This is a genomic window from Arthrobacter sp. 24S4-2, from assembly GCF_005280255.1.
Lineage (GTDB): Bacteria > Actinomycetota > Actinomycetes > Actinomycetales > Micrococcaceae > Arthrobacter.
On the sequence record NZ_CP040018.1, the window covers coordinates 2,690,470 to 2,745,769 of the forward strand.

At 65.3% G+C, this 55,300-nt stretch carries 54 protein-coding genes and 7 pseudogenes (1 of these 61 cut by a window edge); 37 read left to right on the top strand and 24 right to left on the bottom strand.

Features of this window, described 5'->3' with window-relative positions; all coding sequences use genetic code 11:
• Window positions 1-183 precede the first annotated feature (183 nt).
• A complete protein-coding gene (locus tag FCN77_RS12300) occupies window positions 184-882 on the bottom strand; it encodes a TetR/AcrR family transcriptional regulator (RefSeq protein ID WP_137322486.1) in 699 nt (232 codons plus the stop codon).
• Between the two features lie 127 nt (window positions 883-1,009).
• Here FCN77_RS12300 and FCN77_RS12305 point away from each other — a divergent pair, with 127 nt between their 5' ends.
• From FCN77_RS12305 to ppsA, 7 genes and pseudogenes are all read left to right on the top strand, one after another.
• The gene (locus FCN77_RS12305) at window positions 1,010-2,152 is read left to right on the top strand and encodes a VOC family protein (protein ID WP_137322487.1); all 1,143 of its coding nucleotides are present in this window, start codon (window positions 1,010-1,012) and stop codon (window positions 2,150-2,152) included.
• Window positions 2,149-3,087, top strand: coding sequence for a fumarylacetoacetate hydrolase family protein (locus tag FCN77_RS12310; RefSeq protein WP_137322488.1), 939 nt, complete (start codon window positions 2,149-2,151; stop codon window positions 3,085-3,087). The genes FCN77_RS12305 and FCN77_RS12310 overlap by 4 nt, the downstream gene beginning before the upstream one ends.
• Window positions 3,088-3,092: 5 nt before the next feature.
• Entirely contained in the window at window positions 3,093-4,982 is a 1,890-nt protein-coding gene (locus FCN77_RS12315; RefSeq protein WP_137324759.1) for an acyl-CoA synthetase, read from the top strand.
• Window positions 4,979-5,326, top strand: coding sequence for a DoxX family protein (locus FCN77_RS12320; protein ID WP_137322489.1), 348 nt, complete (start codon window positions 4,979-4,981; stop codon window positions 5,324-5,326). The genes FCN77_RS12315 and FCN77_RS12320 overlap by 4 nt, the downstream gene beginning before the upstream one ends.
• Window positions 5,327-5,346: 20 nt before the next feature.
• A pseudogene (locus tag FCN77_RS12325) lies at window positions 5,347-6,869 on the top strand (bifunctional 3-(3-hydroxy-phenyl)propionate/3-hydroxycinnamic acid hydroxylase).
• Window positions 6,870-6,947: 78 nt separating this feature from the next.
• Window positions 6,948-7,766 (top strand): pyruvate, water dikinase regulatory protein, encoded by an 819-nt coding sequence (locus tag FCN77_RS12330; protein ID WP_137322490.1) that lies wholly within the window; start codon window positions 6,948-6,950, stop codon window positions 7,764-7,766.
• 151 nt (window positions 7,767-7,917) lie between these two features.
• Window positions 7,918-10,335 carry a phosphoenolpyruvate synthase gene (gene ppsA / locus FCN77_RS12335; protein WP_137322491.1) on the top strand — a complete coding sequence of 806 codons (2,418 nt, stop codon included), beginning with the start codon at window positions 7,918-7,920 and terminating at the stop codon, window positions 10,333-10,335.
• 174 nt (window positions 10,336-10,509) lie between these two features.
• Here the strand turns inward: ppsA and FCN77_RS12340 are convergent.
• The 3 pseudogenes from FCN77_RS12340 to FCN77_RS12350 form a co-directional block, all read right to left on the bottom strand.
• Window positions 10,510-10,737 (bottom strand): annotated as a pseudogene (locus FCN77_RS12340) (NAD(P)H-hydrate dehydratase); the annotation flags it as partial.
• Window positions 10,715-11,484 (bottom strand): annotated as a pseudogene (locus tag FCN77_RS12345) (histidine phosphatase family protein). The pseudogenes FCN77_RS12340 and FCN77_RS12345, both read right to left, overlap by 23 nt.
• A gap of 29 nt (window positions 11,485-11,513) precedes the next feature.
• Window positions 11,514-11,723, bottom strand: a pseudogene (locus FCN77_RS12350) (NAD(P)-dependent dehydrogenase); the annotation flags it as partial.
• Window positions 11,724-12,113: 390 nt separating this feature from the next.
• Between FCN77_RS12350 and FCN77_RS12355 the strand changes: the two are divergent.
• Window positions 12,114-12,773 carry a cyclodeaminase/cyclohydrolase family protein gene (locus FCN77_RS12355; protein ID WP_137322492.1) on the top strand — a complete coding sequence of 220 codons (660 nt, stop codon included), beginning with the start codon at window positions 12,114-12,116 and terminating at the stop codon, window positions 12,771-12,773.
• 209 nt (window positions 12,774-12,982) lie between these two features.
• On the top strand, window positions 12,983-14,230 hold the full coding sequence (locus FCN77_RS12360; protein WP_137322493.1) for a macrolide family glycosyltransferase: 1,248 nt from the start codon (window positions 12,983-12,985) through the stop codon (window positions 14,228-14,230).
• 312 nt (window positions 14,231-14,542) lie between these two features.
• On the opposite strand, the gene FCN77_RS12365 is transcribed toward FCN77_RS12360, so the two are convergent.
• Window positions 14,543-14,716 (bottom strand): CsbD family protein, encoded by a 174-nt coding sequence (locus FCN77_RS12365; protein ID WP_137322494.1) that lies wholly within the window; start codon window positions 14,714-14,716, stop codon window positions 14,543-14,545.
• Window positions 14,717-14,870: 154 nt separating this feature from the next.
• Here FCN77_RS12365 and FCN77_RS12370 point away from each other — a divergent pair, with 154 nt between their 5' ends.
• Entirely contained in the window at window positions 14,871-15,134 is a 264-nt protein-coding gene (locus tag FCN77_RS12370; RefSeq protein WP_137322495.1) for a GlsB/YeaQ/YmgE family stress response membrane protein, read from the top strand.
• A gap of 308 nt (window positions 15,135-15,442) precedes the next feature.
• Here the strand turns inward: FCN77_RS12370 and FCN77_RS12375 are convergent, their stop codons facing one another.
• Both FCN77_RS12375 and FCN77_RS12380 read right to left on the bottom strand, forming a co-directional pair.
• The gene (locus tag FCN77_RS12375; RefSeq protein ID WP_137322496.1) at window positions 15,443-15,700 is read right to left on the bottom strand and encodes a hypothetical protein; all 258 of its coding nucleotides are present in this window, start codon (window positions 15,698-15,700) and stop codon (window positions 15,443-15,445) included.
• A gap of 279 nt (window positions 15,701-15,979) precedes the next feature.
• Complete coding sequence (locus FCN77_RS12380; RefSeq protein WP_137322497.1) at window positions 15,980-16,402, bottom strand: Hsp20/alpha crystallin family protein; 423 nt, start codon at window positions 16,400-16,402, stop codon at window positions 15,980-15,982.
• A 138-nt stretch (window positions 16,403-16,540) separates the two neighbouring features.
• Here FCN77_RS12380 and FCN77_RS12385 point away from each other — a divergent pair, with 138 nt between their 5' ends.
• The 6 genes from FCN77_RS12385 (at window position 16,541) to FCN77_RS12410 (ending at window position 21,863) form a co-directional block, all read left to right on the top strand.
• Window positions 16,541-16,840 carry a MerR family transcriptional regulator gene (locus tag FCN77_RS12385; RefSeq protein WP_137322498.1) on the top strand — a complete coding sequence of 100 codons (300 nt, stop codon included), beginning with the start codon at window positions 16,541-16,543 and terminating at the stop codon, window positions 16,838-16,840.
• Window positions 16,841-17,056: 216 nt separating this feature from the next.
• Window positions 17,057-17,338, top strand: coding sequence for a DUF3311 domain-containing protein (locus FCN77_RS12390; RefSeq protein WP_137322499.1), 282 nt, complete (start codon window positions 17,057-17,059; stop codon window positions 17,336-17,338).
• Complete coding sequence (gene mctP / locus FCN77_RS12395; protein ID WP_137322500.1) at window positions 17,335-19,029, top strand: monocarboxylate uptake permease MctP; 1,695 nt, start codon at window positions 17,335-17,337, stop codon at window positions 19,027-19,029. The genes FCN77_RS12390 and mctP overlap by 4 nt, the downstream gene beginning before the upstream one ends.
• Before the next feature lie 471 nt (window positions 19,030-19,500).
• Complete coding sequence (locus FCN77_RS12400) at window positions 19,501-20,112, top strand: glyoxalase (RefSeq protein WP_137322501.1); 612 nt, start codon at window positions 19,501-19,503, stop codon at window positions 20,110-20,112.
• A gap of 191 nt (window positions 20,113-20,303) precedes the next feature.
• Window positions 20,304-20,720 (top strand): hypothetical protein, encoded by a 417-nt coding sequence (locus tag FCN77_RS12405; protein ID WP_137322502.1) that lies wholly within the window; start codon window positions 20,304-20,306, stop codon window positions 20,718-20,720.
• Between the two features lie 252 nt (window positions 20,721-20,972).
• Window positions 20,973-21,863 carry an alpha/beta fold hydrolase gene (locus FCN77_RS12410; protein WP_254678976.1) on the top strand — a complete coding sequence of 297 codons (891 nt, stop codon included), beginning with the start codon at window positions 20,973-20,975 and terminating at the stop codon, window positions 21,861-21,863.
• A 91-nt stretch (window positions 21,864-21,954) separates the two neighbouring features.
• On the opposite strand, the gene FCN77_RS27385 is transcribed toward FCN77_RS12410, so the two are convergent.
• Window positions 21,955-22,086, bottom strand: a complete 132-nt coding sequence (locus tag FCN77_RS27385; protein WP_302647466.1) for a hypothetical protein — start codon at window positions 22,084-22,086, stop codon at window positions 21,955-21,957.
• Window positions 22,087-22,224: 138 nt separating this feature from the next.
• Here FCN77_RS27385 and FCN77_RS12415 point away from each other — a divergent pair, with 138 nt between their 5' ends.
• Window positions 22,225-22,605 carry a hypothetical protein gene (locus FCN77_RS12415; RefSeq protein WP_137322504.1) on the top strand — a complete coding sequence of 127 codons (381 nt, stop codon included), beginning with the start codon at window positions 22,225-22,227 and terminating at the stop codon, window positions 22,603-22,605.
• Between the two features lie 76 nt (window positions 22,606-22,681).
• Here the strand turns inward: FCN77_RS12415 and FCN77_RS12420 are convergent, their stop codons facing one another.
• A complete protein-coding gene (locus tag FCN77_RS12420; RefSeq protein ID WP_137322505.1) occupies window positions 22,682-23,413 on the bottom strand; it encodes a GntR family transcriptional regulator in 732 nt (243 codons plus the stop codon).
• Between the two features lie 147 nt (window positions 23,414-23,560).
• On the opposite strand from FCN77_RS12420, the gene FCN77_RS12425 reads away from it, so the two are divergent.
• From FCN77_RS12425 to FCN77_RS25955, 7 genes are all read left to right on the top strand, one after another.
• Window positions 23,561-24,943, top strand: coding sequence for an MFS transporter (locus tag FCN77_RS12425; protein ID WP_137322506.1), 1,383 nt, complete (start codon window positions 23,561-23,563; stop codon window positions 24,941-24,943).
• The gene (locus FCN77_RS12430; protein WP_137322507.1) at window positions 24,940-25,974 is read left to right on the top strand and encodes an L-idonate 5-dehydrogenase; all 1,035 of its coding nucleotides are present in this window, start codon (window positions 24,940-24,942) and stop codon (window positions 25,972-25,974) included. Before FCN77_RS12425 ends, FCN77_RS12430 begins: the two co-directional genes overlap by 4 nt.
• Before the next feature lie 85 nt (window positions 25,975-26,059).
• The gene (gene manD, locus FCN77_RS12435; protein WP_137322508.1) at window positions 26,060-27,268 is read left to right on the top strand and encodes a D-mannonate dehydratase ManD; all 1,209 of its coding nucleotides are present in this window, start codon (window positions 26,060-26,062) and stop codon (window positions 27,266-27,268) included.
• Window positions 27,269-27,276: 8 nt separating this feature from the next.
• Entirely contained in the window at window positions 27,277-28,257 is a 981-nt protein-coding gene (locus FCN77_RS12440) for a PfkB family carbohydrate kinase (protein WP_254678977.1), read from the top strand.
• A 53-nt stretch (window positions 28,258-28,310) separates the two neighbouring features.
• The gene (locus FCN77_RS12445) at window positions 28,311-29,726 is read left to right on the top strand and encodes a mannitol dehydrogenase family protein (protein ID WP_137322509.1); all 1,416 of its coding nucleotides are present in this window, start codon (window positions 28,311-28,313) and stop codon (window positions 29,724-29,726) included.
• A complete protein-coding gene (gene eda / locus FCN77_RS12450) occupies window positions 29,719-30,348 on the top strand; it encodes a bifunctional 4-hydroxy-2-oxoglutarate aldolase/2-dehydro-3-deoxy-phosphogluconate aldolase (RefSeq protein WP_137322510.1) in 630 nt (209 codons plus the stop codon). The genes FCN77_RS12445 and eda overlap by 8 nt, the downstream gene beginning before the upstream one ends.
• A gap of 172 nt (window positions 30,349-30,520) precedes the next feature.
• Entirely contained in the window at window positions 30,521-30,907 is a 387-nt protein-coding gene (locus FCN77_RS25955) for a nuclear transport factor 2 family protein (RefSeq protein ID WP_175417085.1), read from the top strand.
• Between the two features lie 134 nt (window positions 30,908-31,041).
• Here the strand turns inward: FCN77_RS25955 and FCN77_RS26890 are convergent.
• Window positions 31,042-31,476, bottom strand: a pseudogene (locus tag FCN77_RS26890) (CocE/NonD family hydrolase C-terminal non-catalytic domain-containing protein); the annotation flags it as partial.
• On the opposite strand from FCN77_RS26890, the gene FCN77_RS12460 reads away from it, so the two are divergent.
• A complete protein-coding gene (locus FCN77_RS12460) occupies window positions 31,384-31,632 on the top strand; it encodes a hypothetical protein (RefSeq protein ID WP_137322511.1) in 249 nt (82 codons plus the stop codon). The pseudogene FCN77_RS26890 and the gene FCN77_RS12460 sit on opposite strands and share 93 nt — an antisense overlap.
• Window positions 31,633-31,700: 68 nt before the next feature.
• On the opposite strand, the gene FCN77_RS12465 is transcribed toward FCN77_RS12460, so the two are convergent.
• Window positions 31,701-32,387 (bottom strand): DNA alkylation repair protein, encoded by a 687-nt coding sequence (locus tag FCN77_RS12465; protein ID WP_137322512.1) that lies wholly within the window; start codon window positions 32,385-32,387, stop codon window positions 31,701-31,703.
• Between the two features lie 196 nt (window positions 32,388-32,583).
• On the opposite strand from FCN77_RS12465, the gene FCN77_RS12470 reads away from it, so the two are divergent.
• Window positions 32,584-32,988: a VOC family protein gene (locus FCN77_RS12470; RefSeq protein WP_137324761.1), complete on the top strand. Its 405-nt coding sequence runs from the start codon at window positions 32,584-32,586 to the stop codon at window positions 32,986-32,988.
• Between the two features lie 92 nt (window positions 32,989-33,080).
• Here FCN77_RS12470 and arfB read toward each other — a convergent pair whose 3' ends face one another.
• From arfB to FCN77_RS12485, 3 genes are all read right to left on the bottom strand, one after another.
• Window positions 33,081-33,503, bottom strand: a complete 423-nt coding sequence (gene arfB, locus FCN77_RS12475; protein ID WP_137322513.1) for an alternative ribosome rescue aminoacyl-tRNA hydrolase ArfB — start codon at window positions 33,501-33,503, stop codon at window positions 33,081-33,083.
• A 165-nt stretch (window positions 33,504-33,668) separates the two neighbouring features.
• Window positions 33,669-34,499, bottom strand: coding sequence for an oxidoreductase (locus FCN77_RS12480; protein ID WP_137322514.1), 831 nt, complete (start codon window positions 34,497-34,499; stop codon window positions 33,669-33,671).
• A 59-nt stretch (window positions 34,500-34,558) separates the two neighbouring features.
• A complete protein-coding gene (locus tag FCN77_RS12485; protein WP_137322515.1) occupies window positions 34,559-35,344 on the bottom strand; it encodes an SDR family oxidoreductase in 786 nt (261 codons plus the stop codon).
• Window positions 35,345-35,660: 316 nt separating this feature from the next.
• Here FCN77_RS12485 and FCN77_RS12490 point away from each other — a divergent pair, with 316 nt between their 5' ends.
• Together FCN77_RS12490 and FCN77_RS12495 are read left to right on the top strand one after the other, a co-directional pair.
• Complete coding sequence (locus FCN77_RS12490; RefSeq protein WP_137322516.1) at window positions 35,661-35,936, top strand: hypothetical protein; 276 nt, start codon at window positions 35,661-35,663, stop codon at window positions 35,934-35,936.
• 145 nt (window positions 35,937-36,081) lie between these two features.
• On the top strand, window positions 36,082-36,837 hold the full coding sequence (locus FCN77_RS12495; RefSeq protein WP_137322517.1) for a MerR family transcriptional regulator: 756 nt from the start codon (window positions 36,082-36,084) through the stop codon (window positions 36,835-36,837).
• Window positions 36,838-36,925: 88 nt separating this feature from the next.
• On the opposite strand, the gene FCN77_RS12500 is transcribed toward FCN77_RS12495, so the two are convergent.
• The 8 genes from FCN77_RS12500 to FCN77_RS12535 form a co-directional block, all read right to left on the bottom strand.
• Complete coding sequence (locus tag FCN77_RS12500; RefSeq protein WP_137322518.1) at window positions 36,926-37,354, bottom strand: SRPBCC family protein; 429 nt, start codon at window positions 37,352-37,354, stop codon at window positions 36,926-36,928.
• 168 nt (window positions 37,355-37,522) lie between these two features.
• Entirely contained in the window at window positions 37,523-37,762 is a 240-nt protein-coding gene (locus FCN77_RS12505) for a hypothetical protein (RefSeq protein WP_137322519.1), read from the bottom strand.
• Window positions 37,763-38,001: 239 nt separating this feature from the next.
• Complete coding sequence (locus tag FCN77_RS12510; RefSeq protein WP_137322520.1) at window positions 38,002-39,522, bottom strand: CYTH and CHAD domain-containing protein; 1,521 nt, start codon at window positions 39,520-39,522, stop codon at window positions 38,002-38,004.
• Between the two features lie 5 nt (window positions 39,523-39,527).
• Window positions 39,528-39,794, bottom strand: coding sequence for a hypothetical protein (locus FCN77_RS12515; protein WP_137322521.1), 267 nt, complete (start codon window positions 39,792-39,794; stop codon window positions 39,528-39,530).
• Window positions 39,795-40,148: 354 nt separating this feature from the next.
• A complete protein-coding gene (locus FCN77_RS12520) occupies window positions 40,149-40,916 on the bottom strand; it encodes a maleylpyruvate isomerase family mycothiol-dependent enzyme (protein ID WP_137322522.1) in 768 nt (255 codons plus the stop codon).
• Window positions 40,916-41,743, bottom strand: coding sequence for a fumarylacetoacetate hydrolase family protein (locus FCN77_RS12525; protein ID WP_137322328.1), 828 nt, complete (start codon window positions 41,741-41,743; stop codon window positions 40,916-40,918). Before FCN77_RS12525 ends, FCN77_RS12520 begins: the two co-directional genes overlap by 1 nt.
• Window positions 41,743-42,885, bottom strand: a complete 1,143-nt coding sequence (locus tag FCN77_RS12530) for a cupin domain-containing protein (protein ID WP_137322523.1) — start codon at window positions 42,883-42,885, stop codon at window positions 41,743-41,745. The genes FCN77_RS12525 and FCN77_RS12530 overlap by 1 nt, the downstream gene beginning before the upstream one ends.
• 130 nt (window positions 42,886-43,015) lie before the next feature.
• Window positions 43,016-43,837, bottom strand: a complete 822-nt coding sequence (locus FCN77_RS12535; RefSeq protein WP_137322524.1) for an IclR family transcriptional regulator — start codon at window positions 43,835-43,837, stop codon at window positions 43,016-43,018.
• Window positions 43,838-44,016: 179 nt separating this feature from the next.
• Here FCN77_RS12535 and FCN77_RS12540 point away from each other — a divergent pair, with 179 nt between their 5' ends.
• Both FCN77_RS12540 and FCN77_RS12545 read left to right on the top strand, forming a co-directional pair.
• The gene (locus FCN77_RS12540) at window positions 44,017-45,213 is read left to right on the top strand and encodes an MFS transporter (RefSeq protein ID WP_254678978.1); all 1,197 of its coding nucleotides are present in this window, start codon (window positions 44,017-44,019) and stop codon (window positions 45,211-45,213) included.
• The gene (locus FCN77_RS12545) at window positions 45,206-46,462 is read left to right on the top strand and encodes an FAD-dependent oxidoreductase (RefSeq protein ID WP_137322526.1); all 1,257 of its coding nucleotides are present in this window, start codon (window positions 45,206-45,208) and stop codon (window positions 46,460-46,462) included. The genes FCN77_RS12540 and FCN77_RS12545 overlap by 8 nt, the downstream gene beginning before the upstream one ends.
• Window positions 46,463-46,695: 233 nt before the next feature.
• Here the strand turns inward: FCN77_RS12545 and FCN77_RS12550 are convergent, their stop codons facing one another.
• Window positions 46,696-47,619 carry an AraC family transcriptional regulator gene (locus tag FCN77_RS12550; RefSeq protein WP_137322527.1) on the bottom strand — a complete coding sequence of 308 codons (924 nt, stop codon included), beginning with the start codon at window positions 47,617-47,619 and terminating at the stop codon, window positions 46,696-46,698.
• A gap of 278 nt (window positions 47,620-47,897) precedes the next feature.
• On the opposite strand from FCN77_RS12550, the gene FCN77_RS12555 reads away from it, so the two are divergent.
• The 7 genes and pseudogenes from FCN77_RS12555 (at window position 47,898) to FCN77_RS12585 (ending at window position 54,020) form a co-directional block, all read left to right on the top strand.
• Window positions 47,898-49,247: a sugar ABC transporter substrate-binding protein gene (locus FCN77_RS12555; RefSeq protein WP_137322528.1), complete on the top strand. Its 1,350-nt coding sequence runs from the start codon at window positions 47,898-47,900 to the stop codon at window positions 49,245-49,247.
• A gap of 62 nt (window positions 49,248-49,309) precedes the next feature.
• Window positions 49,310-50,278: a carbohydrate ABC transporter permease gene (locus FCN77_RS12560; protein ID WP_137322529.1), complete on the top strand. Its 969-nt coding sequence runs from the start codon at window positions 49,310-49,312 to the stop codon at window positions 50,276-50,278.
• Window positions 50,275-51,189 carry a carbohydrate ABC transporter permease gene (locus FCN77_RS12565; RefSeq protein WP_137322530.1) on the top strand — a complete coding sequence of 305 codons (915 nt, stop codon included), beginning with the start codon at window positions 50,275-50,277 and terminating at the stop codon, window positions 51,187-51,189. The genes FCN77_RS12560 and FCN77_RS12565 overlap by 4 nt, the downstream gene beginning before the upstream one ends.
• Window positions 51,190-51,226: 37 nt before the next feature.
• Complete coding sequence (locus FCN77_RS12570) at window positions 51,227-52,288, top strand: NAD(P)-dependent alcohol dehydrogenase (RefSeq protein WP_137322531.1); 1,062 nt, start codon at window positions 51,227-51,229, stop codon at window positions 52,286-52,288.
• 181 nt (window positions 52,289-52,469) lie between these two features.
• Window positions 52,470-52,952 (top strand): annotated as a pseudogene (locus FCN77_RS12575) (nucleoside/nucleotide kinase family protein); the annotation flags it as partial.
• 229 nt (window positions 52,953-53,181) lie between these two features.
• A pseudogene (locus FCN77_RS12580) lies at window positions 53,182-53,361 on the top strand (mannitol dehydrogenase family protein); the annotation flags it as partial.
• A 5-nt stretch (window positions 53,362-53,366) separates the two neighbouring features.
• A complete protein-coding gene (locus FCN77_RS12585; protein ID WP_254678979.1) occupies window positions 53,367-54,020 on the top strand; it encodes a LacI family DNA-binding transcriptional regulator in 654 nt (217 codons plus the stop codon).
• Here the strand turns inward: FCN77_RS12585 and FCN77_RS12590 are convergent.
• Window positions 54,008-55,300, bottom strand: the final stretch of a protein-coding gene (locus FCN77_RS12590) for a LuxR family transcriptional regulator (RefSeq protein ID WP_137322532.1). 1,503 nt of this gene lie beyond the right edge of the window; 1,293 of the gene's 2,796 nt are visible here — the last part of the coding sequence; the start codon falls outside the window, past its right edge — the gene reads right to left on this strand; it ends in the stop codon at window positions 54,008-54,010. The two genes, FCN77_RS12585 and FCN77_RS12590, sit on opposite strands and share 13 nt — an antisense overlap.

The following is a 55,300-nucleotide window of genomic DNA, read 5'->3' on the forward strand; positions in this document are numbered from 1 at the left end:
GCTATCAAAAATCAGCGTGATGTGAACAGGATTTGCGCGCGCCAAGAGCCACGGCGTGCTGGCCGGGGAACTGCGGGTTATGCCGGGGCTGCCCGCGCGCCTCGTTCAGGGATGGTTCGATGACACCCGGACATTCCGGTGATCGTTCGGTGATCGTTCGGCGTTCGACCGGCCGCGCGCGACTCAGCTGGCTGCGAGTCCGTCCGTTGTCGCCTTGTCGACAGCACCGCGCAGCCCTGCAGTTTGGAGCTCGGGGAGTGGGCGGCCACATATTGCACGCGCTTCGTTGGCAGACACCCCCAGCATTCGAAGGAGTGCCTCGGCCGCCCGGTCCGTCGTCTCGGCGTCGTCGCGGTCCGGTTCGGCATGGATGAGCTGTCCGAGGAAGGTGGCCGCGCCGACGGCGCACACCACGGCGACATCGACGTCTGTCATTGTGAACCGACCGGACTCGACGCCGGCCTGGATGTCACGCCGGACGCGCGGTGCCAGTCCTGTCTGCGCGCCGAGGATGTCGAAGGCGCTGTGCAGGATCACCTTGCTGAGCTGAGGTTCACGGCGGTGGAAGCGGCCCATCAACCGGAAGCTGGTCGCAAACGCGACAGCGGGATCGTCGACGTCGGTGGTGAGCTCGTCGAGGACCGCGCCGAGCAGGTCCATGACGTGGTCAACCGCTGCCTCGAACAGCTGGTCTTTCGACTCAAAGTGGTTGTAGAAGGAGCCGATTCCAACGTCCGCGGCCTGAGTAATATCCAGCACCGGCGTATTGGTCTGACCTTGAGCCAGGAAGGACTGTGCTGCGCGGACCAACGCGGCGCGAGTCTGCGCCTTGCGTCGATGCGACCGGGTGGGCTCCGGGGACGAGGCTGGGGCTTGGGTCATCGAGGCTCCTTGAAGTCATCCGGTCACAGGAATCTTACCAGCCCCGTCACAGATGAAGAAATCTTCAACTACTCTTGACTGACGATATCTTCATAACCGAAGATATAGTCAGAAAGAGAGGTTATCCATGAACGACCACCACGGCACCCACGGCACCCATAGCGACCTGCACAGTGAGCAAGGCGCGCGGCGAGGTGAACACCGCGGACGGGCGGCGAACCCGATCATCAAGGTGCAGGACATCGCCTGGCTCGAGTTCCAGAAGCCGGACCTGCCCGCTGCAGAGACCTTCGCGCACGCCTTCGGCTTCGCCACGAGCCTGCGCACCCCTGACGAGCTGCACCTCCGGGGCACCGACACCGCAGCGCCGTGCGTGATCGTACGGCGCGGACCGAGATCGCATTACCTGGGTGCCGCGTTCACTGCGGCCGAGGCCTCGGACGTCCTTCGCCTGGCTGACGCGACGGGCGCGACCTCGAAAAAGCTACCGGAGACGATCGGCGGCATAGGGGTCGACCTCGTGGATCCGAGCGGCGCTGCGATTCGCGTCGTCGCAGACACACACAAACTTCCTTCCCTGCCGGCCCAGACGCCCCTTACCTTCAATGCCGGCCATGAGGTGGCGCGGGCCAACCAGGCCCAGCGGCCACTGCGTCAACCAGCGAAAGTCCAGCGCCTCGGTCACGTCGTGCTGCAGAGCACAAAGTACCGTGAAACGCTCGACTGGTACCTGCAGCACCTCGGCCTGATCGTCAGCGACTTCCTCTACTACCCTGGCCAGCGCGAGCGCGGTCCGACGATGAGCTTTATCCGCTGCGACCGGGGTTCGACACCAACCGACCATCACACCATTGCGATGGCGCTGGGCCCGACGAATCGCTACGTGCACTCGGCATACCAGGTGGCCGACGTCGATGCCCTAGCCGCGGGCGGTGAGCTTCTGCGCGACCTTGGCTACCACCATTCGTGGGGGATCGGCCGCCACATCCAAGGCAGCCAAATCTTCGACTACTGGCGGGACCCCAACGGCTTCCTGGTCGAGCACTTCACCGATGGGGACATGTTCGACTGCACTCTCGAGCCCGGTTGGGCACAGATGGCCGCCTCCGGTCTCGCCCAGTGGGGCCCTCGGGCCACCAAGGACTTCCTCGGTATCGCCCGTGGCCGGGAGTCGCTGCGTGAGCTGGCCTCGATGGTCTCCGCGCTCCGCGACGACAACGAGTTCGATTTCGCGAGCCTACGCGGCCTGATGAAAGTAGCCACCTCATGACCACCTCCATCCTGCGTACCGCCGACGACTGGTGGGTCCACACGCCCTCCGGTGCCGCCCGTATCGCCACCCCCGCGACCACCACGGGGGAGCTGCTCGCCGATCGGGCGGCCATCCAAGCCGCGATCGGCGGCAGCGAAACTGTGCCGCTTGAAAACCTCGACCTCGTCTCGCCGATCACAGCGCCGTGCCGCGTGGTGGCCCAGATGACGAACTTCGCCTCGCACGTGAAGGACGCCGGCATGGATCCTGAAAAAATCCCATTGACATTCTTCCGCAAGTCCTCGGGCTCGCTCAGCGGGCCCTATGACGACGTCGTCCGGCCCGGGCACGTGCGGCTCCTCGACTATGAGGCTGAGATCGGCCTCGTGATGGGCCAAGAGACCCCGGTCGGCTCCGTCATCACCGAGGAGACGATCGCCGACTACGTCGCTGGGCTCGTGATCACCAACGACATCTCGGCCCGCGACCTGCAACTCCCGAAGACCCAGTTCTACGAGTCCAAGTCCTACCCGAGCTTCACCCCCACCGGACCGACGCTCGTGCTCTTTGACGCCGAGGACTGGAAGCGCTTCGGTGAGCTGCGGTTGCGGCTGTGGGTAAACGGCGAGATCCGTCAGGACATGACGGTGGCCGACATGATCTACCTCCCCGTCGAGGCGTTGCGGGCACTCACCCGCTTCCAGCACCTCTCTCCGGGCGACCTGGTCCTGACAGGCACCCCTGTCGGCACCGCACTGAGCGCACCACCGAAGCCAGTCGAGATGATCGGCAATCTGCTACCCCCGGCCACTAAGTGGCGCCTGTTCTTCAAGGCCCAGGGCCGCAATCCGAAGTACCTCAAGCACGGTGACGTCATCGAGATCGCCATCAGCACCGACGACGGAAAGCTCGACCTGGGACGCCAGGGCACGATCGTGAGGGAGGCCCGGTGAACGGCATGCCCCTCTGGCCGCAGTACTCCGGCCCAGACGACGTCGTCGAGATCGAGAGGACCCCTCTCTCCGAACGCGGACTTCCGGCATCGACGTACGAGCTGCTGTGCCGAGCCGCCCAGCTGTGGCCGGATCGGACGGCGGCGGCAATACTTCGGAACACTGAGCGTTGGCAGGAACCCGTCAAGCTGACGTTCGCTGAGCTTCTCGCCAACGTGAACCGGATCGCGAACCTGCTGGCAGAAATCGGGGTCGGCCGCCAGGACACCGTGGCCTTACTCTCGCCCAACTGCCAGGAGCTCATCTCCGCGACCCTGGCCGCCCAGGCTGCCGGGATCGCCGTCCCGATCAACCCCGGCTTGTCCGAGGATCACATCGCCGAGCTGCTCCAGCGCTCCGGCGCGCGTGTGCTGGTGGCCGCCGGGCCCGATCTCGATCCCGTCGTCACCGAGGCCGCGTTCAGCCTCGCGAAGAAGGGCCTGGTGGATTGTGTGCTCCTCATGTCACCGACCGGGCAGGCACCAGCCGGCCCGGCAACGACCGTTGGATACGCAAGCGTGGACTACCTGACACGCCGGGCAGCAGACGCGTCGTCCGAGCAGTTCTACGGTGATCAGCCCGGACCAGGCGATCTGGCAGCACTCTTCCACACCGGCGGCACCACCGGCACTCCGAAACTGGCGGCACACACCCAAGCCAACGAGATCGCCGACGCTTGGATGCTCGCAGCCAACGACCTCCTCGACGAGGACGCCGTGTACTTCGCCGCCCTGCCGCTGTTCCATGTCAATGCCCTTGTGGTGACCGTCCTCGCTCCCCTTTTCAAGGGCCAGTCGGTCGTGTGGTCCGGACCGCTGGGCTACCGCGAGCCTGCCCTCTACGGCGTCTTCTGGAAACTCGTCGAGCACCACCGAATTACCACGATGAGCGCCGTCCCAACCGTCTACGCCACGCTCGCCGCGTCCCCCGTGAACGCCGACATCAGCAGCCTGCGCCACGCCCTCGTGGGAGCCAGTCCCTTGCCCGCGGCCGTGCGTGCCGGCTTCGAGACGGCCACCGGCGTCGCCCTCGTCGAAGGGTACGGCCTGACGGAAGCGACGTGCGTAAGCGTACTGAGCTTCCCAGGCGCCACCAAGAGCTCGCTCGGCTGCCGACTGCCCTACCAAGAGAGCAAGGCGGTGCACGTCGACGACGCCGGACACTGGCATGATGTCGGACCAGACACAAGTGGCCTGCTGGTGATCAAGGGCCCGACGGTCTTCCCCGGGTATGTCATAGGCAACGGCCCCGACGGCCTCTTGCTCGACGGCCTTGGCAAACTGCGGGACGGCTGGCTCGACACCGGCGACCTAGGACAGGTCGATGAGGGCGGCTTCGTCCAGCTCACCGGTCGCGCCAAGGACCTGATCATCCGAGGCGGCCACAACATCGATCCCGCACTCGTCGAGGACGTCCTCCTCACCCACCCGGACGTGACCGGCGCAGCGGCGGTCGGCAGACCCGACCGGCATGCGGGAGAGGTGCCGGTGGCCTACGTCACATTGGCCGCGGGTGCGACCACCCGTACCGAGGACCTGATCCGATGGGCGGACGACCGGGTCGGGGAACGGGCGTCCTCGCCGAAGTCCGTCACCGTCGTCGACCAGCTTCCGGTCACTGCCGTCGGGAAACCATACAAGCTCGCGCTCCGGGCGGACGCCACCAGGGTAGCCCTGAGCGAGGCCTTGCGGGAGATGGCCGCCGTGCACGTCGTGGAAGCCGATATCGAGGACGGCACGATAGTCGTCACGGTGAATGCTGACGAGGCATCGCATGCGACCGTCGAGCGTGCCCTCGACGCGTACGGCGTCCGATGGCGGATCACGCATCGGCTTGCACCGAAGGCGGACCGATGATCATCGTCCTCACGATAGCGCTGGTTGGATGCTTCACCATGCTCGGGCTGGCAAAGGTGGTCGGCGCGGCAGGGATGCCCGCCCGCGCCGAACATGTGGGCTTCACCAGCGCCGCCTACAAGCGCATCGGCGCCCTGGAGCTGCTTGCCGCCCTCGGCCTCCTGCTCGGGCTGGTCCAGACGTGGATCGGCCTCGCTGCAGCTGTCGGCCTCGTGCTTCTGATGACGGGAGCCTGCGTCGCCCATCTCAGGAACGGCGACGGTCCACGTGAGATCGCACCGGCGGCGGCCACGACGGCGGTACTCGTCAGATATCTTGTTCTCACTGCGGCGGCAATAGGATGAGCGCCCACAACAATGGCGCGATGCCGGTGGTCGTGGTCGGCGCTGGCCCTTCCGGGCTGGCTGTCGCCACCCTACTCGGGCAGTACGGTGTCGAGTGCCTCGTCCTGGACCGCTGGGAGGGTGTCTACCCGCTTCCACGAGCGGTACATCTCGACGACGAGGTCTATCGCATCCTCAACCGTCTAGGCGTGGCGACGCAATTCGCTGGGCTCAGCCGCCCTGCACGCGGGCTGCGTCTGCTCACACCCGGCCACCGGGTGATCGCGGAGTTCCAGCGATCGGCCGATAGCGGCGCCCACGGCTACCCCCAAGCGAACATGTTCGACCAGCCGGACCTCGAGCAGCTCATGCGCAACAACCTCCGGATCATGCCTACGGTGACCCTGCGCGGCAATGTCGACGTGCTCCGTGTAACCCAAGGCAACGCGGCGGCCCGCGTGGACTTCACTGATCGTGTCACGGGGGCACGCGAGTCGGTCCGTGCCAGCCACGTCCTCGGCTGCGACGGCGCCAACAGCGTAGTAAGGAAGGCCATCGGAGCGGAGATGGAGGACCTGGGCTTCGAACAGCGATGGCTGGTTATCGACATCGACACCTCGGCGCCATTGAACCAATGGGAAGGCGTCCACCAGCTGTGCGACTCCCACCGCGCCGGTACCTACATGCGCGTCGGAGAGGCCCGCTACCGCTGGGAGTTCCGGCTGCTGCCCGACGAGACTGCCGCCGACTTCGCGACGATGGATACGCTCCATCCGCTGATCCGGCCGTATACCGGTGACGTCCCGGTGGATGATCTGCGCGTGATCCGGGTGGCCGACTACACCTTCCGCGCCCAGGTCGCCAACAGATGGCGCGACCGCCGCGTGTTCCTCCTCGGCGACGCGGCTCACCTGAGTCCTCCCTTCATCGGTCAGGGCATGGGGCGGGACTACGAGACGCGATGAATCTGGCCTGGAAGCTCGCCGGTGTTCTTGCCGGCGACCTCCCCGCAACCGCGCTGGCCAGCTACCAGACCGAGCGCAAGCGGCACGCGCGAAGAACCATCACCATCGCAAAGCTGGTCGGCATCACCATGACCGCCGGTGGTCGCGTCGGCACCGCCCTGCGGAGGTTCCTCGCACCGGGCCTGCACCTCGTGACAGGCCTCCCCTCCCGGTCCTGGAAGGCCATACCGCCCGGCTCTCGCACCCGGCTCTCGGCACTTGCCCGCACTTCCGCCGTCGGACGTCTCTGCCCCAACGCGCCGATCTCGGACTCTCCGGACGCCAACCGATTCGACGACATTGCCGGAGAAGGATTCGCGCTGCTAGCTCTCGCGATCCCGACTGAGGAGCGCGAACGGATCCTTCACAAGGGCGCGGCGCCCGTCGTCCCCGACCCCGGATCTGAGCTCCACCAGTGGCTCGTCCGACATCGGGCCGCTGCTGCGGTGGTCCGCCCGGACCGCACCGTAATGTTCACCTCCGACTCCGTCTCCGGGAGCCTCACCCGCCTGCCGTCGTTCCATTCGGCAACCGCGTACGCCGAGCGAACACAGCGATGAAAGGTAACGAGAAAGGGGTGTGTACACCGCCCGGCGCTCCGATACCGGACCGGGGCCGCCCTGGGGGAGAATGCGTTCATGACCAATGACGATCTTCGGCCTGTGTACTTCCTATCGGACAGCACCGGCATCACCGCGGAAACGCTCGGCAACACCTTGTTGACGCAGTTCCCCGCGAACAACTTTGACCGCATCACGGTCCCCTTCATCACCACCGTAGAACAGGCGAGGACCGTGGTCGGCACCATCGACAAACTGGCCTCCACCGGCCTGCGGCCAATCGTGTTTTCCACCGCTGTCAGCAGCGACATCCGCCAGGCCCTGGCCAAGTGCAACGGAATCATCGTGGATCTCATCGGGACGCATGTCGGACAGCTGGAGCGGGCCCTCGGCTCAGCGGCCAGCGGCGAACCGGGCCGGGCCCATGGCCTGGGCAATGCGGAGCGGTATCAATCCCGGATGGCTGCCGTCGAGTACGCCATGGAACACGACGACGGCCAGAGCCTGCGCGCGCTGGAAAAGGCGCAGGTCATCCTGGTGGCACCGTCGCGCTGCGGCAAAACCCCCACCACCATGTACCTTGCGCTGCAACACGGAATCTTCGCTGCCAACTTCCCGCTGGTGGACGAGGACTTTGAGCGGGAGGGCCTCCCCAAACCCCTGAGGCCCTTCGTTGAGAAGTGTTTCGGCCTCTCCTCCAACCCCCTGCGCCTGAGCCAGATCCGCACCGAACGGCGCCGCGGCTCGCCCTACGCGTCGCTGCGGCAGTGCGGCTTCGAGCTGCGCAGCGCCGAGCAGTTGTACGTCTCCCACCGGATTCCGTACCTGAATTCGGCCACGGTGTCCGTGGAGGAAATGGCTGCGACCATCCTGCAGCGCATGAACCTCAAACATTAGGGAAAAGTTTCACAAACCCGGTGTGGCGCACATCATGTGGAAAGAGCGCCCGAGACCTGTCACTGTGGACAGGATTCGCGCCCACCAACCGGCTATCGTCGGGAGCGGGGCGGCACAACCGCATGCCATCATCTGCAAAGGAGCAGTAACCATGACGACAGACATCCTGTGGTTCTCAGAACTCGGACTCAAGGACCTGGACCGGGTAGGCGGGAAGAACGCTTCCCTCGGCGAGATGGTGCAGAACCTGACCTCCGCCGGCGTCCAGGTCCCGGACGGCTTCGCCACCACGGCCGACGCCTATCGCAGCTTCCTGGCGGATTCCGGCCTGGACCAGAAGATCGCCGACAGGCTGGTCGGACTGGACACCGATGACGTGACGGCCCTCGCCTCGGCCGGCCAGGAAATCCGGACCCTCATGCGCGAGACGCCCTTCCTGCCGGACTTTGAAGCGCAGATCCGGGACTCCTACCAGCAGCTGGTGGCCAAGCACGGGGGCTCCGAGGACCTCTCCTGGGCCGTCCGGTCCAGCGCGACGGCCGAAGACCTGCCCGATGCCTCCTTCGCCGGGCAGCAGGAAACCTTCCTGAACGTCCGCGGGATCGAGAACATCCTGGTGGCCATCAAAGACGTCTTCGCGTCTCTCTACAACGACCGGGCCATCGCCTACCGCGTGCACCACAAGTTCGAGCACGCCGAAGTGGCGCTCTCGGCGGGCGTCCAGCGCATGGTTCGTTCCGACGTCGGCGCCTCCGGCGTCATGTTCACCATGGATACCGAATCCGGGTTCCAGGACGCCGTCTTTGTCACCTCCTCCTACGGCCTCGGCGAGGCCGTCGTCCAGGGCGCCGTCAACCCGGACGAGTTCTACGTCTACAAGCCCGCGCTTGAGGCTGGCCGCCCGGCCATCCTCAAGCGTGGACTGGGCGAGAAGGCGCTCCAGATGACCTACACGAGCAACCGCGAAATCGGCCACACCATTGACTTCGTGCCGGTGGAGGCTTCCCTGCGGAACCGCTTCAGCCTCACGGACGACGACGTCGAGCAGCTCGCCCGCCATGCCGTCGCCATCGAGAACCACTACGGGCGGCCGATGGACATCGAATGGGGCAAGGATGGCATCGACGGCGGCCTGTACATCCTGCAGGCGCGCCCGGAGACCGTGCAGTCCCGCCGGGCCTCCGGCAGCCTGAGCCGTTTTCGCCTCAACGGGACCGGCCGGGTGCTGGTCGAAGGCCGCGCCATCGGCCAGCGCATCGGCGCGGGCAGCGTCCGCATCCTGACCGCGATCGACCAGATGGCCGCCTTCAAGACCGGCGACGTCCTCGTCGCCGACATGACCGACCCGGACTGGGAACCGATCATGAAGCGTGCCTCCGCGATCGTCACCAACCGCGGCGGGCGCACCTGCCACGCGGCCATCATTGCCCGCGAACTGGGGATTCCCGCCGTCGTCGGCACCGGGGGCGCCACGGACGCCCTCTCCGACGGCCTCGAGGTGACTGTCTCCTGCGCCGACGGTGAGACCGGCGTCATCTACGAAGGGCTCCTGGACTTCAGCGTCGAGGAAACCGAGATCACCCAGCTGCCCGAGGCCCCGGTCAAGGTCATGATGAATGTCGGTACCCCGGAGCAGGCGTTCACCTTCGCGCAGCTGCCCAACCACGGAGTGGGCCTGGCCCGGCTGGAATTCATCATCAACCGCCAGATCGGCATCCACCCCAAGGCGCTGCTGAACCTGGACGAGCAGCCGGCGGACGTGGCCGCGGAAATCCGGGAACGGATTGCCGCGTACGACAGCCCGCGCGACTACTACATCAAGCGCCTGGCCGAAGGCGTGTCCACCATCGCGGCGGCCTTCGCGCCGGAACCGGTGATTGTGCGCATGTCCGACTTCAAGTCCAACGAGTACGCCAACCTGATCGGCGGACCCGCCTACGAGCCGCACGAAGAGAACCCGATGCTCGGCTTCCGCGGCGCCTCACGCTACCTGGAGCCGTCCTTCCGGGACTGCTTCGACCTTGAGTGCGAGGCACTGTCCTTCGTCCGCAACGAGATGGGGCTCACCAACGTCAAACTGATGATCCCGTTCGTGCGGACCCTGGACGAGGCCCGCGGCGTCATTGAACTGTTGGCGGAGAACGGCCTCACCCGCGGCGAGAATGGCCTCGAGGTGATCATGATGTGTGAGATTCCGTCCAACGCGCTGCTCGCCGACGACTTCCTGGACTATTTCGACGGATTCTCCATCGGTTCCAATGACATGACCCAGCTGGCCCTGGGCCTGGACCGGGATTCCGCGATTGTCTCGGGCGGCTTCGATGAACGCGACCCTGCCGTCAAGAAGCTCCTGAGCATGGCCATCAAGGCGTGCAAAGCGCGCGGCAAGTATGTCGGCATCTGCGGCCAGGGGCCCAGCGACCACGCGGACTTCGCCGAGTGGCTGGTCGGGGAAGGCATCGATTCCGTCTCCTTGAACCCGGACACCGTGGTGGATACCTGGCTCCGGCTCGCCGGCGCGGCAGGCGACGCCGAAGTCGGTGCCGCAGCCGGCGCAGAGGCAAACTGACTCGCCGTGTCGACCTGAGTGCCCGCCCGGGGAACCCCCGGGCGGGCACTCCCTTTAGTTCACGCCCGGGGGAGGACGGGCTGCGCCGCTATCCGCAGGCTGGTCATGCGGGTGCCAGCGATTGGACGGACGTCCGTTCCACGGTGGGACAGTGAATTTTTGCGGCGGCATTGGGACCGCCGTCGAACGTGCCACAGCCAGCGTCAGCCGGCCCGCACCGGCGCGCAAGGCGGCGGTGCCGGCGAGGAGGGCGGCCCCTGGTGTCCGGCGGGCACCGCCAATGACCAGGACCGATCCACGGTCGTCCTTGCCGGACCCGGGCCCTGGAAGCGGCCAGTCCCGCAGGAGAGTGGGAGTGACCGGTTCGGCCACCTGGGTGCTAGGCGGGGTGGACAGTGGCATCACCCGCATGTTCAGTCACCGGAACGCCTTCGCTGACCAGATGATCGGCCATATTGAAGCTCTCGAGAATCCAGGGCCCGTCGACGTGGGGACGGATGAATCGCGTGAGGGAGGCGTTGAGTATGGTCGACGTGGAGGCGATGCCCAGGATTTCCCGCTCGGTGAGCCCTTCGAGGATGTAACGGAACAGCAGGACGAGTGCGTCGTGGCACACCAGCATGACCCGGCCCCCTCCCTGCCGTTCCAGATCGGCCAGCAGGGAGCGGAGCCGCAGGACAACATCGGCCCAGGATTCCCCGCCCGGGGGCCGGTAGTAGAACTTTCCCAGCCAGCGCCGCCGCGCCGCTTCCTCTGGCAAGCGTGCTTCCACCCCGGCGGACGTCAGCATGTCCAGGATGCCCAGCTCCCTGTCGCGGAGGCGTTCGTCGATCAGGACACCCGTGCTCCAGCCGCCAGTCTGCACAGCCAGCTCTGCCGTTTGGCGCGCCCGGACGTACGGCGAGCACCACACGGCGGCAGCCCGCTGGGGCGCAGGATAATCGGCAAGCAGCCGGCCGAGGGCCAGCGACTGTTCGCGGCCGTCGCGGAAAGCTCCACATCGGCGTCGCGTGCGGGAACCTCGATGACGTGCGCACCGGCCTCCCCGGCCGTTGTGGCGGCGACGTTGCCCTGGCTCTCACCGTGACGCACGAGGATCAGTTCGGACAGTCCAGCTGTCGGAACATTATGACCATCGGATTGCGGCATTGCTACCCCCTTTGTCCGGGCCCGATTTTCAGGGCCGTGGCCGCGCCGATGCCCGAGTCCGCCCCGGCGATGAGCGCCCTTCGTCCCTCAAGGCGCCCTGTGCCGCGGTAACTATCCTCTCCCAGGTGGGCTTTGGGGATCAGTTCGGCGTCCAGCCCGGGTTCGGGCTGGTGCTGGTTGGGCGGTTCGATGCTCTCGTAGGCGGTGACAGGGTTCCGGAATGTGTACTGGTCCGTCATGGTGTTCCTTTGCGTGTTGATTTCTTCGCCTGGCGCATCGGGCTCCGGCAAGTGGCCATCGTCCGCCGGTCCAGACATTCCGCCCAGATCCTCCACAGCGTTTTGGGCCGCTTTCCTGATGCTGTCGCCAAGCCCCATCCGCTTGCTCCTTCGCCTGTCATCCGGCGGTGTGCCGGAATCAATCCAGAATTATCAGCATGCTTAGGATTATTCCATAGCCCGGCCCGGTAGGTTTCGCCCAGTTAGGCGCAGGCAGGCTAAGAATGCCCAGGAATTCAAGATGGGACCGGTTCGAAAGAAGGACTTCCGGGGGCACACTTTGGCCAGCTCCTTGTCATCCTGCCCGACCGGCAGTTCAGGGTCGTACACCCTAGGGGCACCCTTGTTGTCATGGATGATTCTGAGCCGGTTACAACTCAGCACTCGACGGTTGAGGATTGGACGCGCGCTTTGGCGGAGTCCGTCGGTGCCCCGGGCGGTGGTGCTGGAGCGGGGGTGATGCTCGCCATTGCCGCTTCATTGATGTCGATGGTTGCCGGGTATACGGATCCTAAGCAGCACCAGCGCAGGGAGCTCGCCAGTGTTCACGCGCGGGCGCGTTCACTGCGGGAAACAGACCTTGGGCTGGCCGATGACGACGCGTCAGCCTCCCGGGCTTTCGGGGCCGCGTTCCGGCTGGACCCGGGGCCGGAACGCGAGTACGCGATACACAAGGCATCCGTGCGTGCCGCCAAGGCGTCCGCCGTCCTCGGCGAACGGGCCATCGATGCCATTGGAGATCTTGAGTGGCTCGCTGCCTACGGCAACCCGGCGCTGGTTGCCGATATCGTCGTCGCGTTCGGTGCCATCAGGGCGGCAGCAGCCGGGGCGCGCACCAACGAGAGTTTTGATCTTGCTGCGCTCACGTCATCGGGCGCCACGCTGGAACAGATCCGCGAACAGCATCCGGGCTTGTGGGCGACGGTCGAGCAGCTCACCACAGCCATTGACCGGATCGACGGCCTCACTGTAGGGATAGATCATCGGGCCGCCCCAACCGACGACGTCTGAGCAGGGCAGGTCCGGCCGGCACAGGCACCATTCCTCGCAGCGTGCTACGGCCATACGATTCCGTTCCCGACTTTGGCCCGGGAAGCCCACCTGGGTGACTCATGGCCATCCGGCCGGCACGTACGTACGATGATTAGAGCCCCGGAATTCGGTGCGGTGGGCTTCGCCGGTGGGCGGGGTTGTCCCTGTCCGGCGGAGGAGCGGCGCCCATGCATTTCGCTTTTATATGTCTGCCGGCCACAGGCCATGTGAATCCGACGCTGCCGGTCGTTGCCGAGCTTGTCCGGCGGGGCCACCGTGTCACGTATGCAACCTCGGCGAAGTATGCGGAGGCTGTTGAGGCTGCCGGCGCCCTCTTCTTCGAGAGTGGGGAGGACTTGGCCGCGCAGTTTCCCCGGTCGGGCGCATCAGCTGAAGGCGGACGCCCGGCGGCTCTACGGGGAGGCATGCTGGCGGGACTGGCGCCAGGGATGATGTCAGGTCTGTTGGAGCGGTTGCTGGAGAGGGCCCGGGAGGAATTTCCCGCGCTGCTGGCCAGGCTGGCCACGGACCATCCGGACGCCGTGTGCTACGACGCCATGACCCTGGCAGGGAAGATGGCCGCCATGAAGCTGGCCCTGCCCGATATCGCGTTGCTGCCGAGCTATGCCACCAACGAGCATTTCTCGATGCGGGAGCTGATGCCGGCCCGTCCGCCAGCGGAAATGCTTGCGGCCTGGAAACAGGTGCGCCGGCTTATAGACGATTTCGCTGCCGAGCAGGGACTGACCCATTTCAACTTCATGGAAGGCCAACCCGCGTCGTTGAATATCTGCTTCATCCCCAAGGAATTCCAACCCGCTGGGGACACGTTTGACGCCAGCTTCCATTTTGTCGGGCCCAGCCTGGGTCAAAGAGCCATTGAGGAAACCTGGCAGCCCCGCGGGAAGGACAGCCCGCTGGTATTCATCTCGCTCGGCACCACACCCTTAAATGACCGCCCGGATTTCTTCCGGATGTGCCTGGAGGCATTCGCTGCCACCCCGTGGCAGGCGGCCATCGCCATCGGCGACCGGATCGGGGTGTCCGAGCTGGGGGAAATACCGGACAACATAGAAGTCCGCGCGTTCTTCCCGCAGCTGGAAGTCCTCCGCCATGCCAACGTATTTCTCTCGCACACGGGAATGAATTCCACCATGGAGGCGCTGTACTTCGGGGTCCCTCTGGTGGCCTTTCCACTGCAGCCGGAACAGGAAGCAAACGCACGCCGCGTTGAGGATCTGGGGCTGGGACGACGCCTTCCCGCAGAAGCCCTCTCGCCCGCCCGTATCCGCAGTGTTATCGCCGACGTCGGTGACGACCAGGAAATACGGCGCAAGGTGGAGGCCATGAGCCTACGCGTCCGCGGGGCAGGAGGATCGGCTGCAGCCGCCGACGCCATCGAACACTTCCTGTCGACCCCGGAACACCGGGCGTAGCGTGCTCAAACCAGAGCACTTTGGAGAAAGCGGTCCGCATCGCGGGTCCGGCCGTCCGCGGCGGGTCCGGGCGTGTGCCCGCGCTCGAATCGGACCGATGCCCAGGGCGGTGTCCCTTCGTTCCTCACCTTGCACAATGTATTCATTCCGTCGGACCGGGGGCGTCCCCCCGCCAGGGACTGCGCGCTGGCGGGGGTTCTCCGACGGAGTCGGTAGGATGCCGCGATGCGGCTGATTCCCGTTCTTGCCGGCGGGACAGACCAGAAGGATGCGGCCGGCGTTCCGGCCGCATCCTTCCTGTCGGCAGGCAGATTACTCCTTGAAGGCGTCCTTGACCTTCTCGCCGGCCTGTTTCAGATCCGCTTTGGCCTGGTCACCCTGGCCTTCGGCTTTCAGGCCCTGATCGCCTGTAGCCTTTCCGGCTGCTTCTTTGCCTTTGCCGCCAAGCTTTTCGGCGGCGTTTTCGATCTTGTCATCCAAACCCACAATGTCACTTCCTCAGGTCCGTTGCCGCCAGCAAGTTGCCCGCAGCTCGTTACTTCATGGTAAACCGGATCCTTGCCAGATGCTAAGCATACTGATTAAATTATGTGCATGGCGGCATTACAGCGCTGATGGTCCAAACGAAAGGATGTGCGTCATGGGAATTCTCGGATTTCTCCTGCTCGGCCTGATTGCGGGAGCCATCGCCAAAGCCATACTTCCCGGCCGGCAGGGCGGGGGCTGGGTGGTCACGCTGGTTCTGGGCGTCGTCGGAGCGATTCTTGGCGGATGGATCGGCTCGCTGATCTTCGGCGGCGGCCTGGGGGAGTTTTTCGACCTCAGGACTTGGCTGCTGTCCATCCTCGGCGCCGTGATCGTGTTGGGAATCTTCGGCGCCGTAACCCGCAGGAGCCGCGTCTGACGGCGGCCGCCCGGTAGGGCTTCGCGATCGAGCCAACGTCCCTACGCTTTTTTGGGCCGCCGGGCACGATCGCGGGGGCCCTGCGGCCTGCCTGCGGCCGATCATTCCTGGCCGGACTCATCCAGCGCCGGGTTGTAGGCAGTGAATGGATCCCTGAGTTGGATGGACGGCAGTTGGATGGACGGCGAGAACGCCTTGGTACTGCTGTGGCATCGGCCGCACGCAGGGCCCGGAAGGGGGCTGGTCGGTTCCGTGAAGGGGCACGGAGTGCGAGCGGGGCCGGCGTCCGGCCTTTGTCCGGCGCTGGCTTAGGCGAGGCTGGGGGAGCTGGCCAGGATGTAGTCGGTGGCGGCGGGCCCGGTCATGGTCAGGCGGTTATGACTGGGGTTGATCCGGTGTCCTTTCAGTGCCGCCCAGAGTGAGCGGGCCGGCTCGGGGGTGGCCTGATTGATCAGGCACCAGCTGGTGTAGAGGCCGTACAGCTCGTCTTTGCACAGTCCGGCATCAGTTTCCCTCCCGGTGATGAGGGATTCGCGGAGGAACCGGTCAAAGTGTGTTGAGGTCATGTCAGTTCCCTTCCTGCCTGTTATCGGATGGCCCGGATGTGGGCCGCGGGCATCTCGCCGCCTTTTTAGGGCTGGGGGCCGTAGATGAATTCCTTCGCGTGGCTGACCTCTTCTGAAGGCGTCCTTGCGAAGGAGGATTTTCTCGTGAGTGCTTGACTTGCCAGTGCCAGAGGACGCGGTACCGGCCGGCCGTTGTGGATGGCTTGGGTCCGTCCTGTTGCAGAATGGTCCCGGACCCGGGCGGAGTCCGGGACCATCCCTGCGCGAGGCATCTCCGGGTCAGGCATTAATTTCCTGGCGCTGGTTGTTCGTTTCGATCTGGATCCGGCGGGGTTTCGCTTTTTCGGCCAACGGGATCCGCAGCGTCAGGACTCCGGCGTCGTAGCCGGCTTTCACCGCCTCGGCATCGAGGGCGTCGCTGAGGATGAGTTGGCGGCTGAAGACGCCGCGGGGACGCTCGGCGGCAATGAGCTCCGTGTTCTCGCCTGTCGGGTTCCTGCGCTCAGCCCTGACTGTCAGGACATTCCGTTCGACGTCGATATCCACCGAATCGACCTCCACCCCGGGCAGATCGAAAGCGACAACGAATTCTTCCCCTTCCTGCCAGGCGTCCATGGGCATCGCGGCGGGCCTGGCCGTGGTGCCGAGGACCTGCCGGGTGAGCTGGTCGAGCTCACGGAACGGGTCGGTCCGCATCAGCATTGTCTTCCTCACTCCTTACAGATCGCTAATTTACTATCACCCATCAACCAGATTATCTATCGTGGCTGAGATAGATTTTTTATAGCACTTGTAGGGCTCTGCTGCAAGAGGCCATTTTGAGTTATTCGAGGAGGGCAGATGGCGCCGGACACCGGCGATGCCGCGGGGGTCTACGCCATCTCCGTGGCGGCCGAGCTAGTGGGAATGGGGAAGCAGCACCTGCGCCTGGATGAGCGGAAGGGCCTGCTGGAACCGGGGAGGACCGTTGGCGGGACCCGCCTGTACAGTGAACAGGATCTGGCAACACTGCGTCGGATCAGCACGGTCCTCCAGGAGAGCCTGAACCTGGTCGGCATCCGCGCCGTTCTTGAGCTGGAGGCCGCCAACCGGCGCTTGGAACGCGAACTCGCCGCAGCCGGGGCCCGGCGCAAGCGCTGACACATCCCCGCGAAGCGGGCCACGTAGAGGGAACTTCCGAAGGTTGCCGTCGCACCCGCGACGATGGCGGCAAACGCGGGGCGAATTACCCTGTTGGTAAATTGATCCAGTGTCTATCCTGCTGATTAAGACCGCAGCGATATACGGTCCGCAGGCCGCCGGCACGTCCCGGGAAGCCTTCCCGCTCCGGGGGCCCGTCTCGATGAGGAGGCGTCGATGTTCAGTCCTGATGTGCCCACACGCGGGCCGGCCAGATCCGGTCCATACGTCATCGCCGGAATCCTGTTGGCTCTCGCCATTGTGGTTCCGTTGTTTGTTCCGGCGTATTCGGTCGATGAGCCGCGTTTGGCGGGTATGCCGTTCTTCTACTGGTATCAGATGGCGTGGATTCCGGTCACCGCGGGCCTGGTGGGGATCTCCTACTGGCTGGTTACCAAGGAGGACCGCCGCCGTCGCGAAGCCGTGCGGGGCATGGCCGGTGCCAAGGAGGAGCAATGAGCGGGGCCACCGTGCCGCTGGCCGTTCCGGACCGGCCGATTAGCGGTGTTGCACTCACTATTGTGATAGTTCTTTTTGTCTTGGTGGCTGCCTTGGGGTTCGTTGCGGCACGGTGGCGCCGGGAAGAGGCGACGGGGCTGCACAGCCTGGACGAGTGGGGCCTTGGGGGCCGCGGTTTCGGAACCTGGGTGACCTGGTTCCTGCTCGGCGGCGACCTTTACACGGCATACACCTTCGTGGCAGTTCCGGCTGCTATGTGGGCCACTGGAGCCGTGAGCGGTTTCTTCGCGGTACCGTACACGATCGTTCTGTACCCGATCGTGTTTCTCCTGATGAGCCGGTTGTGGTCCGTCTCGCACCGGCATGGGTTCGTCACGCCGGCCGACTTCGTGGGCGGCCGTTATGGCAGCAAGGCACTTTCCATTGCTGTCGCCGTCACCGGCATCGTCGCGACTATGCCTTACATCGCGCTGCAGCTGGTCGGCATTAAGGCCGTGCTCACCGTGCTGGGCTTGGGCAGTGCGCAGAACGTGCTGCTGACGGACCTGCCGCTGATCATCGCGTTCGTTGTCCTGGCCGCTTATACGTACACCTCGGGCCTGCGGGCTCCGGCCCTGATCGCCGTTGTGAAGGATCTGCTGATCTATCTGGCAGTGATCGTCGCGGTGATCTACCTGCCGATCAAGTTCGGTGGCTGGGGCAACATCTTCGACTCCGCTGAGGCGAAACTGGCCACAGTGAACCCCGCTACCGGCAAGCCCGCTGGGGTCTTTATTCCGGGCGCGGGAAGTTATTCCGCTTACTGGACGCTGGCTCTGGGCTCGGCCCTGGCGCTGTTCATGTACCCACACTCAATCACGGGCGTCCTGGCGTCCAAGAGCAGGAATACCATCCGGAAGAATGCCGCTGTGCTGCCGCTGTACTCCTTGATGTTGGGGTTCTTGGCGCTGCTCGGCTACGCGGCGATATACGCCGGTACAAAGCCCATCGACCTGAATGGTGCCGTCAACCCGCAGTTGGTCGTCCCGCAGCTGTTCCTGGATCACTTCCCGGACTGGTTTGCCGGGATTGCCTTGGCCGCCATCGCCATCGGTGCCCTGGTCCCGGCCGCGATCATGTCAATAGCCGCAGCCAACCTGTTCACCCGCAACATTTACCGCGATCTGATTAGGCCTGACGCCAAACCCAGGCAGGAAGCCCACGTCTCCAAGATCGCATCGCTCGTGGTGAAATTCGGTGCGCTGGTGTTCGTCATTGCCATGGACCAGTCGGCGGCAATTAACATGCAGCTCCTCGGCGGCATCTGGATCCTGCAGACGTTCCCGGCGATCGTGGCAGGGCTCTACACCCGCTGGTTCCACCGGTGGGCGCTTTTCGGCGGATGGGCAGCCGGAATCGTCTACGGCACTGTCGCGGCCTACACCGTGGTCAATCCTGTCACGAAAGCCAACTTTGGCGGCTCCATCGCGGCCATCCCGGGCACCGACATCCAGGTCTACATCGCTGTCGTGGCGTTTGCGATAAACCTTGTCGTTGCCGCCGTCCTGTCCCTGGTTTTTCACGCAATGAAGCTCCCCGATGGGAAGGACATCACCCGCAGTTCGGACTACGGCGCCGACGAGCACGACCCGAAGGTCGCCGAGATCCAGCGCGAGTACCCGCTCGGCGAGCCAGGAGGCCCCGCCTTCTGACGGACGGGCGGGCCGCACGGGCGTCCGGGGTGTGCAGCGTTTTGGTCTGTCAATATTCTTGGCGGGGCTGACAAGAATATTGTGCGCCCTTTGATGCCCGCCACGAGTTGCTTCCCCCGCCGCGTAAATATCGGGGTGATGTCGTGCCATCATCCCGCTCGTGATTCCCGTGGTCGCCAACCTGGCCCCAGCCAGCCAGGCACTGTCGAGGCGCGCGCGTGGAGTGACGGGCGGGCGTGAGCCGGGGTGGCACCGCGGATGGAAGACCGGCGCATCTTGGTTCCGTCGAGCCGATGGTAGCGAATCGCCGCGCTGTGGCCGTATGGCTTCGGTGTCTCCGGAGGATGGGGACGAAAGTTCGCATTTAGGGAGCACCAGTCTGAAACGGATCGATCAGGATCGGAGAAGCCAACATGGAGGCCGCCGCATAGAGTCAGCTGCATGACCTGCCCGCGTCCTAAAGGATCTGCCATGACCTCCATCGAATCAGTCACCCTCGAAGCCGCTGACCCCACGGCCGCTATCGCCTTCTACGCGACAGCCTTCGGCTTGGGCACGCAGGTGCGCGTGCGGGGCTCGGATGCCTCGACGACTGGCTTCCGCGGGTTCACGCTGTCACTCATAGTGTCACAGCCGTCCAGCGTCAGCAGCCTGATCGGCAGCGCCGTGGCGGCTGGCGCCACTACGCTGAAGCCGGCCTCGAAGTCGCTGTGGGGTTACGGCGGTGTCGTACGGGCTCCGGATGGCGCGATCTGGAAAGTCGCGACGTCGGCGAAGAAGGACTCCGGTCCGGCCACCCGGGACGTCGACAAGATCGTGCTCCTGCTCGCTGCTACGGACGTTCCTGCGAGCAAACGGTTCTACGTCGACCGCGGCCTCACCGTCGGGAAGAGTTTCGGTAAATACGTCGAGTTTGCGATGCCTACGAGTCCCGTCAAGCTGGCGCTCTACGGGCGCCGCGCCCTCGCCAAGGACGCCGGTGTCTCGCCGGAGGGCACCGGTTCGCACCGACTGTCTGTCGGCAGCGATGCCGGTCCTTTCAGCGACCCGGACGGGTTCGATTGGGAGGCTGCATCAGTGTGAGACGGGGCGGGTTAATGCGCTAGGGACGGGTCACGGAGGTCTCGTTCGGTTCAAAGAGCGTACCGGCGGAACGGCGACGCTTCTCCTGCCGGCAGATCGCTATGCGGCAACGACCCGGACGCGTAGATGACCAGCGCTCAGGAGGTCCAGTGGCCCTACCCCACGGAGATGGCAATAAATAGCATTGCGACATGGAACAACTGCAGGACACGAGCGCTGAAGAACCGGTGTTGTCCGCCACCACGGTTTTTGCCAGTCTCGCGGAATTGAGGGAGGCCCCCGGCTATAGCCCAAAAGCAATAGCCGAACGGCTAACAAAGTCGCTGGGCACGGATGCCGCGGCACCGCTGCTGGGCGTCAGTGTGGAACTTCTGGATCGATGGACATCGGGCCAGGATGCGCCGAATGCGGAGGGCCGGCTCCGGCTTGCGGACCTGGATGCCCTGATAGGGCACCTGCACAGTGCTTTCACGCCGGCCCAGGCCATGCTCTGGATGTGCAGCCCCAACGTGCAGCTGGGCTCCAGGCCAATCGATGTCTACCGCACTCTCGGATCGGCGCCGGTAATCGGCGCCATCCGGGACCACGCGCAGGAGGCCTTCCGCTGACTGGTTTCGCCTGACCCCGGTACCCTGATCCCGGTACAAGGGAGTGGTTCTCTTTCAGGGCATCGGGTTCGACACCCTGGCCGCTCCATCCAGATGGACTCCATAGCTGTTTCCGGTACCGAAAGGCCCATCATGCGCCTGATTCCTCGTGGGACTTCCAGAAAGCCATTAGGTCCCGGTCGCGAGGCCCGGAGCAGGACGCGGCGTCTGCTGCGTGTAGCCGGTATCGCGGCGCTAATTGTTGTGGGGCTGGTGCTGGTTTCGACGGCTACCAACCTGATCTTTGAGCGGGCGGAAAAATCCAGCATCAGTCCCTATGGCGAACGCATCGCCATCAACGGCGGCGAGATCAATGTGCAGCGGAATGGGCACACTGGCCAGCCAATTGTCCTCCTCAGCGGTCTTGGAACACCGGCACCTGGCCTGGACTTCGCCCCGTTGGCCCGCGAACTCGGGGACTTCGACGTCATCGTCGTTGAGGGATTCGGCTACGGGTACAGCGACATGCAAGCGAGCGAGCGGAGCAACAAGAACATCAGCACAGAACTCCACGAAGTCCTGACCAAACTCCACATCAAGCAGCCCTATGTCTTGGCAGGACACTCAATTGCCGGCTTCTACACCCTTGACTACGCCAACCGCTACCCCAACGAAGTGGCCGCAGTGATCGGGATCGATGCGACAATTCCGAAACCGACAAACCAACCGGTTGAGGAGCCACAGCCAGGCATCAACTGGGAACGTGCACTCTCTGTTACCGGCCTCGTCCGCACGGTCACCGCAATCGCACCCGGCCTCGCGGCGCCGGACGGTGATGCCTATACCGCCGACGAGCTCGAACGCATGCGCCTGATGATGAGCTGGAACTTCGGCAACGACGCTGTGGCCGATGAAACATCCCGAATCGCCAACAACGCAGCATCGCTCAGGGGTGTCCACTATCCCGATATGCTGCCCGTTTTGGCGTTCCTGGCCGACGACAAGTCAGACACGACAAAGACCAGGACAGCCGCCGCGGAGGACCTTCTGAAAAACGTCAGAAGCCACGAAATCGTCACCCTCGAGGGCGGCCACTACCTGCACTGGACCCAATCCAAACGCATGGCGGAAACCATCAGGACGTTCCTCAGCAACCACGGCTGACCGGTCGTGGCCGGCGGTGTGGGTGGCCGGGCGCGTTCGGGTTGCTGGGGAGTGGCCGTGGGTTCCCGCATTCGGGTGCGGGCTGAACCTCCTACTTTGTCAGCGCTAAGAAGACGACACACACTGTAGCGGCAGCCAGCAGGACCAGGACACCGTACTTGAGATAGGCCCACCGTGGTGCGGATGAACGGGTGTATTTTTCGTAGCGACTGAGGTTCTTCATTCCTCATTCCTACACGGCGTGCCCGTGTATTAGCCCCCGGGCCGAGAGGCGGCGCCGCCCCCGCATTCGGCGCGGCAGTCATGAAGTAGCCAGGGTGTCCGAGCGACGGCGTAAACCTCCCAGCTGGCAAAGGAAAAAATGGTCCAAATATGTGCGTACCTGGCCACAGCGGTCCTGTGTGCGCTGGCCGTTTTTCAAGTTGCCCTGATCATCGGCGCTCCACTCGGACACCTGGCCTGGGGCGGTCAGCACAGGGTCCTTCCGCCGAAGCTGCGGATCGGTAGTGCGGTCTCCGTCGCCCTGTACCGGATCTTCGCCTACGTCGCCTTGGCGAGGGCCGGGCTGGTGGGTCCCCTGGTCACCGGGACCTTCACGGCGGTGTCCTCGTGGGTGCTGTGCGCCTATTTCGCGGTGGGCGCCCTCATGAACGGGGTGTCGCGCAGCAGGCTGGAGCGCTTCGTCATGACCCCCACGGCGCTGGTCCTGACTTCGCTATTTCTGCTGCTGTCGCTGAACTGACCAGGCCGTGCGGCTCCATTGGGCCGTACCCCGCCGTTTGGAGTCAGTTGCCCGACATCCGCAGGGGAGGCGGCGGTCAGGTCAGGCGGGCGACGCTGCGGCGGGTGGGCCGCATAATTGCGCCGTCGGAAAAGAGTTGCGGCGTTGCCTGCTGGATTCGTTGGACATCCTCAAAAACGCCTCGCAGGTGCAAACGGAGGGAGCTGTCGGCATCCGTCAGGTTGTTGGCTTCCAGGGCGTCCACCACTGCGGTGTGCTGCTGGATGAGCGTTGCAATGGGCCTGGTGTCCAGAAGGCTCAGCCGTCGCGCGCGATCGAGGTGCGCTTTGGCGGAATTGACGGCAGCCCAGGCGGACTCGTGCCCGGCAAGCCGGAGCAGCTCACGGTGGAAATCCTCGTCCAGGCGGAAGAACTCGTCCACGTCGCTGTTGGCATCAGCTTCCGTTTGGCTCTGGAGTATTACGCGAAGGCCCGCAATGCCGGCACCGTCGACCGAGAGGTCACGCAGGGATGCGCATTCGATGGCCTCGCGGACAAACTGGGCTTCGGAAACCCGTCCCAGATCCACAAGCGAGACGAAGGAACCTATCTGCGGGTAGACCTGGACCAGCCCCTCTTCCCTGAGCAGGATCAGGCTTTCCCGCACTGGCGTGCGGCTGACGCCCAATTCCTGCGCGAGTTCGTTTTCCGAGAGGGGTTCGCCCGGAGGGAGCTGCAGGGAAATGATGCGACGCCGCAACGTCTCCAGGGTCTGGTCACGCACGGACAGCCGCGGCGCCTGTCCTTTGCGGTGTTTATCGGAGGCCATGCCCTCATTCTATTCTCTTGACACACTAGAATGGTAGTGCTTGTATGGTAGTAGTTAGCGAGGTGCCGCCGGTCACATTGAAAGAACGCCGGCCTTCTTCCGTACAACTCTCCCCTTCGTTTTTCATCGCCTGCAAAGGAGCATCAGATGACTGAGAGCATTGCGCCCCCCACTATCCGGCCGGAAACCAAACCAACCAAGGAACTGGCTAAAGTCGCCGTTTCCGGGTGGCTGGGTACTGCCATGGAATTCATGGACTTCCAGCTCTACTCCCTGGCAGCAGCCATCGTCTTCAATAAGATCTTCTTCCCCGATGTCAGCCCGGTCGTGGGCCTCATCGCCGCCATGGCCACCTACGGTGTGGGCTACGTTGCCCGCCTTGCCGGCGCCGTCTACTTCGGCCGCATGGGCGACAGGATCGGCCGCAAGAAGGTCCTCTTCATCACCATCGCCCTGATGGGTGCATCGACAACCCTCATCGGTGTTCTGCCCACCTACGCGATGATCGGCATCTGGGCTCCGATCCTGCTCGTTGCCCTCCGACTGGCACAAGGCTTCGGCGCCGGCGCCGAGATCGCCGGTGCAACCGTGATGCTCGCCGAATTCGCACCGGCCCGCCGGCGAGGCCTCATCTCCTCCCTCGTATGCCTCGGCACCAACTCCGGGACCCTCGCCGCCTCCGCGCTCTGGGCCATCCTGGTCAGCACCCTGCCGGAGGACCAGCTGCTGAGCTGGGGCTGGCGCATCCCGTTCCTGTTCAGCTTCCTGCTGATGATTTTCGCCGTGTGGATCCGCCGCTCCCTCAAGGAAAGCCCGGTCTTCGAACAGCGGGCGGACGTTGTGGGCGGTGTGGCACTGTCCAAGCGTGAAATCGCCGCGGCAGATGAGCTCGCAAAGACCAGCACCATCGAAGCTGCCCTGCACCAGCGAAAGGGCAAGGCCTTCCTGATCGCTCTGGGCCTGCGGTTCGGGCAGGCCGGCAACTCAGGACTGGTCCAAACCTTCCTGGTGGGCTACCTCGCCACAGTCCTGCTGGTGGACAAGAGCGTGGGCACAACCGCCATCATGTACGGCTCCCTGCTCGGATTCCTGACCATCCCCGTCATGGGCCTGCTGGGGGACCGGTTCGGCCGCAAGCCGCTGTACCTGGTGCTGAGCTCCCTCACGGCACTGTTCGCCATTCCCATGATGTTGATGGTCACCAGCGGAAACACCGCGCTCATCACCATCGCGATGGTCATCGGGCTGAACCTCGGTGTCCTGAGCCTTTTCGCCATGGAGAGCGTCACCATGGCCGAATTCTTCGGAGCACGCACCCGCTTCACCCAGCTCGCGCTGGCCAAGGAAATCGGCGGCATCCTCGCCACAGCCATCGGCCCGCTGCTGGCCGCCACCCTCACCGCCATCACCGGACACTGGTGGCCGCTCGCTGCGATGCTCATCGCCTACTCCCTGATCACCTTGATTTCGGCGGCCGTAGGACCCGAAGTCCGCGGTCGGGACATGGTCCTCCTGGAAGATGCCGCATGAAAGCCGTCGTCGTCCACGGAGCGAACGACCTCCGCATCGATGAACGTCCCGAGCCTGTCGCCGGACCCGGCGAGGTGGTCATCGACGTCGAATGGGGCGGGATCTGCGGCTCGGACCTCTCGTACTGGCGCCACGGCGCCTCGGGAACTGCGGCACTGAAGTCGCCACTGGTCCTCGGCCACGAGGTGGCCGGCCGGATCGCCCAGCTGGGCGCCGGCGTCGAAAACCTCGACGTCGGCCAGCCGGTGACCGTGCACCCGGCGGAACTGGTGGGGGACGGGACCATGCCGGAACGCCTCAGGGACCGGACGAACCTCTACCCGCGCATCAGGTACTTCGGGTCGGCGGCCTTCGACCCGCACACCGACGGCGGTTTCAGCGAGCGTAAACTCGCCAGGGCTACGCAGATCCGCCCGCTGCCCAACGGTGTGGACACCCTTCGCGGTGCCCTCGCCGAGCCGCTCGCCGTCGCCATGCACGCTGTCAGTCGGGCCGGATCACTTGCCGGCCGGGACATCCTGGTCAACGGGGCCGGACCGATCGGCTCGCTGGTTGTCGCGGCGGCGAAGTATGCCGGCGCAAGGACCGTCATCGCCACGGACATCAACGACGCCTCACTGGGGATCGCCAAGGCCATGGGCGCGGACGAAGTCCGGAACCTGGCCGGCGGCGGCAGCCTTCCCGAGGACATGGAACTGGTCTTCGAAGCCACCGGCATCCCTGCAGTTCTGGGAGGCGTGCTGAGGGCTACCGCCCGCGGCGGAACCCTGGTCCAGGTGGGAAACCTTCCCGGAGCCCCGGCCTCCGCCGCGCTAGGCGACCTTGTGACCCGCGAGATCACCTGGATCGGTTCCTACCGGTTCGTGGACGAGATCAGCGATGCACTCCGTGCCATGGCCGACGGCCTTGACGTCTCCCCGGTCATCACCCACAAGTTCGGCATCGACCAGGCCGCGGAAGCCATGCGGATTTCCGCCGACCCGACGTCGGGGAGCAGCAAAGTCATGCTCCGGCTCGCCCCAACTGAGTAGCAGCAGATGTCGTTTTGAGGGCTCAGAACGACATCTGCTGCGACCTACTTGAATATTTCCCGCTCATCATCTGAAGGACCAACCAGTGAAGATCACCGACACACGGGTAGTGGTTTCGTCGCCAGGACGGAATTACGTGACGCTCGTTATTGAAACCGAGGACGGCGTTACCGGCGTTGGCGATGCCACCCTCAACGGCCGCGAGCTGGCTGTGGCGTCCTATCTCTCCGAGCACCTCTGCCCGCTGCTGATCGGCCGCGACGCCCGCCGCATCGAGGACGCCTGGCAGTACTTCTACAAGGGCGCCTACTGGCGCCGCGGGCCGGTGACCATGACCGCGATCGCCGCGATCGACGTCGCGCTTTGGGACATCAAGGGCAAGGTGGCCGGCATGCCGGTCTACGAACTCCTCGGCGGGGCGGCCCGCGAGGGCGTCATGGTCTACGGGCACGCCAGCGGCTCAACGCTGGAGGACCTCAGCGTTGACTTCCAGCACCACCTGGACCTTGGATACAAGGCCATCCGGGCACAGGCCGCCGTGCCGGGGCTGGAAAAGACCTACGGGATTGCCCCCGTGGACGGAAGGACCTATGAGCCGGCCAGCGGCAACGTCCCGCAGGAGGACATGTGGGAAACCACCGCCTACCTGGACTTCGCGCCGAAGATGATGGCGCATGTGCGCGAGGAGTTCGGCTACGGCGTGCACGTCCTGCACGACGTCCACCACCGGCTGACGCCGATCGAGGCCGGCCGGCTGGGCGCCTCACTTGAGCAGTACCGGCCGTTCTGGATCGAGGATCCGACGCCGGCCGAGGACCAGTCGGCGTTCCGCCTGATCCGCCAGCACACCACCACGCCCATCGCCGTGGGTGAAGTGTTCAACTCGATCTGGGACTGCCAGCAGCTGATCACCGAACGCCTGATCGACTACATCCGCACGTCCGTTTCGCACGCCGGAGGCATCACGCACCTGCGGCGCATCTTCTCGCTCGCGGACCTGTACGGGGTTCGGTCCGGCTCGCACGGGGCCGGCGATCTCTCCCCGGTCTCCTTCGCCGCGGCCCTGCACGTGGACATGAGCATCCCGAACTTCGGCGTCCAGGAGTACATGGGCCACCGGGATCCGGCGGGCGAGGTATTCAGGACCTCCTACACCTTTACGGACGGGTACATGCATCCCGGAGACGCTCCGGGCATCGGCGTCGAGTTCGACGAGGAGGCTGCCGTCTTCCCGTTCGATCCGAAGTACCTGCCCATCAACCGCCGGCTCGATGGGTCGGTGCACGACTGGTGAGCGCCTCCATGCAACAGAACCGGCCCCGGCCCTTCGACGTCGTCGTGATGGGGGAGATCCTCGTTGAGGTCGCCACGGACGTTGCGTTCGGCCACGGCGTTCCGGCCCAGCTTGGCATCTCGGGCGACGCGCTGAACGTTGCGGCGGCTGCCGCGGCTGCCGGAGCCCGCACGGGGCTGCTGGCCGTGCTGACCGACGACGACCTCGGCCAGGCGATCGCCGCCAGGATCCGGGAACTCGGTATCTCCGACGAGCTGCTGAGCTTCAGGACCGGGCAGCAGGGCGTGTACCTGGTGCACTCCGACCCTGAAGGCCAGCGTGAGTTCTCGTACGCCCGCACCGGAAGCGTGGGCTCAACCCTTTCCCCGGATGACGTTGACCCAGTGGTCTTCTCCACGGCCAAGGCGGTGATCGCCAGCGGGATCGCCTGCGCTATTTCCGCGTCGTCACGGGCAGCCGTCCTCAAAGCATCGGGATTGTCCCGCCGGTTCATTTTCGATCCCAACTTCCGCCCCCGGCTCACGTCTGTGGAGGAGGCGACGGCGGTCCTCACCGACCTGGCGCCACGGACCTTCCTGGCCACTCCGTCCTTTCCGGGTGAAACGTCAGCACTCCTGGGCTGCGCCACGCCGAAGGAGGCTGCGGCCAAGCTCCGCAGCCTCGGCGCTTCAAACGTCGCCGTGACCTGCGGGGCGGAGGGCATCCAGCTGGCCGGGGACCTGATGGACGGTTCATCAGACTCGTCCTGGATCGACTCGATTCCCGCGCCGGCGGTCGTAGACCAGACCGGAGCCGGTGACGCCTTCGTGGGCACCCTGACCGCCCGGATGGTGCTGGGCGACAGCTTCCCCGTCGCTGCCCGCTACGGCGCAGCCGCTGCATCGCTGGTGGTGGGAGGCAAAGGCGGGACCGGATTCATCCCCACCTTTGACCAAACCCGGACCCATGCCCTGCGGACCCCCGAAGGAGAGCTGTCATCGCACGCCTAAGCTCCCCGTCTCTGGCTGCGTCTCTGGCTGCCAGCGGAAGCCGCCAGGAACTGTTGCCGCGCGAAAAGCTGCGGCCCGGCATTGTTCACCTGGGCCTGGGCGCCTTTGCCCGCGCCCATACCGCCGTGTTCACCGAAAACGCGATGCTGGCCTCCGGTGATTTCAATTGGGGGATCACGGGAGTCACGCAGCGCTCGGACACAGTGGCGCGCCAACTGGCGCCGCAGGACGGACTCTTCACCGTGACCGAGCGGGGGAGCGGCTCGGCACCGCTCCGCGTGGTTTCGAGCATCGTGGAGGCCATCTCCGGGAAGGACAACCCCGGAACCGTAGTGGACCGGATCGCCGACCCGCCGACGTCGGTCATCACACTCACCATCACCGAGAAGGGCTACCGGATCGATCCCCGCACCGGAACGCTCAACACCGCCGACGAACAGGTCCGTGCTGACCTTGCCGGGGAGCCCCCGCAGACGGCCATCGGACAGATCGTACGCGGGCTCCAGCAGCGCGCCCGCGCCGACGCCGGACCCGTCACCGTGGTCTCGTGCGACAACCTGCCCGGCAACGGGGAGCTGACCGGCAGGCTGGTGCGCGCCTTCGCCGCCTCGCTCCCCGCTGCGGAAGCCAGGCCGCTGCTGGCCTGGCTCGAAGCCAACGTCACGTTCCCCAACACGATGGTGGACCGGATGGTCCCGGTCACAACGGCCGGTGACCTTGACGCCGTCGAACGCGAACTGGGGCTCCGGGACGAGGCCGCCGTGGTGGCGGAACCGTTCCTGCAGTGGGTCATCGAGGACAACTTTGCGTCCCGCCGGCCGCGGTGGGAGGACGCTGGCGCCCTTTTCAGCACGGACGTGGCGGCGTGGGAGGCGGCCAAGCTGCGCCTGCTGAACGCGAGCCATTCCATGCTGGCGTACCTGGGCCTGGCGGCGGGCAAGACCACCATCAGCGACGCCGTGGCGGAGGACGCCTTCCGAACCGTCTGCAGCCGCATGATGAAGGAAGATGCGCTTCCCACCATCAGCCTCCCGGAGGGACTGGACGGGGATCGGTACTGCGCGCAGGTGCTCAGCCGGTTCGCGAACCCCGCGCTGGGCCACACCGCCGCGAAGGTGGGCAGCGACGGCTCGCAGAAGATCGGACTGCGGCTGCTGAGCACCGTCCGCGGAAATCTCGACGCCGGACGCGAACCACGGTGGGCCGCGCTCGCTGTTGCTGCCTGGATGCGCCACGTGGCGACCACGCCGGCGGAACGGCTGGACGATCCCCTTTCGGCGGAACTCCACGGGGCATTTCCCGCAACGCGCACCGCCGCCACGGTGGTCCCCGCGCTCCTTGACTGCCGCAGCATTTTCGACGGCGAACTGGCAGCGGACGCCGTTTTCGCCGGCCTCCTCACGCACTGGTACGGCATTATCGACACGCACGGGCTGGACGGCCTGAGAAAAGAGATCAACCATGGCTGACGCCACCAGCATCCTCCACATATCACCCGTTATCCCGGTGGTGACCATCGACGACCCCCATAACGCCGTTCCCGTTGCCCGGGCACTGGCCGACGGCGGGGTCCGCATCATCGAGCTCACCCTCCGGACGGAGAGCGCCCTCACGTCGCTCAAACGCATCGCAGACGAGGTGCCGGACATCCTCGTTGGTGCAGGTACCGTGCTTACACCGGCCCAGGCCGATGCTGCGGTCGCCGCCGGAGCCCGGTTCCTGGTCAGCCCTGGCGTTACGCATACCCTGATGGACCACGTTTTGACTCTCGGCGTGCCGTTCCTGCCAGGCGTTGCAACGATAGGCGAAGTGATGGGAGTCCTCGAGCGCGGCTTAACAGCCGTGAAATTCTTCCCGGCAGGACCTGCCGGTGGCCCCGATTACCTGGCCGCAATCGGCGCGCCCATCCCGCAGGTCCAGTTTTGCCCGACCGGTGGCGTCGGCCTCGATTCCGCGCCGCGCTACCTGGCGCTCCCGAATGTCACCTGCGTGGGCGGCAGCTGGCTTACTCCGCGTGGGGCCGTCCAAAACGGGGACTGGCAGCAGATCACTGAGCTCGCCCGCGAAGCAGCTGGACTTGGGGCGCACTAGGCGGATCACCGGAGCTGGCGTTGGTTGCCGTCAACTGCCGGTGCCTGTGTGCTGAGCTTCCGGTCGTACTCACGGACCGCTAGGCTTCTCGGAAATGATGTGACCAGCAGCGGGTTCTTGGCTTGCCCATGGCCCTGACGGGGCCCCTCCGCTGCTCGAGAAAGGATCTTTCATGCCGGACTCCAGCGTCCAAGGGATTGCACGGTCCTATATCCAGGCCGTTGGCTCCCACGATATGGGCGCCCTTGAAAACCTCCTCGGTGAAGATCTCGTAGCCATCTTCGCCGGCACGACTCTTGACAAGGCCGGGTGGACCACGGCACTCAGGCGCCTTCTCCCGGTGCTGGTCCGCAACGAGATCCGGGAGGTCTTCACCGCGGAGGACCGTGCCTGCGTCGTGTACGACTTCATCACCGATACGGCTGCTGGTGCCGTGAGGTGCATCGAGCTGCTCACCATCAACGCAGACAAAATCCGCGAGATCGAACTCGTCCTGGATCGGGTCGCCTTCGCTCCCGTTAATGAGGCCCTGAAAGCGCGGGTGCCGCCGGCCCCGTAAAGTCCCAGGGCTATTGCAACGAGGGCGAAGAAGCCCCCCGGCTGCTCAGCCAGGCGGGTCGTGAAAGGTAGCACGAGCCGGGACTGGTGGGCCGCGTGGCGGTAGATCTTGTGGGTGACGGGCCGGCCCACCGGCAGGTGGAAGGCGTCCGGCGGCAGCAGGGCGTTGTGCTCGTCCGCCAGCGGCTCGCCATTGGACAGCTCCACCGTCAGGACGTGCCCCGGCTTGAACGTGTTCGCGAACGGGTAGAGGCGCAGCACATACTCCTCGATCGTCCCCGGCTCCACCGGCACGGAACGGGTGTGCGGGTGGCACGGGTTGCCCTCGGTGGTCCGCTCGTCGAGCTCACGGTGCGAGGCCTTGAGGTAACCAGAAAGATCGGCCGGGGAGCATCCATCCTTGCGGCGTCGGCCACCGTACTCTAGCGTTTGGACCCAGAGCCCAACATGGGCCCGCACAACTGGGAGGGGTGCGTCATGGCGGAAATCAATGCTGTGCTGGCAGGACTGACGGCAGAAGAACTCCAGGAGATCAAAGCACTGGGGCCGAAGGGGCACCTGGGCCGGCATCTGATCGAAGCCCTTGACCGTGCGGCCGGAGGTCCGGACGCAGGCCGCGGATTCTATGTAGTCGACGGCACGGTCAACCACAACGGCGGACAGCTCCACATTCTCCGAAACGACCTGAGCGACCGGATCTTCCAAAGCGATACAGCCCAGAACTGAATCGCGGCATGTGTCGCACTCTTGGCGGGACATTAGTGTCAGTGCCGGCAGCGTGAGCGCGAACCTTCCTACTGATCGTGCTGTCGGCGTACCATCTCGGTGATCCAGGTGGGCGCGAACGGAGAAGTGCAGTTGGGGGGAGTCGGGTAGTCCTTGAGCACCCCCAGACGCTCACCGATGCTGATTGCACGGGCGCGGTGCCCTGCGTGCTCGATCCCGATTTGAGCCAGGCAATGGTTCATCGCCCACTGCAGGCGATCCGGGGCGTCTTTCATTTCCGCCTCGATAACGTTGAGCAGTCCGGCGAGGTCGAGGCCCTCTGGCCGCCTCGCCACGCGTTCGGTGGTCAGCGCCCAGCCGGCACTCGCGACTACTGGATCCGGATCGGCGGACCAGGCCTGGCGCAGCTCTTCGGAATGCGGGTTCTTCTTCACCACATAGTTCACGAGCCAGTCGTGCACCTTGGGCGTGCGCGCCTCGCGCAACATGACGTCCAACTCGTCACGCGCGAACGCCTTCGGGCGGCAGATCAGGATCGCCAGCAGCCTTGCCGCGGTGTCCTCCGTCTCCCAGAGCTGGTGCGCGAGTTCCTGCTGTGTCTTCAGCCGCTTTGCGAGCGCCCGCAGCTTGTTGAGGTTCACACCGTGATCGTCGCCGTGTTTCTCGTTCACCACACGTGCCCTCGGGTCCTCAAGCGCGGCCAGCTCGGCCATCACCTCGGCCGCCTCCGTCTCCGTACGCGCCGTCTCGGCCACCTCAGCCCTCCTATCCATCACGTGTGCATTCAGCCTAATGGGAAAGAACAGTCAGCCAAGTGATCAGCATGCGCATAGTTGAGAAGCAGCAGCTACGGCGATCACCGCGCGGGGCTCGCGTCCCGTCGGTTCCAACGGTCGCCGCCCACCTGTGTCGGGCGTTGTTGCGTCCGGGTATGGCGGTACTGTGAGGCGCATGGAGATGCGCCTGGAAGTTGTGCAAGTACCGGTAGCCGATGTGGACCGGGCGAAATCGTTCTACATCGAGAAGCTGGGCTTCGGTCTCGATCACGACGTTGAGTACATCCCCGGGATGAGGGTAGTCCAGCTGACTCCGCCCGGTTCTGCTGCTTCCATCGTGATCGGTACGGGAATGACCAGTATGACGCCTGGCAGCCTTGAGGGGCTGCAGCTCGTCGTATCTGACCTCGGCGCTACGCGCACCGAACTCCTAAGCCGGGGCGCTGATATCAGCGAGATCCAGGACATGGGGGGAGTGCAGTTTGCCTACTTCGGTGACCCGGATGGCAACCGCTGGGTCATCCAGGGGGCAACGCCCTCTGTCGTCAGGGACGCATACCTGGATGGGTCCACGCCATAGCTGCGCCGGTCACCCTGCGACCCGCGTGACAACCAGAGCGGAAGCCGGGCTCGTGGCTAGGAGCCTGACCGGGTAATTGCCGACGGGCCGGGCTACTCGGCGGACGGCCGCCTTCGTTGCCGTTTCGTCGCGGCCCGCTGTTCCTTGGCGGCGAGGCGCCGACGGTTCGAGCCCCGGGTGGGCTTGGTCGCCCGTCGGGGAGCAGCCTCGGGGGCAAGGCCCTCGGCCACGAGGACGAAGAGCTTGGCCAAAGCGATCTCGCGATTGCGCAGCTGAGAGCGACGCTCGGAGGCGGTCACGGTGATCACCCCGGCGATGAGACGTTGTCCGAGACGAGACAGCAACATCAGCCGTTGGCCGTCCGACAGTGCAGCGGAGTCGCTGACGTTCCACGAGAGCTCGACGCGGCTGTCCGAGGTGTTGACATGTTGACCGCCTGGCCCGGACGAACGGGAGAAACGCCAGCCGAGTTCCGACGCGGGAATCGTGAGCGCGGGCGACACCTCAAGATCCATGCACCCAGCGTTGCACAATATTGGCGCTGTTGAAGACCGCTTATGGGGATCGCTGCCGAACAGCCCTTATGTGCCGAAGGAGAGGTACCGTCAGGCAGACACGTTCTGTACAGCGGACGACGGCGAGCCCTCGCGACCGCTACGTCGTACACCTGATGCCAGACCTCAGCCCCCGATGCCTGTGCTGAGGCTGAGGTCCCGCCACTGGTCCAGTTCCGCGCGTTCTGCCTGGGCGACGGCGGCAAAGGCGTCGAAAGCGTCTTGGCCGAGCACCAGGAGCGACGGCGGGTTCGCACTTTCGGCGATCCGCAGGATGGCTTCCGCGGCCTTGGCCGGGTCCCCTGGCTGGGTTCCGTGCATCGTGTCGTTCTCCTTGCGCCGTTTCCCGGCCGTCTCCGCGTAGTCCTCGATCGCCGTCGCAGACTGGGCGAGTGAGCGGCCGGCGAAGTCGGTGCGGAACGCGCCGGGCTCGATGACGGTAACGCTGATTCCGAGCGGCAGCAGTTCCTTGTGCAGGGATCCGGACAGGCCCTCCAGGGCCGCCTTGGTTGCCGAGTAGTATCCGGACCCGGCCGGTGAAATGCGTGCTCCGATGGATGAGATGTTCAGGATGGACCCTGCCCTGTTCGCGCGCATGTCCGGAAGGACTGCTTTGATCATGTCTACGGCGCCGAAAACGTTAGTGTCGAACAATTGCCGGATGTCGGCGTCGTCCGCTTCCTCAACCGCAGCGCGGTAGCCGTAGCCGGCGTTGTTGACGAGGACGTCAATGCCTCCGAAGCGCGTCCGTGCCTGCTGCACCACCGCGCTGATCTGTTCCCGGTCGGTGACGTCGAGGGGAAGGGCGAGTGCCGTGTCGGGGAAAGCGGCCGCGATGTCTTCCAGCGTGGTGATGTTCCGTGCTGTGACGACGGCGTTGTGGCCGCGGGCGAGCACTGCTTGGGCGAGGGCCCGACCGAGTCCGGTCGAACAGCCTGTGATGAGCCATGTAGTCATGAGGGTGTTCCTTTCGTGGGCGGTGGAAAGCGGAGTGGCAGGGATTCCATCGGATTCTGTTAGGGAGTGAGGGCGTGGAGCGACTCACGCACGTGCCGCGGCTCGGTGTCCAGCGGCATATTCTGCTGATCGTGTACGCCGTCAAGTCCGCCGGCGGGATCCGTTTCGAGCGGGGCGAACAGGGCGTCGAAGTCCGGGGGCGCGCGGCCCGCCGTTGCGACGAGCTCGAAGGTTTTGCGCTCCGCGGCCGGTGAATCGAGGCTGTGGACCAGGATTTGGGCGATCTGGCGCCGGGCAATGACGCCGTCGCTGGAGTTACCGGCTTGGCGGGTATCGCCCTGGAGCAGGACGAGCCGGTGCACGTCGGACCCGTTGTAGTCGAACCAGCCCGGCCGCACGATCGTGTACGGCAGGCCGCTGGCACGGACGAGCCGTTCGGAACGGCGCTTCCAATCGTGGGCTTCGCTGGACCGGTTGTAGGCGCCCGTGCGGTTGGTGACCCTAATGGAGGTCATCAGGGCGACCCGGACTGTCCGTTGGCCCAGGGCTGCCAGAACGTTGCGCACCCCGCCGTAGTCGACAGTTTCGGCACCGACCGTGCCGGCGCCGTCCGAGCCGAGGGCGAAGACGACGGCGCCGATCCCTTCCACGGCGCCGGCCAGGGTTTCGGGCCGGGTAACGTCCCCGACAACGACTTCCGCCTCCTCTGGCAGCCGCCGGGCCTTGTCGGGGTGGCGCACCAGGGCACGGGTGGTGTAACCCTGCCGGAGGGCTTCCTCGACGACGAGCCGGCCTGGGCTGCCGGTCGCACCGATAACCAGTACGGTGCTGGGGCGAGTGCTCACTATCGCTCCTTGATTGTTCGTGGCGACTGTTCGTGGCGCGAGGGTCGGCGGTGCGCACGCACTGACGTGGCCACTAATCCAAGGCGGGATTTCTATCCATACAACAGGAGACGATCCCGGGGTGGAAGGGACTGCTGATACAGGTACTCCCAGTGCCTCCCGCCCACAGCCAAGGGCTCATAGCGTTGACCTACAGACGGCCGCTCCCGTGCCGTGACTTGGGACTCTTTACCTGTTTCAAAGGAATACCAAGGACCCCAGCGACCTTGTTTTAACCGGGGCGCCAATAAGCGGCTGCCTCGTGAAAGGATCCCCAATGCCCACCGCCTTTATCCCGTTCACCATGCGTGCTACTGTCCGCGACGACCACAAGCGCTCGTTCCGCACCGACATTGAACGCCTCACCTCCGCCCACCGTGGCTGGGCGCCGCTGGACGTGGTTAAGTCCACCAACACCCAGGCGTTGTTGCGCGGAGCGATCCCAAACAGCGTCCACACTGCCACCGATGCGAGCCTGGCCCGGTACCTCCAGGGCCGCCTCGCCGCCGACAGCGACATCCACCTGGATCTCACCGTCAGCATCGAGCGGTAACAGACGCCCGCAGCCCCGGACCATTCAGGTCCGGGGCTTTTCCTTTGTGGCCAGGTCCAGGCGATGCCAGGTCCTTGACCTTGCCGGTGCGTCAACCTTTAGAGTCGGATTATCGGCCCCGGAGGCGCAGCGGAAGGAGGAACGCATGGACTGGTCGATCCAACAGATCGCCACGGTCGCCGGCACCACAAGCCGGACGCTGCGCCACTATGACGACATCGGCCTGCTCAAGCCGAGCCGGATTGCCCATAACGGCTACCGGCACTACGACCAGGAGGCACTGGTCCAACTGCAGCGGATCCTGCTGCTGCGCGAGCTGGGCCTTGGCCTGTCGGTGATCGCCGAAGTGCTCGGCAACGAGACGGATGCCGCCAGGGCACTGAGCGGCCACCTGAAGTGGCTTCAGCAGGAGCAGGACAGGCTGAACCGGCAGATCGCGTCGGTCCAGCGCACCATCGACGCAGTGAAAGGAGGTGGAAAACTTATGGCAGAAGACATGTTCGACGGCTTTGACCACACCCAGTACAAGGAGGAAGTGGAGGCACGTTGGGGCAAGGAGGCCTACGCCAGCAGCGACGCCTGGTGGCGTGGAATGGACGCCGCGGAAAAGGCGGCCTGGAAGCAACGCTCGCAGCAGCTCGGCAGCGACTGGATCGCCGCAGCCAGCGCGGGCATCGCAGCCGACAGCGCCGAAGCGCAGGACCTCGCACGGCGGCAGGTTGAATGGCTCCGTGGCATCCCCGGGACACCGGCGGCATCGGGCGGTGACGTTAAGGGATACGTGACCGGCCTCGGCGAAATGTATGTTGCAGATCCGCGGTTCAGCGCCAACTATGGCGGCGAGTCCGGAGCCGCTTTCGTGCGGGATGCCCTGCGCGTCTACGCGGAAGCGAACCTTTAGCTGCTCAACGAGGGATCCCGACGGACTCCGGCGATTGAGGTACCACGTAGACAGCGACTTGGGTCTCGTCCGGATACTCCGGGAGGTTCTATGAGGCCCGGTCGAGCAGTTCGGCGCGGTTCGTGACGGCGTGAACGTATTCATTCAGATGCTGGGAAGTATCCGGGCGGGTGTTTCCGAGGAAGGCTGCCAGAGGACCGCTGACTTCTTCTTTGACCGTGAGGTGGGTGAGTCCTGCCTGTAGCGACAGCGTGAAGGTGCGGGTCCGTTTTAGCAGTCCGAGCGGCAGGCGACTGGTCCAGGTCATGACTTCGCCAGGCATTTGCTGGACGCGGAGCCGGAGGGTTCGCCCCCCGGCATCCGCTGTTTTGATTCGGATGGTTCCACCGTTGCGCAGTTCGCCATCGATTGCGGTGATGCCGGACTCCCAGACGGTAAGGTTGCCGGCATCGGTGATGACTTCCCAAACGGTCGATGCCCGCGCATTGATTAGCGCCTCCGACGCAATATACTCCATCAGCACAGACTAGGCAGGGGAGTTTTCGTCTGCCTCGAATATCGGCCGGACGGTGGGGGACTTCACCAAGAATTCGCTTCGCTACGGTTCATGTAGCGGCCCATTTGCGCCCCGCTCTTCAGACAGGTGCTGCGGGGCAGCGAAGGGCCTCGTCCTGGGTAAACCGATTCACAGGCCCTCGGGATCCCTTGGTACGGCCAGGCTGTCGTGGTCGGGCTCAACCTGAACGGCCATGGAGGGCACCCCAATGAGTGTCAGTGGGTGTTCAGGTGCATCATCCAATTCCAGCGTCACCAGACCTGCTTCGCGCTGTGAGGACAGGACCCGGAAGCGGCTGTGGTGCACAGTCAGTACATCGCCGGGACGCACCGCCGCAAGCCGGATTTCATTGTTGATACCTTTTTTCATGCGCCGTGGCCTAACTCTCCGGCCCGGTCCGGAGTACTTTCCGGCACGGGAATGACTGAAGCCGCCAACGCCTGCTTCATCACACGGCAAAACACAGTCCAATATGTCGGGGCAACGAAGTCAAGGCGGCTCGCCGCCCCTTACCCGCGGACCAGATCACCGGACGGGTGGCCGGGCGGCACGCGACGTCGGGCGGACGGGTCGTCTGAGTCGGCACGGCCGCCCGTCGGGATCCGGGGTCAGTGGCGCAGCCGGATGGTGAGGGCATTCTTCCTGGCCGCTTTGCGGTACGCCGTTTCCGTGTTGCGGGTGATGCGCTTTTCGTTCGTGAGCAGGCGGGCGTACGTGAGGGCTGTCTCCGGGGACGGCTCCGGTGCGGCGGCGAGGCGGGTCAGGAGGTCGCGGGCGAGGACGCTGTCCTGGTGGTCGCCCAGGATCTGCTGCAGCCGCTTGGCGGCCTTGGCGAGTTTGCGGGCACGTTTTCCGTGGATCGAGGTGACGGATTCGGCGGCGTGCCGGAGGCGTTTGGCGTCTTTGCGGACCTGATGCAGTGCGGTGTCGCGTTCGGGCCAGGACGTGGTCCGTTCGGCGGCTTTGCGTGCGCGGTTGAGGCGTTTGGTGGTTTTGTCGACCAGTCGGGCCGTCATGGCGCGCGCCGGCTTGGAGGCGCGGGCCCGGGTGGGCGGGTGGTCGCGGAAGTTTTCGAGGCCGGTCAGGAGCTGGTGGTAGCGGCCGGAGTCCAGGGCTTGAAGCGCTTTCCGGTATCCGCTGTTGTAGGCGGTGTCGAGCTCCCGTTCCAGAGGTGCGGGAAAGGGGCCTGCGCTGTCGTTCTCCGGCATGTCGCCGAGGTGGTGGCGGAGGCGTTCGCGCATGACCTCGGCGTCTCGTGCCTGGCCGAGGATCCGGGCGAGCCATTTCAGGTCGTCCGCGAGTTTTTTGACTGTGGGTTTGTCGAAGAGTGGGCGGTAGGTGGTCAGGGCTGAGCGGGCGCGGCGGGTCGCGGATCTCATTTGGTGGATCGCGTCCGGTGTTTCGCGGCGCACGCCGGGGTCATGGGTAAAGAGTTCGGTGATCTGGTCGTGGAGGTAGGTGGTGACGACGTCGGCTGCCGGTCCCTTCTTCTGCGGTTCCGGTGTGGCGGGGACGCGTTCGGGCGGCCAGGCCCCGCCCAGTGCCCGTGCCAGTTTGGCGGCATGCGCCGAGCGGACCGCACCCGTTGCGCTGAGCGTTTCTTCGGCAGCCGCGAAGAGCCGGTCGGCGCCATGGACGAGTTCAATCTCCCATTCGCGCCAGTGCTGCTCTGTGTGTACCGGGTGCAGGGCTTGGGCGTGGACCCGGTCGTCGGCGAAGTCGGCCAGGTGCTCGCCTCCTGACCCGTAGAGCCGGTATGTGGTGCGCTGGGTAGTGAGCCGGGCGATGGGGACGAGGTCTTCGCCGCGGGTGTAGATGTGCAGGTGGCTGGCCAGTTCTTCGGGCACCGTGTCCGGTTGCCCCAGCGGGGCATGGATTTCCTGCCTCCGGAAAGCTCCGACGGGGAGTTTGAGGTGCCATCCGTGGTCGGCCCCGCCGGTCCGGCGGCGAAGGGTGATGCGCCGGGCGGCGAGGGCAAGGGTCGGGGTGTCGAAATAGACGGCCTCGAGATGATCCAACACGGGTTCCGCGACGCGTTCCACACAGGGGATCTCCAGCAGTTCCGGGAGCGGGGTGGAGGTGCCGGCGTCGTACTTCTGTTCGGTTTCAACCTTGCCGGCGGATGTCACGGCGGTCAGGCGTCCGCCCCGGCGGCGCCTTCCAGAGTTGAGGGGGCGAAGATCGCGGCGACGACGTCGTCGCGGAGGTGGTACTGGCGTCGTTCCAGCGGCACCAGGCTGCCGCGGACGATGTAGTAGCCGCGGCCTTCGCCGGGGCCGCCGGCAGCGCGGTCAATGGCATCGAGCATGTCCGGGCCAAGGAGCTGGCCCGGGCCACGTTCCTGAAGAACGGCGAGGTCTTCGGGCCGGAGGGAGCTGATGAGCCCTTGAATGTCTGTCATTGTCCGCATCCTTTGTCGGCACCGCTGGAACATGGTGTGGTTCCCCCTTGCGGGCGTGTCCGGGGGTGCCTTGGCCGGTTGCGTCCACCCCCGATTGTATTGCCCGGCTACCGGCCGGAACAGACCTTGATTTTGACCCGGACTCGCGTTAGTGCAGTCCGGACCGCATGAACGTGTCCGCGTTGGCTTCCGCGCCGAGGAATCCCCGCCGCGGCCGGCGGTGTGTCGCTGGCGGCACTCTCCACGGGCTACTCCGCGCAGTTAACGCGCAGTTAAACGGGAAAGCCCCCTCGGCGAGGGGGCTTTCCCGTTTTGCACAGGAGTTTCAATGCCGGAAGCGTGGCGGTGAAGAGCTCAGATCCACTTCGGCGCGGCCGGAACCGTTCCGTTGGTGGCCGCGGCGCCTGATGCCGTGACTCCTGTTGCTGTCACGCCTTGGGTGCCGCGGCCTGCGGCCCATTCGACGATGGCGGGCAGGGGTCCGGTGATGACGGTCGGGTTCTTCGCGGTGGTGTCGCCGAACGTCGGGTCCGTGCCCGTCACGTTAATAAGGAGGCCCGTGTCGGTGCCGCGGGTCTTCCAGGCGACGGTGATGTCGCGAAGGAGCCGTTCCAGGACGGGTGCGGGGATGTCGGTGAAGGTTGCGCCGTTGTCGAGGTCGACGGCGTGCATCCAGACTTCGCGGGTACGCATCCAGACCGTTTCGGTGGCGGGCACTTCGCGGCCCTGGATGGTCCGGACTTTGTGGTGCCAGGCATCCCCGGGCAGGTCCCGCCATTCGACGTTCAGGTGCACGGCGGAATGGTCGAAGAGGTGCCGCAGCGCAATCGGGCTCAGGGTCGCGCCGAAGCTGATTTCGTGGTCCCGCACCGACGTGGAGGCGTACATGGGTGTCTCCACGCCGGTGCCCGCCCACTCCACCAGCCGGGCGATCGCCCGGGCGTTGTAGCCGATGTGCGCGGTGATGTGGCGGCGGGTCCAGCCGGGCAGCAGCGACGCGCCGTCGAGGTCCGCGTCACTGAGTTCGTTGAGCTTGCGGGCGAAGAACGCCGTGCCCCGGCGCGCCTGCAGCAGTGCCGCGAGGAGTTCCGGGTCCGTGGTCCGGTCGTGGCGGGCAACCATCAGGCTTCCTTGATGACGCGGTTCTTCAGCTGGCCCAGGCCCTCGATGGTGGTGACCAGGATCTGGCCTTCCTGCAGGTAGCGTTTGGGGTCCTGGGCGTGGCCCACCCCTCCCGGGGTGCCGGTGGCGATCACATCTCCGGGGTTCAGGGTGATGATGGTGGAGATGTAGGAGACCAGGAACTCGGGCGTGAAGACGAGGTCGCCGGTGGGGGTCTGCTGCTGGATTTCGCCGTCGACCGCGGAGGTCATCAGCGGGCCGGCGGTGAATTCATCGGTGGTGACCAGGGCCGGGCCGAACGGGGTGGATTTTTCCCAGGTTTTGCCTTGGAGCCACTGGATGGTGCGGAACTGGTAGTCGCGCATGGACACATCGTTCAGGACGGCGTACCCGGCGATGTGGGCCGGGGCGTCGGCTTCGCTGATCCGGCGGCCCTTCTTGCCGATGATGACGGCGAGTTCTGCTTCCCAGTCGACGGTGTCGGATTCCTGCGGGAGGGCCAGGTCATCGTTGGGGCCGATCAGGGATTCCTGGTACTTGGCGAACAGGGTGGGGTACTCGGGGACGTCCCGGCCCATTTCCTTGATGTGGTTGCGGTAGTTGTGGCCCACGCAGATGATCTTGCCCGGGAAGGGCACCACCGGGGCGAGGTCCGCGCCCTCGATCGGGTGCGTCGCGCCGGCCGCCGCCTTCGCCTTCTCTTCCCAGGCGGAGTCCTGCAGCAGTGAGCCGACGTCGGCGAAGCCATCGATCTCAGTCAGGGCGGTCCCGTCCTGGCGGACAGCCTTCGTCGTGCCGTTTCCCGTGCGGAGGGTGAGGAGTCTCATTACTTGTTGCGTCCTTCGGTGTAGGTGCGGCTGAAGTTCAGCCGTTCGAAAATGGGGGCATCGCTGAACCGGAACAGATCAAACCCGGTTCCGGTCTGCGGGTCCGCCTGGAGCGACCATTGCTGCCAGGACGGGACGACGAAGAGGTCGCCCTTGGCCAGGGTCCTGGTTTCGCCGTTCAGCACCACAGTGCCGGTGCCTTCGAAGACCTGCCACACGCTGGAGCCAACCTCCCGGACGGCTTCGGTGGTGGCGCCGGGCCGGAGGCGGTGGAACTCGGCCCGGATGGTGGGCATCACGTCCCCGCCCGTGGTGGGGTTCGAATACCGGACGGCGGCGTGGCCCTGGGAGACGGTGGCCGGGTGGCCCTCGTCCTCCAGGAGCAGCTGTTCGGTCAGGGCCCGGTCGGTGTGTTCCCAGCGGTACGCCGCGATGGGGGAGCTGGTGGTGTCATCCAGGCCCGAGAGCGGGCGCAGGCCGGGGTGGGCCCAGAGCCGTTCGGAGCGGGAGATGTCCGGGGTGGCCTCGTCGGTGACGCGTTCGGTGCCGAACTCGAAGAACCCGGCGTCGGCGTAATGCACGAACGGGATGTCCAGGCCGTCGATCCAGGCCATCGGCTCATCGGTGTCGTTATGGTGGCCGTGGAAGTTCCAGCCCGGAGTCAGCAGGAAGTCCCCGCGGGACATCCGCACCGGGTCCCCGTTCACCACCGTCCAGACACCCTCGCCCTCAACGACGAAGCGGAACGCGTTCTGGGAGTGGCGGTGTTCCGGGGCGGTCTCGCGGGCACCCAGGTACTGGATCGCTGCCCACAACGTGGGCGTGGCATACGGTGTGCCCGCCAGGCCCGGGTTCGCCAAAGCGATGGCCCGGCGTTCACCGCCGCGGCCCACCGGGACCAGGTCACCGGCACGGGCCGCCAGCGGGTACAGATCGCTCCACCGCCACACATGCGGCACGGCCTTCGGGGAAGGGACCATCGGCATCAAATCCGCGATCTCCGTCCACAAAGGGATCAGGTTCTCCCGGTCAAAATCCCGGTACAGCTCCTCCAGCTGGGCAGCTTCCTCGGGCGTCGGCTCCGGGACAACATGCCCCGCGGCCACTGATTCATGAGTTGTGTTCTCGGCGCTGATGGACACGTGGGCCTCCTCGGTAGGTCAGAACAGTTCTTTGGCGTAGTTCGACCCTACGGAGGCGGCAGTGTGATCCCCAGCATATTCTGCTGAACAGAATTGTTTGTAGGACTCGGCTTGGCCGAAACTGCGGTGTTCAGTCCGGCTCGGCCGGGTTTGCCGCGATATCGATCTCCAACTGCCGGCAGGTTTCCCGCAGGGCGGCGACGAGTCCGGCGTCGAACACCCTGCGGAAGCGGGTCGATGGAGTTGCCACAGTGAGCGCGCCGACGACGTGCCCGTGACGGTTGTGCAGGGCCATCCCGAGGGCGCTCACCCCCTCCTCTGTGCCTTCGAAGTTGGCCGCGAAGCCGTTGCCTCGGATGGACCCAAGCTCGCGCAGGAACGCAGGATATTCGTTGTCCGGGATGGTGTCGCCGCCGATTTCCGCGTTGTGGCTGCGGAAGAGCTGCTCGATCATCGGCGGTTCCAGTTCGGCGAGCATGGCCTTCCCGCCGGACGTCTTGTTGGCTGGCATGACGGTCCCTTGGCGGTCGCCCACCCGTAGTACGTTGCCGCCCTCCACGGTGGCAAGGAACCGCACCTTGGTCCCCACCCGCACCATGAGGTTGACGGTTTCGTTGAGCCGCCCGGAGAGGAGCTCCATGTGCGGCTGGGCGATGGAGCGGAGCAGGCGGGTCCAGCTGAGTCCGGCCGGCCCGACCCCCATTGCCGGGCCGGGGACATATCGCCGCGTTTCGTCCTGGACGGCGAAGCCCCGGTAGACCAGCATCGCCAGTAGCCGGTGGGCGGTTGAAGGGGCTACGCCCAGCTCGGCCGCGGCGTCCTTGAGCCTGAGTGCACCGCCGTCGCGGAGCAGCTGGAGCAACTGCAACGCGTTGTCCACCGCCTCGATGGAATAAGTCGGCCGTTTCTGGACGGGCTTACGGGCGGACTTGGCCGATGGGTTGTTCTGCACATCAGAATTGTATGGTGCTTCACGTGAGGTGGCCACGACAGTAGTGGGATGAATCACACACTTCCCGATGCAGCGCCGCACCGGTTCCCGCCCGGGGCTCCCGCCCCTCTGCCGCCGATGGGCCTGCATCGCGGTTTTCCAAAGGCTCGGCAGCCGCCGTCCTGGTCTGCTGGCTCCTGGTGGTCTTCGATGGCTACGACCTGATCGTCTACGGCACCGTCCAGTCCTCGCTGATTTCCGAGACCGGCTGGGGCCTGAGCAAGGCCACTGCCGGGACCATTGGCTCCATGGCCTTCGTCGGCATGATGATCGGGGCGATCTTCGCCGGCCGGATGGCCGACTCCTGGGGGCGCCGCCGCACCATTCTTGGCTGTGCCGTCGTTTTCTCGATTTTCACCATCCTTTGCGCCTTCGCCCCCAGTGCAGCCGTCTTCGGAGGACTGCGGCTGCTGGCGGGCATCGGGCTCGGCGGCCTGGTGCCCTCGGCCAACGCCCTCGTCGCCGAACTGGTCCCGGCCAGGTGGCGTTCGATGATCGCCACCCTGATGATGTCCGGTGTCCCGATCGGCGGATCGATTGCTGCACTCGTCGGCATCCAACTGATTCCCGCCTTCGGCTGGGAGTCCATGTTCCTTGTGGCCGTGATGGCCCTGCTGATCGTGGTGCCGCTCGGACTGAAATGCCTGCCGGAGACGCTGGCCCCGGTCCACGCCACAGGCAGTGCAACAGGAAAGGGCGCCCGCAAGGCGGCCGGCTTCTCCTCCCTGCTCCGCGCCCCATATCTGGGGGTCAGCCTGCTGTTCGCCCTGGCGACGATCGCCACCCTGTTCGCCTGGTACGGGCTGGGCACGTGGCTGCCCAACCTCATGCAGCTGGCCGGCTACAACCTGGGGTCCGCCTTGACCTTCGCCCTTGCCCTCAACCTTGGTGCGGTGGCCGGCTCGGTCATCACGGCCTGGGCCGGGACCCGTTTCGGTCCGATTCCGACGGCGATCGCCGCGGCCGCCGTCGCCGCCGGTGCGCTGGTGGTGCTGGTCACGGGACCGCCGGTCACCGTCGTGTACCTCATGCTGGTGCTCGCCGGCGTCGGCACCCACGGCACGCAGTGCCTCATCATCGCCGCCGTCGCCAGCCACTATCCCGGACACCTGCGCGGGACCGCGCTGGGCTGGGCACTGGGGACGGGCCGCATCGGCGCCGTCGCCGCACCGCAGGTCGGCGGCCTGCTGCTGGCCGCCGGACTGGGCGTCAATTCCAATTTCCTCGCCTTCGCCGGTGCAGCCGCCATCGCCGCGGTCCTGCTGGCCGCCGTCGGCCTCAAACTCAAGTCAAAATCCTCAATCCCATACTCACCAACAGGAGCAAGCAATGTCTGAGCACGCCACGTCCACCGATGTCCTCGTCATCGGAGGGGGAATGGCCGGACTGGCCGGAGCCCTCGCGCTGCGTGAAAACGGCGCCAACGTCACCCTCGTGGAACGGGCCCCCGAATTCGGCGAGGTGGGCGCCGGGCTGCAGATGGCCCCCAACGCCTCTCGGGTCCTCCGCCGCTGGGGCCTGCTGGAAAAGGCCCTGGAAATCGGCGTCCAGCCCAAACACCTGGTCTTCCGCGACGCCGTCACCGGCGAGGAGCTGACGCGCCAAACGCTCGGCGGGGAATTCGAGGAACGCTACGGTGCGCCGTACGTCGTGATCCACCGTAGCGACCTGCACCGGGTCCTGCTCGAAGGCTGCGAGGCGGCGGGCGTCAAGCTCGTCAACGACGTCATGGTCGAGAGTGTTGAAACCGTCAACGGCCGCGGCGTGGCCCACACCGCTGCCGGCGTGGACTACGAGGCCGACGTCGTGATCGGCGCCGACGGGCTCAAGTCCACCCTGCGTCCGCTGGTGGCAAACGACGAGCCGGTGCCCTCTGCTTACGTGGCCTACCGCGGCACCGTGCCGATCACCGAAAACACGCCCAAGGCGGATCTCGAGGACGTTATCGTCTACCTCGGACCCGACTGCCACCTGGTGCAGTACCCGCTGCGCAAGGGCGAGCTGCTGAACACCGTAGCCGTTTTCAAGTCCGCCTCCTTCGAGCGCGGCGAGGAGCAGTACGGGGGAGTGGACGAGCTTGAGGCTGCGTACAAGGATTGCGTCCCGGCCGTCCGGGATGCGCTGAAAAACCTGGGCACCGGCATGCGCTGGCCCATGTACGACCGCGATCCAATCGAAAACTGGGTCGCCGGCCGGATGGTGCTGATGGGCGATGCCGCCCATCCGATGCTCCAGTACCTCGCCCAGGGTGCCTGCCAGGCGCTCGAGGACGCCGCTGTGCTGCAAGACGTCAGCAACGCCACTGTGTTCACCGCGGATGGCGCCAACCCGGAAGGCTGGGACGACGCCATCAAGGAATTCAACAACCTCCGCGTTGGCCGAACCGCCCGGGTCCAGCGTACCGCCCGCATCTGGGGCGAATCCTGGCACGTCTCCGGACTGGCCCGGACGCTGCGCAACCTGCTCTTCAAGAGCCGGAAGGACAACAACTTCCAGTACAACGACTGGCTGTACGGCCAGGGTGGCGACGGCGTGCCGGCCGCACGCGCGGCCCATCGCACTCTGGCGGATCGGATTTCTGCCTGACCGGGCGACGGGTCGGCGTCTGTTTCGGAAGTACAGGCGGTCAGGCGCCAGTGCCCTGTGAAGGGCACTGGCGCCTGGCTGCCTAGACCCGTTTTAAGGAAACAGGCCCTCAGATGAAATCGTAGGACGCCGGCAGGTTCCTTGCAGGTGTGGCGCTTGGAATGGAGTCCTGATAGCCCGCGCCAGGAGAAATGGCAGGAACTAGGAGTTGAAACGAAGTTCTGGCTGGAACCTCAGTCATGGGCCCTCTGGCGGTAATGCCGCGGGGTTTCGCCGGTGTCGTTGAGAAAATGCCGGTTGAAATTGGACAGGTTCGAGAAGCCGACTTCGTAGCAGATGTCCGAAATGGCTTTGTCGGTGCTCTCAAGCAGGCGCCGTGCGTGGGCCAGGCGCAGTTTGCGGACGAGGTCGCTGAAGGTCTGGCCGGTGGCCCGCTTGAAGTATTTGGAGAAGGTGGGTTCCGGCATTCCCACCAAGGCTGCGGCCTCGGACATCTTGACATTGCCGGCGTGGTTGCTGAACACGTACTCCAGCACGATGTCGACCACGGCTGCGGCCTGGCCGTCCAGCTGCGGCCTGAACAATTCGTCGGCCAGGAAGCGCCGTTCTTCCTGTGGTGCCCGGGCAAGGATTCCGAACAGTTCAAACAGGTGCTGGAGCCGTTCCAAACCCGTGGTGACGCCCATCGCCTCGATGGCTGCGGCTGCCGTCTCGGCTGAGCGGCCCAGGAATTCGATGCCGCGTGCGGACTGCTCCAGCAGCGGCTTGACCTCGGCCATCTCGGGGACAAGGGATGCGGTCTGCTCAACCCATTTTCTGTCGAACTGGATCACGGCGTCCCGGTTCTCCAGCACTTCGCCGGGCTCAAGGTCGCTGACCCAGTCGTGGGGCAGCCCTGACCCCACGATGGACACATGGCCGGCCTCGAACGTGCCGATGTGGTCTCCGACGATGAATTTTCCGGTGCCCTTCCGGATGAGGTGGATCTCGTACTGGGGGTGGTAGTTCCACCGTGCCACCGGGCTGGGGTAGTCGTGTTGGTTCCACCGGACCGAGTGGTTGGGATCCGGCGGGATGACTTCCCTGTTGGCGCGCATACCCAGCAGTCTTTCGGCCAGTCTGGCGGTGGCACCGTCGGCGGGGTCCACGGCAGTCATGATGGTTCTCCCTGGGGTGGGTGTTTATGAAATATGGACAGTGACTTAGGAGCCTTCCCCTAGGTTAGCGCGTGCAGCCCGGTGGGGTCAGGGAAAATTAGTATCAGAAATCGGCAACCAGGACGCTAGTTGTGCCGCATGACACACGCCTAAAGTTGGGGAACATCAGCGCGGCACATCGGATCCCCGATCGTAAGTCCCGCTCCAGTCCGGTACGTCGACGCAGCAGTCGAGGTGCGGCGGCTGTGCACCCCCCATGAAGAACAAAGGAGTCCTTAATGCGCCCAAAAACACGCGCTGCCGCACTGGCTGCCGGCGCCCTCTGTATCGCTCTTTCAGCGTCGGCCTGCGCCGGTGCCGGTGGCGGCACGGCGGCCGGCGACCAGAACAGCATTAACGTCCTCATGGTGAATAACCCGCAAATGGAGGACCTGCAAAGGCTGACGGCGGACAACTTCACCAAGGAAACCGGCGTCAAGGTCAACTACACCGTGCTGCCGGAGAACGACGTCCGGGCCAAAATCAGCCAGGAATTCTCCAGCCAGGCCGGCCAGTACGACGTGGCGTCCCTGTCCAACTACGAGATCCCCTTCTACTCCGCCAACAACTGGTTGGCCCCGCTGGACAATGTCGCCAAGGACACGGAGTTCAACCAGGCCGACATCCTTCCGGCCTACACGGCGTCCCTGACCGGTAAGGACGGCAAGCTCTACGGGGAGCCGTTCTACGGGGAGTCTTCCTTCCTGATGTATCGCAAGGACATCTTCGACGCCAAGGGCCTGACCATGCCGGAGAAACCCACGTGGGACGAGGTGGCCGACCTTGCCGCCAAGGCCGACGGCGCAGCCCCCGGCATGAAGGGCATCTGCCTGCGCGGCCAACCGGGCTGGGGCCAGGTCTTCGCACCGCTGACCACCGTGGTCAACACCTTCGGCGGCACCTGGTTCGACAAGGACTGGAACGCCAAGGTCAACGCCCCCGAATTCACCGCAGCGACCGAGTTCTACACCAAGCTGGTGCGCGAGCACGGTGAAGCAGGGGCTGCCCAGGCCGGGTTCACCGAGTGCCTGAACAACATGAGCCAAAGCAAAGTCGCCATGTGGTACGACGCCACCTCCGCCGCCGGCGCCCTGGAAGCCGACGCGTCCCCGGTGAAAGGCAAGATCGGCTACGCCCAGGCACCGGTGAAAAAGACTGACTCCTCGGGTTGGCTGTGGACCTGGTCCTGGGGTGTGCAGGCCGCGTCCAAGAAGCAGGACGCCGCCGGCAAGTTCATCGCCTGGGCCAGCTCCAAGAAGTACGAAGAGCTGGTGGCATCCAAGCTCGGCTGGGCCAAGGTCCCGTCCGGCAAACGCATCTCCACCTACGAGAATGCCGAGTTCCAGAAGGCCGCGCCGTTCTTCAAGGCTGAACGCTCCGCCATTGAAAACGCCGACCCGAAGAACCCCGGCGTCCAGGAACGCCCGGTCGTCGGCATCCAGTTCGTCGGCATCCCCGAATTCGCCGACCTCGGCACCACGGTCTCCCAGGGTGTCAGCTCCGCCATCGCAGGCCAGGGAACAGTGGCCGATGCGCTGGCCAAGGGGCAGGAAACCGCCCAAAGAATCGGCGACAAGTACAAGAAGTAACAACCCACCAACCGGTCCTGTGACCCGCCGCCGGGCGGGTCACAGGACCGCAGGAGACCACCATGACAACAGCAACAGCGCGCATTCCCCGTTCCGGGCACAGCATTACCAAACCTTCCAAGACCGCCAGATCGCGTGAACGCGCCCTGGCCTGGGCACGGCGTGCGCCGCTGCTGCCGGCCTTGATCTTCCTCATCATCGTCACCCAGCTGCCGTTCGTGGTGACCCTGATCATCTCGTTCCTCAACTGGAACAGCCTCCGGCCGGACCAGACCGGATTCGCCGGCTTCGAGAACTACATCCAGGTCCTCACCAACGCCGACCTGCGCCAGGCCATCTTCACCACCATCGTCCTCACCGTCTCCGTGGTCCTGGCCAGCCTGGTCGTCGGCCTCGGACTGGCGCTGCTGCTGGACAAGAAGTTCATCGGCCGCGGACTGGCCCGGACCCTGCTGATCGCACCGTTCCTCGTGGTGCCCGTCGCCGCAGCCCTGATCTGGAAGCATGCACTCCTCAACCCGACCTACGGGCTGATCAACGGCATCCTGACCTGGATCTGGTCGCTGTTCGGCAGCGACACCCCGCCCCAGCCGGACCTCCTGTCCCAGGCACCCCTGATGGCTGTCATCGTGTCGCTGGTCTGGCAGTGGACCCCGTTCATGATGCTCATCCTGCTCGCCGGGCTCCAGTCCCGCCCCATGGACACGGTCGAAGCCGCCCAGATGGACGGTGCCAGCCCGTGGGACATCTTCCGCCACCTCACCCTGCCGCACCTGCGCCAGTACCTGGAACTCGGCGGCCTGCTCGGCGCGATCTACATCGTGCAGAACTTCGACGCCGTCTTCACCCTCACCTCCGGCGGCCTGGGCACGGCCAACCTGCCCTACGCCATCTACCAGACGTTCTACTTCGCCAACGAGTACGGCCTGGCATCCGCCGCCGGCGTCGTGGTGGTCATCGGCACCATCATCGTGGCCACCTTCGCGCTCCGCACCGTTTTCTCGCTCTTCAAGAAGGAGGCAGCACGATGAGCACCCTCGTATCCGCGGCTACCCGTACGCAGGCAACCGCTGCAACCAATGGCGGCGGCAAGGCCCGCCGAGGGAAGTCCCGCATGGACCCCACCCGCAACAGCACAGCAGCCGGACTCGCCGCCTGGCTCCTGGCCCTGCTCTTCGCGGCCCCGGTCCTGTGGATGATCCTCACGTCCTTCCACTCCGAAACGGACGCCGCCACCAACCCGCCGTCCCTCGCAGCCAACCTCACCCTGGACGCCTACCAGGAGTTCTTCGGGGCAAGCTCCGGCGTCAGCCCCTGGCCGCCACTGATCAACTCCGCCACCGCCTCCATCCTCTCCACCGTCCTGGTCCTGGTCCTGGCCATCCCGGCGGCCTACGCGCTGTCGATCAGGCCGGTGAAGAAGTGGACCGACGTCATGTTCTTCTTCCTCTCCACCAAGATGATGCCCGTCGTGGCCGCGATCCTGCCGCTCTACCTCTTCGCCAAGAACACCGGGGCATTGGACAACATCTGGTTCCTGATCCTGATGTACACCTCCATGAACCTGCCCATCGCCGTGTGGATGATGCGCTCCTTCCTCGCCGAAGTGCCCGTGGAAATGCTCGAAGCAGCCCAGATCGACGGTGCCGGCCTGCTCCTCACCCTCCGCAAGATCATCGCCCCCGTGGCCATGCCCGGCATTGCGGCCACCGCGCTGATCTGCTTCATCTTCAGCTGGAACGAACTCCTCCTCGCCCGGGTCCTTACCGGCGTCATGGCCGGCACCGCACCCGTCTTCCTGACCGGCTTTGTGTCCAGCCAGGGACTGTTCCTGGCCAAGGTCTGCGCCGCCGCCGTCGTCATCTCCCTGCCCGTGCTCTTCGCCGGCTTCGCCGCCCAGGACAAGCTCGTCCAGGGCCTCTCGCTCGGCGCCGTGAAATAGCCCGCCGTTCCCCTTCGATTCTTAGAGGATTACATCGATGACAACATCAACCGCCCAGTCCCCGGCCCTCGGACAGCCGGAGCTGCCAACCACCATGCGCGCCTCCGTCCTGAAGCGCCAGGGGGACATGGCCGTGGAAACCCTGCCTGTCCCGCAGCTCGACGCCGATCAGGTCCTGGTGCAGGTCGCGGCCGTCGGCGTCTGCGGCAGCGACGTCCACTACTACGAGCACGGCCGGATCGGCGACTACGTGGTGGACCACCCGCTGATCCTCGGCCACGAACTCTCCGGACGGATCGCCGCCGTCGGAAGCGCCGTCGACCCTAACCGCATCGGCAGCCGCGTCGCCGTCGAACCCCAGCGCCCGTGCCGCAAGTGCAAGCAATGCAAAGCCGGCCGGTACAACCTGTGCCCGGACATCGAGTTCTACGCCACCCCGCCGATCGACGGCGCCTTCGCCGAATACGTAACCATCCAGAGCGACTTCGCCTACGACATCCCGGATAGCGTCAGCGACGAAGCAGCGGCCCTAATCGAACCGCTGTCCGTTGGGCTCTGGGCCTGCGAACGGGCCGACATCAAGCCCGGCAGCCGGGTCCTGATCGCCGGCGCCGGACCGATCGGCATCATCGCCGCCCAGGCCGCCCGGGCGTTCGGGGCAACGGAAATCTACATCAGTGACATTGCCGAAGACCGGCTGGCCTTCGCCCTGGAACACGGTGCCACCCACGCGCTCAACGCCCGGACCGACAGCGTCGAAGGTCTCGACGTCGACGCCTTCATCGACGCCTCCGGCGCCCCGCAGGCCGTCCGCTCCGGGATCAAAGCGGTGGGACCGGCCGGGAAGGTCATCCTGGTTGGGTTGGGGGCGGACGACGTCGAACTTCCCGTTTCTTACATCCAGAACCGGGAGATCTGGCTCTCCGGCGTGTTCCGCTACACCAACACCTGGCCCCTGGCCATCCAGCTGATCGCCGACGGAAAAGTGGACCTCGACGTCCTGGTCACCGGCAAGTTCGCACTCGCCGAATCCGAAGACGCGCTCAAGGCCGGCAAGCAGCCCGGGCAGCTCAAAGCCGTGGTCTACCCGGGCCGCTGATGACCACCGCGGAAACCGGGCGGCCGGGGACTGACGCCCTCCGGTCACACGAGGTGGAACGGGCCGTGGCGGATCTCCGGCTTCGCCTCGCCGACGGGAACAGAATGCTGCTCGGTATCGTGGGAGCCCCGGATCGGGTAAGTCCACCTTCTCCGCCTGCCTTCAGGAACATCTCGGAGCCGGGTCCGCCGTCGTGGTGCCGATGGACGGGTTCCATCTGGGAAACACGATCATCGACAGCACACCGCTCAGGGAACGCAAAGGCGCCATCGACACGTTCGACGTCGGCGGATACCTCTCGCTGTTGCAGCGCCTCGCACTGCGGGACGAGCACGTGGTCTATGCGCCCGATTTCCGCCGCACCATCGACGAACCGGTGGCCGCGTCCATTGCAGTACCCGCAGCCGTACCGCTCGTCATCACCGAGGGCAACTACCTCCTCGCGGAACTGCCCCCGTGGCAGCAGGTCCGGGCGCAGCTGGACGAGGCGTGGTTCCTGGATACAGCCCGACACCTGCGCCTTTCCCGGCTCGTGGACAGGCACATCCTCTTCGGCAAAGACCGCCCCGCAGCGCAAACGTGGGCGGCCGGAACCGACGAAACCAACGCCCGGCTGATCGAAGCCACCCGCCATGCAGCAGACCGGATCATCCCGTGGTCCTGACCCCCAGCACAAGCAAGGAGGCAGCAAATGCCACCACCTAAAGCCCTCGACAGGGCGTTCAGCCGAAAACGGCAGGCGCGGCTCCATCCCGGACATTGCTCAACGCACTTTCTGCCCATGCCGGCAAGGCCAGGGCCATCACCTGTTTCCGGGAAGATGCCAGCCCGCCATGGGGCCCGGGAACCGGGCTCCCCGACGATCGACCAGCACACTCCGAAAGGCTAAAAACATGCACTCACTCACCAGCTCAACTCTCCGCGAACTCCCCGCTGCTGTGGGCAAACCCTCCTATGACCGCGCAGCTTTGACGGCGGGAATTGTCCATTTCGGCGTCGGCGGCTTCCACCGCGCACACCAGGCCATGTATCTGGACCGCTTGATGAACGCCGGCCACGCACTTGACTGGGCGCCCTCGTGATTGACGTCGACCTCACCGCCGCCCAAACAGCCGCCCTGTTCACCAGTGGGCTGGCGGTCGCCAGCGTCGGCATGCATGACGTCCCCTGGGACAACGTCGGCATAGATAACGAAGCCGCGGCCAAAGTGGCCACGAACAGGCTGCTCACGCTCGGGCACTGGGACATAGCCTTCCTCGCTGGAGAACAGACCGGCAACGGCACGACAGTGGCCACGGCCGAACGCAGGAGGGGTTTCGAGTCGGCCCTCGCCGAACACGACGTCGTCGTCAACCCGGACTGGGTGATCGAAGCCGGCTACACCGTCCAAGGCGGACGGAAGGCCATGTCCGAGATCATCCAGCATCGCGGGAACCTGCCCAGCGCCGTCTTCGCAGGCTGCGACGAGGTTGCTTTTGGGGCCCTCATGGCCCTGAAAGAACACGGCCTATCGTGCCCGGAGGACATCTCGATGATAGGCATCGATGATCACCCGATGAGCTGGATACTCGGCCTCACCACAATTGCCCAGCCGGTCGCCGACGAAGCCGCATTTGCCGCGTCCCTGCTCCTGGACAGGCTGCAAAAGCCCGAAGAAACCCCCATCCCCGGCAACCACCAACTGCCCACGGCCCTCGCCGAGCGCACCAGCACAAAGCGTCACCGTTCCTGACGGCCCCGGCGTCCTTCCGTGTACAAGGCGGCTAGCTCTGAACGCGAACTGACGTGGAGCTTTCTGTATATCCGGGTCAGGTGGTACTGCACGGTCTTCACGGAAACGTACAATTCAGCTGCCGCACTCTTGTTGCTTAGGCCGGCAGCGACCAGCCTCGCAACGGCTTGTTCCTGATCCGTCAGTTCTTCGTGCAGGTCCGGCGAGCCGGACGCTGCCGGGGCTGATGTGCTTGTGCTGCCGCTGTCCTCCGTGCTGACCCCGCTGGCCCGCAGTTCACGGGAACAGCGATCGGCGTATGCCAGTGCGCCAAGCACGGAAAAGAGTTCGCGGGCTTGGATCAGCGCGTCCGCGGCCTCCCGTCGCTTCCCCGCGCGTCGGAAAGACTGACCGTAGGCGAAGAGGATCCGGGCCCGCGCGTAGGGCATCGGCAGTGTTTCTATTTTTGCCAGACCGCCATGGAAGCTGAGCCGGGCAGCATCGAGGTCACCTGCGGCCGCGTGGATCCTGCCGCGAACGTAAGCCAGCCTTGCCTGTGTTGACCTGTGTTGACGCTTCTCCGCAAGAAGCTCAAGGGGGCGGAGGAATTGCCCGGCTTCCTCCACCCGTCCCACCATGACCAAGGCATTGGCGTAGTGGTCCTGCCAGGGCCAGAATCCCGGTTCATCGATTCCGCTGCTGCGTCGCATCCGGACGACAGGTAGCAGGGCCCGGACAACGCCGTCGTAATCTGCCCTGACCTCGGCCACCTGCGCTTGGGCAATGCTGTACGGCAGGAGCATTATCGGGTAGCTGTCGGTCGCGACGGCGGCCCGCTCCAAGTGATGGGCAGCCGAGTCCCAATTACCGCGCAGAGCGTGGATCTGTGCGCCGCTCCAGTGCAGCAGCGGCCGTAGTAGCTCAATGCCGGACTCTTCCTGGACGGTCACGGCATTCTCGACGGTTCTCAGGGCGCTGTCCCAGGCACCCAAGGCTAGATCAGTCCTCGCCAGCCAGCCCTGTGCCCACAGGGAAATCCGGTGGGAGCCATGGCGGAATTCTGTCGGCACAGCGCTGGCGAGCTCGCTCCGGGCTTCTTCGGGCCGGTCCATGGCCAGATGCAGCCAGCCCTTGCCCATGTTGATCCGCTGTTGCTGCGCGCTGTTTTCGGTCAGCCGTTCGACTACGCGGTAGCTCTCTTCTGCTTCGCTGAATCGGCCCACGGCCCCGAGCCCGAGTCCTTCAATGGCGCGGGCCTCGATCGCCGCCGGGCTGCCTGCCGGCGCAATGCTTCTGGCCCG

What these genes read in the sequence shown, in the direction of transcription:
- FCN77_RS12330 (WP_137322490.1), top strand. Translation starts at nt 6,948, where the DNA reads ATGACCAATGACGATCTTCGGCCTGTGTACTTCCTATCGGACAGCACC.
- FCN77_RS12550 (WP_137322527.1), bottom strand. Translation starts at nt 47,619, where the DNA reads ATGACTGCCGTGGACCCCGCCGACGGTGCCACCGCCAGACTGGCCGAA.
- FCN77_RS12480 (WP_137322514.1), bottom strand. Translation starts at nt 34,499, where the DNA reads ATGACTACATGGCTCATCACAGGCTGTTCGACCGGACTCGGTCGGGCC.
- FCN77_RS12460 (WP_137322511.1), top strand. Translation starts at nt 31,384, where the DNA reads ATGGCGGAAATCAATGCTGTGCTGGCAGGACTGACGGCAGAAGAACTC.
- FCN77_RS12390 (WP_137322499.1), top strand. Translation starts at nt 17,057, where the DNA reads ATGTTCAGTCCTGATGTGCCCACACGCGGGCCGGCCAGATCCGGTCCA.
- FCN77_RS12515 (WP_137322521.1), bottom strand. Translation starts at nt 39,794, where the DNA reads ATGACAGACATTCAAGGGCTCATCAGCTCCCTCCGGCCCGAAGACCTC.
- FCN77_RS12375 (WP_137322496.1), bottom strand. Translation starts at nt 15,700, where the DNA reads ATGACCTCAACACACTTTGACCGGTTCCTCCGCGAATCCCTCATCACC.
- FCN77_RS12320 (WP_137322489.1), top strand. Translation starts at nt 4,979, where the DNA reads ATGATCATCGTCCTCACGATAGCGCTGGTTGGATGCTTCACCATGCTC.
- eda (WP_137322510.1), top strand. Translation starts at nt 29,719, where the DNA reads ATGGCTGACGCCACCAGCATCCTCCACATATCACCCGTTATCCCGGTG.
- arfB (WP_137322513.1), bottom strand. Translation starts at nt 33,503, where the DNA reads ATGGATCTTGAGGTGTCGCCCGCGCTCACGATTCCCGCGTCGGAACTC.
- FCN77_RS12470 (WP_137324761.1), top strand. Translation starts at nt 32,584, where the DNA reads ATGGAGATGCGCCTGGAAGTTGTGCAAGTACCGGTAGCCGATGTGGAC.
- FCN77_RS12310 (WP_137322488.1), top strand. Translation starts at nt 2,149, where the DNA reads ATGACCACCTCCATCCTGCGTACCGCCGACGACTGGTGGGTCCACACG.
- FCN77_RS12355 (WP_137322492.1), top strand. Translation starts at nt 12,114, where the DNA reads ATGGATGATTCTGAGCCGGTTACAACTCAGCACTCGACGGTTGAGGAT.
- FCN77_RS12385 (WP_137322498.1), top strand. Translation starts at nt 16,541, where the DNA reads ATGGCGCCGGACACCGGCGATGCCGCGGGGGTCTACGCCATCTCCGTG.
- FCN77_RS12370 (WP_137322495.1), top strand. Translation starts at nt 14,871, where the DNA reads ATGGGAATTCTCGGATTTCTCCTGCTCGGCCTGATTGCGGGAGCCATC.
- FCN77_RS12565 (WP_137322530.1), top strand. Translation starts at nt 50,275, where the DNA reads ATGAGCACCCTCGTATCCGCGGCTACCCGTACGCAGGCAACCGCTGCA.
- ppsA (WP_137322491.1), top strand. Translation starts at nt 7,918, where the DNA reads ATGACGACAGACATCCTGTGGTTCTCAGAACTCGGACTCAAGGACCTG.
- FCN77_RS12495 (WP_137322517.1), top strand. Translation starts at nt 36,082, where the DNA reads ATGGACTGGTCGATCCAACAGATCGCCACGGTCGCCGGCACCACAAGC.
- FCN77_RS12300 (WP_137322486.1), bottom strand. Translation starts at nt 882, where the DNA reads ATGACCCAAGCCCCAGCCTCGTCCCCGGAGCCCACCCGGTCGCATCGA.
- FCN77_RS12545 (WP_137322526.1), top strand. Translation starts at nt 45,206, where the DNA reads ATGTCTGAGCACGCCACGTCCACCGATGTCCTCGTCATCGGAGGGGGA.
- FCN77_RS12360 (WP_137322493.1), top strand. Translation starts at nt 12,983, where the DNA reads ATGCATTTCGCTTTTATATGTCTGCCGGCCACAGGCCATGTGAATCCG.
- FCN77_RS12305 (WP_137322487.1), top strand. Translation starts at nt 1,010, where the DNA reads ATGAACGACCACCACGGCACCCACGGCACCCATAGCGACCTGCACAGT.
- FCN77_RS12415 (WP_137322504.1), top strand. Translation starts at nt 22,225, where the DNA reads ATGGTCCAAATATGTGCGTACCTGGCCACAGCGGTCCTGTGTGCGCTG.
- FCN77_RS12570 (WP_137322531.1), top strand. Translation starts at nt 51,227, where the DNA reads ATGACAACATCAACCGCCCAGTCCCCGGCCCTCGGACAGCCGGAGCTG.
- FCN77_RS12490 (WP_137322516.1), top strand. Translation starts at nt 35,661, where the DNA reads ATGCCCACCGCCTTTATCCCGTTCACCATGCGTGCTACTGTCCGCGAC.
- FCN77_RS12405 (WP_137322502.1), top strand. Translation starts at nt 20,304, where the DNA reads ATGGAACAACTGCAGGACACGAGCGCTGAAGAACCGGTGTTGTCCGCC.
- FCN77_RS12315 (WP_137324759.1), top strand. Translation starts at nt 3,093, where the DNA reads ATGCCCCTCTGGCCGCAGTACTCCGGCCCAGACGACGTCGTCGAGATC.
- FCN77_RS12380 (WP_137322497.1), bottom strand. Translation starts at nt 16,402, where the DNA reads ATGCTGATGCGGACCGACCCGTTCCGTGAGCTCGACCAGCTCACCCGG.
- FCN77_RS12560 (WP_137322529.1), top strand. Translation starts at nt 49,310, where the DNA reads ATGACAACAGCAACAGCGCGCATTCCCCGTTCCGGGCACAGCATTACC.
- FCN77_RS12520 (WP_137322522.1), bottom strand. Translation starts at nt 40,916, where the DNA reads ATGGTTGCCCGCCACGACCGGACCACGGACCCGGAACTCCTCGCGGCA.
- FCN77_RS12440 (WP_254678977.1), top strand. Translation starts at nt 27,277, where the DNA reads ATGCAACAGAACCGGCCCCGGCCCTTCGACGTCGTCGTGATGGGGGAG.
- FCN77_RS12400 (WP_137322501.1), top strand. Translation starts at nt 19,501, where the DNA reads ATGACCTCCATCGAATCAGTCACCCTCGAAGCCGCTGACCCCACGGCC.
- FCN77_RS25955 (WP_175417085.1), top strand. Translation starts at nt 30,521, where the DNA reads ATGCCGGACTCCAGCGTCCAAGGGATTGCACGGTCCTATATCCAGGCC.
- FCN77_RS12555 (WP_137322528.1), top strand. Translation starts at nt 47,898, where the DNA reads ATGCGCCCAAAAACACGCGCTGCCGCACTGGCTGCCGGCGCCCTCTGT.
- FCN77_RS12420 (WP_137322505.1), bottom strand. Translation starts at nt 23,413, where the DNA reads ATGGCCTCCGATAAACACCGCAAAGGACAGGCGCCGCGGCTGTCCGTG.
- FCN77_RS12500 (WP_137322518.1), bottom strand. Translation starts at nt 37,354, where the DNA reads ATGGAGTATATTGCGTCGGAGGCGCTAATCAATGCGCGGGCATCGACC.
- FCN77_RS12505 (WP_137322519.1), bottom strand. Translation starts at nt 37,762, where the DNA reads ATGAAAAAAGGTATCAACAATGAAATCCGGCTTGCGGCGGTGCGTCCC.
- FCN77_RS12430 (WP_137322507.1), top strand. Translation starts at nt 24,940, where the DNA reads ATGAAAGCCGTCGTCGTCCACGGAGCGAACGACCTCCGCATCGATGAA.
- FCN77_RS12525 (WP_137322328.1), bottom strand. Translation starts at nt 41,743, where the DNA reads ATGAGACTCCTCACCCTCCGCACGGGAAACGGCACGACGAAGGCTGTC.
- mctP (WP_137322500.1), top strand. Translation starts at nt 17,335, where the DNA reads ATGAGCGGGGCCACCGTGCCGCTGGCCGTTCCGGACCGGCCGATTAGC.
- FCN77_RS12425 (WP_137322506.1), top strand. Translation starts at nt 23,561, where the DNA reads ATGACTGAGAGCATTGCGCCCCCCACTATCCGGCCGGAAACCAAACCA.
- FCN77_RS27385 (WP_302647466.1), bottom strand. Translation starts at nt 22,086, where the DNA reads ATGAAGAACCTCAGTCGCTACGAAAAATACACCCGTTCATCCGCACCA.